We start from the raw sequence: 57,078 nt of genomic DNA on the forward strand, positions 1-57,078 counted from the left end.
GTGCGGTGAACTGGACGAGCAGCATGTCGAGCATGCCCGCAAGCAGCTGGAAGAGGCCAAAGCCCGCGTTCAGGCGCAGCGTGCCGAACAGCAGGCTAAAAAGCGTGAAGCGGCTGCCGCGCAGGGGAAAACCGATGAACAGGGCGCGACTACCCGCCGTCGCGAACGCAAACCGCGCCGCGCAGACGATGCGGTACGTAAACCTCGCGCCCCCGGCCGGTGGAAAAAGCCCAGCGCCCGGTCCGCGAAGAACGTCATACTCCGGTTACCGATATTTCCGCGCTGACGCCCGGTCAGGCGCTGAAAGTGAAAGCGGGTAACAATGCCATGGATGCGACCGTTCAGGAAATTACCAAAGATGGCGTCCGTGTACAGCTGGCTTCTGGTATGTCAATGATTGTACGCGCAGAACATCTCTTGTTCTGAAACGGAGGTCAACCGGGGCATGAACAAATTTTTAAGACTTACCGCTATCGCCAGCCTGTTCGTTATGGCTGGCAGCGCGCTGGCGGCAGAAAATATCAACATCACCAGCGCCAGCCAGCTTCCGGTTCTTAAAGAAGAACCTCAACACGCAACGGTGAGTGAACGGGTTACTTCCCGTTTTACACGTTCTCACTACCGCCAGTTCGATCTCGATCAGGCCTTTTCGGCAAAAATATTCGATCGCTACCTGAATCTGCTGGATTACAGCCACAATGTGCTGCTGGCCAGCGATATCGAGCAGTTCGCCAAAAAGAAAGGCACGCTGGGAGATGAGTTTCGCTCCGGGAAGCTGGATGTCTTTTATGATTTGTTCAATCTGGCCCAGAAGCGGCGTTTTGAGCGCTATCAATATGCGCTGGAGGTGCTGGAAAAGCCGATGGATTTCACCGGCAACGAAACGTTTAACCTGGATCGCGCTAAAGCGCCGTGGCCTGCCAGCGAAGACGAGCTGAATAAGCTGTGGGACGGTAAAGTGAAATATGATGAGCTGAACCTTCGGCTCACCGGTAAAACAGAAAAGGAAATCCGCGAAACCCTCACCAAACGCTACAAGTTTGCCATCCGCCGTCTGGCGCAGACCAACAGCGAAGATGTTTTCTCCCTGGCGATGACCGCCTTTGCCCGGGAAATCGATCCCCATACCAACTACCTTTCGCCGCGCAATACCGAGCAGTTCAATACTGAAATGAGTCTGTCCCTGGAAGGGATTGGCGCGGTGCTGCAGATGGACGACGACTACACGGTGATTAACTCCCTGGTCGCCGGCGGTCCGGCGGCGAAGAGCAAAGCGATTAGCGTTGGCGATCGCATTGTTGGCGTTGGCCAGACCGGGCAGCAGATGCAGGATGTGATCGGCTGGCGGCTGGATGATGTGGTGGCGTTGATCAAAGGGCCGAAGGGTAGCAAAGTGCGCCTGGAGATCCTGCCGGCCGGTAAAGGGGCGAAGACGCGTGTTATCACCCTGACCCGTGAGCGTATTCGCCTTGAAGACCGGGCGGTGAAAATGTCAGTGAAAAACGTCGGCAAAGAGAAAGTCGGGGTGCTGGATATCCCGGGCTTCTATGTCGGTCTGACAGATGATGTCAAAGTTCAGTTGCAGAAACTGGAAAAACAGAATGTCAGCAGCGTTATTATCGATCTGCGTACTAACGGCGGCGGCGCGCTGACCGAAGCGGTATCGCTTTCCGGCCTGTTTATTCCCAGCGGCCCGGTAGTGCAGGTGCGGGATAATAACGGCAAAGTTCGTGAAGACAGCGACACCGACGGCGTAGTGTATTACAAAGGCCCTCTGGTGGTGCTGGTGGACCGCTTCAGCGCCTCGGCGTCGGAAATTTTTGCCGCGGCAATGCAGGATTATGGCCGCGCGCTGGTGGTCGGGGAACCGACATTTGGTAAAGGTACGGTACAGCAGTACCGCTCTCTGAACCGCATTTACGATCAGATGCTGCGCCCGGAATGGCCGGCGCTGGGATCGGTGCAATATACCATTCAGAAATTCTATCGTATCAATGGCGGCAGTACCCAGCGTAAAGGCGTTACGCCGGATATCGTGATGCCGACCGGCACTCAGGATGTGGAAACCGGTGAAAAATATGAAGATAACGCGCTGCCGTGGGACAGCATCAACGCCGCCAGTTATGTGAAGAGCGGCGATCTGAAGCCTTTCGAACCCCAGTTACTGAAACAGCATCAGGATCGTATAGCGAAAGATGCCGAGTTCCAGTACATCGTGAAAGATATCGAGCGCTATAACGCGATGAAAGACAAGCGTAATATCATCTCTCTGAACCTTGCCCAGCGGGAAAAAGAGAACCAGGAGGAGGATGCGACTCGCCTGGGGCGGATTAACGATCGTCTTAAGCGTGAAGGGAAGCCGGCGTTGAAGAAACTGGAAGATCTGCCCAAAGATTACCAGGAGCCGGATCCCTATCTGGATGAAACGGTCCATATCGCCCTCGACCTGGCGCATATGGAAAGCGCCCGTCCGGCGGAGCAGCCGGCCCCCGTCAAATAATCTCTTCCCAGGCACAAGAAATTGTGCCTGTTTTTTTATCTGCGTTACTGATCCGTCAGCCAAATGCTACAAAATGTAAAGTTATGTTTTTTTAGTCACTTGGGTGGCGCGAATGCTTGAAAATAGCCGCCGCGCCCCTACGATGTGAAGGGTTGCATAACGCATTTTGTTAAACCGAGGTAAAAAGAAAATTATGATGCGAATCGGTCTTTTCCTGCTGACCAACCTTGCGGTAATGGTCGTTTTCGGGCTGGTGCTAAGCCTGACGGGAATCCAGTCCAGTAGCGTTCAGGGGCTCCTGATTATGGCCCTGCTGTTTGGTTTTGGTGGGTCAATCGTCTCCTTATTAATGTCGAAGTGGATGGCGCTGCGCTCTGTGGGTGGTGAAGTGATTGAACAGCCGCGCAATGCCACTGAGCGCTGGTTGATGGATACTGTTGCCCACCAGGCGCAGCAGGCCGGTATCGGTATGCCGCAGGTGGCTATCTATCACGCGCCGGATATTAACGCATTTGCTACCGGCGCCCGTCGTGACGCATCGCTGGTGGCGGTGAGTACCGGCCTGTTGCAGAACATGAGCCAGGACGAAGCGGAAGCGGTCATTGCCCATGAGATCAGCCATATCTCTAACGGAGATATGGTCACCATGACCCTGATTCAGGGAGTGGTGAACACCTTTGTGATCTTTATTTCCCGTATTATTGCGCAGATTGCGTCCGGATTTCTGTCCGGCAACCGTGACGGGGAAGAGAGCAGCAATGGTAATCCGCTGATCTACTTCGCGGTCGCCACCGTTCTGGAGCTGGTGTTTGGTATTCTGGCGAGCATTATCACCATGTGGTTCTCGCGCTACCGCGAATTCCACGCCGATGCCGGCTCGGCGAACCTGGTCGGGCGTGAAAAAATGATTGCCGCGCTACAGCGTCTGAAAACCAGTTATGAGCCGCAGGAAGCCAGCAGCATGATGGCGTTCTGCATCAACGGTAAGTCGAAGTCCCTGAGCGAACTGTTCATGACACACCCGCCGTTGGACAAGCGTATTGAAGCGCTGCGTAGCGGTCAGTATCTGAAGTAACTGGCGTTAATGGTAAAAAAGCCTGCCGCGCGCAGGCTTTTTTGTGACTGTGATTTACTGATGACCAGCAGTTTTCTGGGTCATTCGCAGGCTACTGACCACAGCGGCCAGTGTGGCAAAGCTTCCTGCCAGCAGCAGAGAAGCGTGGGTCCCGGCGTCGGGAAACAGGTTAAACATCAATGCCACCAGCGCCGCGCCGCAGCTCTGGCCGGTCAGCCGCGCGGTACCCAGCATACCGCTGGCGCCGCCGCTGCGTTCCCGGGGGGCGCTGGAGACAATGGTATGGTTATTCGGAGACTGAAACAATCCGAACCCCGCGCCGCACAGCGCCATGCGCCAGATGATGTCGGCGTCCTGTGGCGCCTGCGGCAGTAGCGCGAGGGCAAACAGTCCGCAGGCCATCACCCCAAGCCCGATACCTCCCAGCAATCCGGCATGAATACGTTCAATCAGGTAGCCCGCCAGCGGCGCCATGACCATCGTCGCCAGCGGCCACGGTGTTAACAGCAATCCGGTTTCCACCTCACTGCGCCCCAGCGTGTTCTGGAGAAAAAAGGGCAATGCCACCAGCGCCAGCATCTGGGCACAAAAAGAGCAGACCGAGGTGCCGATCGACAGCGAAAAAATCGGGATCCGCAGCAGATCGAGCGGCAGCATTGGAACCGGCTGCGACAGCTGGCGGCGCACGAAAAAGTAGCCGATAACCAGCAACAGAGCCAGTTCCGCAGCCACCAGCGCCACCGGTTGCCCCTGGGCGAACCCGCTCAGTGCAATAATCAACAGGCCGAAGGTTAACGCGTTCATGATAGCGCTGGGGAGATCGAAATGCTGAGCCGTCGCACGCGGCGGATTTTCCGGCAGATAGCGTAACGCCAGGAGCAGCGCCACTGCGCCGATCGGCACGTTAATCAAAAATAGCCACTGCCAGGAGGCGAGCGACAGGATGGCTGCTGCTATCGTCGGGCCGGCGGCGGATGAGACTGCTACCACAAAGGAGTTGATGCCCATGCCGCGGCCAAGGTGTTTATATGGGTAGATCAGGCGGATCAGGGCGGTGTTGACGCTCATCAGCGCGGCGCCGCCAAACCCCTGCAGTACCCGGGCGAGGGTGAGCATTTCCAGTGAACTGCTGAGGGCGCAGAACAACGAGGTAAATATGAATACCACCAGTCCATAGCGGTAGATACGCCGGTAGCCGACCATATCGCCGAGAAAAGAGAGCGGCAGCAGGGAGATAATAATCGCTATCTGATAGGCATTGACCACCCAAATCGATTGTGCCGGACTGGCGCGCAGATCGCTGGCAATGGTTGGTAGCGCGACATTGGCGATAGCGCCGTCAAGCACCGAAATCGCCAGCCCGAGGACGATAGTTAATATCGCCCCGTAACGGCGCGGAACCGGTAAACCATCAGCATAAGTCTGTGCCATAAACAAAAATTGTCTTCAGTTGATTATTATTCAGGCAGTGATTTTAGCACGCCGGGACCCGCTACAGTTCGCAGATCTGTAACGAAATCGCAGAGATGCATTGCGGTAGATCGGCGGTCAAATTATAATAAAAACCAGTTCTGATTTTTATAAAACACATGCGATCGAGGTGATGAATGGCTGTTGCAGATCTGGATAAACAACCCGACTCGGTGTCTTCGGTCCTGAAGGTCTTTGGTATTCTTCAGGCGCTGGGCGAAGAACGTGAAATAGGTATTACCGAGTTGTCGCAGCGCGTCATGATGTCTAAAAGCACCGTGTATCGCTTCCTGCAAACCATGAAATCCTTGGGCTATGTCGCCCAGGAAGGGGAGTCGGAAAAGTATTCTCTGACCCTCAAACTGTTTGAGCTGGGCGCCCGGGCGCTGCAAAACGTCGATCTGATCCGCAGCGCGGATATCCAGATGCGTGAACTCTCCCGCCTGACCAAAGAGACGATTCACCTTGGGGCGCTGGATGAAGACAGCATTGTTTACATCCATAAAATTGATTCTATGTATAACCTGCGTATGTATTCACGCATCGGGCGCCGCAACCCGCTGCACAGTACCGCGATAGGTAAAGTCCTGCTGGCGTGGCGCGATCGCGAAGAGGTGAAAGAGATTCTTTCTCACGTTGAGTTTACCCGTAGTACCGCCCGTACGCTGGCCAGCACAGAAGAACTGCTGCCGGTGCTGGACAAGGTTCGCGAGCAGGGTTTTGGTGAAGATAATGAAGAACAGGAAGAAGGGCTGCGCTGTATCGCCGTGCCGGTGTTCGATCGTTTCGGCGTGGTGATTGCCGGCTTGAGTATCTCTTTCCCGACCCTGCGCTTTTCAGAAGATAAGCTGCACGAGTATGTCAGTATGCTGCATAATGCGGCGCGGACGATCTCTTCCCAAATGGGTTATCACGACTATCCTTTCTGATATCGACAGTATGCCGCAGGCCCGGGCCTGCGGCGCCGCTGTTAACCGTTATCAATCGTCTTACTGGTTTTACGTAAAATCGGGCAATCCGGCGTCCCGACAATGCCGCTGTCGATGTGCAGATATTGCGTAGTAACGACATCCCGCGCGGTCAGGTATTTACACTGCAGACCAAAACCGCCGGCGTTTTGCTGGCTGCCAATCAGAACGCCATAACCGCTCAACAGCAGGCCAATCCAGATTAACGCCACGATCATAATGAGACGGATAATCAAACGCATAGTGCCCTCTTAAACGGGTTGAAGATACCTGCCAGTGTGGCAATCCTCTTGTCGGCTGGCAATATGATGATTCCTGGATGGCCAAATGATCGCTGTAGTGATTTCCGGTTTAGGAAACTGCTGGTAGTCTGCGGTCAATATTCTGGCGAACGGAGTGTGTAGTGAGAAAATACCGATGGGTGTTGCTGATTGTCGTGTTGATCATCTGCCTGCTGCTGTGGACGCAAATGTTGAATGTGATGTGCGATCAGGACGTTCAGTTTTTTAATGGTATTTGTACCATCAATAAATTTATCCCCTGGTAATGACGCCACTGCTATCAGGTCATCGCTGGTGGTAGAATAGGGTTTTTATTGAGGTGGTATGATGAACGAATTGATGCCTGGTACGATAAATCTCGTTTCTCTGGTTATTTCTCTGGCTGTGCTGGTGGTTGGACTGGTGGTCTGGTTTTTTGTAAACCGCGCCAGCGTCCGGGCCAGTGAGCAGATTGAATTGCTGGAAGCCTTGCTGGATCAGCAAAAAAGACAAACCGTATTACTGCGGCGCCTGTGTGAAGCCAATGAGCCAGAGGACGAGCCAGCGGCGGAGCGGGTGAGCGCCGGCGACGCTGATGACGAAGATGGTCTGGTAAGGCTGGTGGCGGAGCGCTGAATCCGCGTTTGTTTAGCGACCCTGGAGTCATCGTGGGCTGGAAAAACCCCTGGTATAATCCACTACTGGCGCATCATCGTCCGCAAGGCTTCGCCAATTTTGAGCCCGGGCAGCACGGGCCGGGTGATGCCCGGCGCTGGCATCGCGAGCGTCGGGAGCAGAAATTGCCCGCTCCTCCGCAGGGCGGCTATGCGCAGTTTATTGAAAACTGGTGGCAACCGGCCGATCTTAGTCACCAGGGTGATGGCGTCTGGTGGCTGGGGCATGCCGCGCTGATGCTGCGGCTTAACGGCATTACACTCCTCACCGATCCGGTATTTTCCCGTCGCGCTTCCCCGTTTTCTTTTTATGGTCCTGAACGTAAAACGCCGGTTGCGCTGGATCTTTCCTGCCCTGAGGCGCTGCCGGACGCTGTCGTTATCTCTCATAATCATTACGATCACCTGGATAGCCGAACGCTGCGTCGCCTGCGCCATCGCTGCGCGGAGATGCAAATTTTTGTACCGCTGGGTTTAAAGCGCTGGTTTGTGCAACGTGGGATGAAAAACGTTTTTGAACTCGACTGGTGGCAGAGTGTTCGCTGGCGAGGGTTAACCCTGACTTGTGTTCCCGCCCGGCACTGGAGCATGCGCACCCCCTGGGATCGTAATCGTAGCCTGTGGTGCGGGTGGGTAATTGAAAGCGATAACCAGCGTTTCTGGTTTTCCGGCGATACCGCCTGGATGCCGGAACTACTGGAGATTCCCCGTCGCGTTGGGCCGCTGGACGCGGCGGCGCTGCCGATTGGCGCTTATGCGCCGCGCTGGTTCATGTCTACTCATCATATCGATCCCCAGAATGCCGTCAGACTGTGGCAGGGAATAGGGCGACCCCTGGCGGTTCCCATTCACTGGGGCGTTTTTGAACTGGCGGATGAGTCGCTTGACGCGCCGGTTTTTGAGTTGAATGCAGCTTTGCGCAATGCCGGGGAAGAGGGCACCAGGTTCTCGCCGATCAAAATCGGCGAATTTATCCGTTTAGACAAAAAATGATAATGCTTAATAAAAATGCCCGCCAGAGTTAATATTCCCGGGAATATAAAAACCATTGCCATATTATTTCAACAACCCTGAGTTATGCATCGTTTTGATGCACTGTCATTAAAGCTTCATTATTTTGGTGCATTTTCCACAGTTTTCTGCGGCTGGGTTTCGTTTTTCAGACATTCTTAGCTTTTGCGCGAAAATGCGCCGTTGCGCAACAGAAAGCGTGCCGCTTCTGGTAGTTAAACATTAGGATATATAATGTTTAAGCTTTTTTTATCTTCCTGGCTGGACGAGGGGGGCGCTTTGGTCTATGTTCAAAAAGGTAAGTATTTTCTTGCTGTTAGCGTGAAAATATGAGCTCTGGTTATGGCCGCAATGCGGCGCGGGCTGTGAATAAATTTGCAGTTCGGACAGATGTGCTAAGGATTCTGTGCGGCAGATCTAATCATACTTAAAAATGGCTTGCCATTGTTTACGTTGTATGTGATAACACTTTTTGGGTTAAACGAGGTACAGTTCTGTCTATGTGTGGCATTTTCAGTATAGAAGTCCCGAGTAAACACGTTGTCGTTGAATACAGCTTCTCTGCCGAACCTTATATTAGTGCCTCAAGCAGTAATGTCTCTGTTTCATCTCAGTTATGCCTGCGGGCAAAGAAAACACTCTAAGGAATTTTGCAAATGGCAAAGATTAAAGGTCAAGTTAAGTGGTTCAACGAGTCTAAAGGTTTTGGTTTTATTACGCCTGCTGACGGTAGCAAAGACGTGTTCGTGCACTTCTCCGCAATTCAGGGTAACGGTTTCAAAACTCTGGCTGAAGGCCAGAACGTTGAGTTCGAAATTCAGGATGGCCAGAAAGGCCCGGCTGCTGTTAACGTAACCGCAATCTGATCCCCTGTTGCCAGACTGCTGCGCTGCGCGCACGTCTGATGCAGTAAAAGCCTCGCATAATGCGGGGCTTTTTGTATTCTATTTCAAAGTGTTGCCGCTTTGGCCCCGATGTCGCCTCTTGTTGCAAAGCCATTACAGTTGAAGCACTGTCACTCCCCTTGATGGTGTCATTTCCGGTTTAATCTGCATCATCATCGTATCTCTCAGGGAGTGGCTGTGAAATATCCCGCCTCCGTTTCTGTAAGTAATTTTGTTAACTGGCGTTTTGGGCTGCTGTGGGCGGCGATATTATTCAGTCTGCTGCTATTACTGGCCAGAGTGGCATGGCTGCAGATTATTGCGCCGGCCCCCCTGGTCAAAGAAGAAGACCGGCGTTCGGTACGCGCAGAACCAATTCCGGTAGCGCGCGGCATGATTGAGGACCGTAATGGCTTGCCGCTGGCCGTCAGCGTACCGGTAGACGCAATCTGGGCCGATCCGCAGGTGGTGATGGAAAAAGGCGGCGTGCGCGTCACCCGGCACTGGCAGGCGCTGGCGGACACATTGCACATTGCGCTTTCCGGGATCGCCGCCAGAATCGGGCATAACCCGCACGAGCGTTTCGTCTACCTGGCCCGGCAACTGGATCCACTACAGGCGGAATACATCGCTAAACTCAATTTGCCCGGGATTTATCTGCGCGTCGAATCCCGGCGTTTTTATCCATCCGGTCATGTGGCGGCGAACCTGATCGGTTTCACTAATATCGATGGTCGGGGAATTGAGGGGATTGAAAAGAGTTTTGATACCCAATTGACCGGCACCCCCGGGGAGCGGTGGGTGCGTAAAGACCGCTATGGGCAGGTGGTGGAAAATATCACCCGACGGTCCTCCTCTCCGGGGCAGAATATTATTCTCAGTATTGATAAACGTCTGCAAACTATCACTGAAGAGGCGTTAGGCAATGCGGTGTGCTGGAATAAGGCCAGGTCCGGCGCGGCGGTATTGATCGACGTTGGCAGTGGAGAAATTCTCGCTATGGCCAGCTATCCGTCATATAACCCCAATAACCGCAGCGGCGCGAGGCCGGAGGATTTCCGTAACCGGGCAATCAGCGACACCTTCGAACCTGGTTCGACGGTTAAACCGCTGGTGATCATGACGGCTCTGCGGCAGGGCATCGTTGAACCGGACAGCGTGGTGGATACCCATCCTTATCGGGTGGATGGACACCGCATACGCGATGTCGGTTACTATCCGCGTCTGACGCTGACCGGTATTTTGCAGAAATCCAGCGATACTGGCGTTTCGCGTTTATCTCTGGCGATGCCGGTGCAGGCCTTGCGACAGACCTACCAATCCTTCGGTTTCGGTACTCCGGCCGCCGCTGGGCTCAACGGTGAAAGCGCCGGACGGCTACCGCAGCGGCGTTACTGGAGCGCGCTCGATCGGGCGACATTTTCCTTCGGCTATGGACTGATGGTCACGCCGCTCCAACTGGCGCACGCCTATGCCACGATAGGCAGTTTTGGCCTGGCGCGCCCGTTGTCGATTACCCGGGTTGATCCGCCGGTGGTTGGCCGCAGGGTCATGCCTGAGCGGATCGCTCATCAGGTCGAGCATATGATGGAAAGCGTCGCGCTGCCGGGAGGCGGAGGTATTAAAGCGGCGGTGCGCGATTATCGGGTGGCGGTGAAGACCGGAACGGCGAAGAAAATAGGCCCGGACGGCCGCTATGTAGATAAATACCTTGCCTGGACGGCGGGGGTGGCGCCGGCCAGCCGACCGCGTTTCGCGCTGGTGGTTATGATCAACGATCCTGATAACGGCGATTATTATGGCGGAGCGGTAGCGGCACCGGTGTTCAGCGAGATCATGGGACAGGTGCTGCGGCTGGAAAATATTGCGCCAGACGGTATCGCCCCCGGGGCCGATAGCCTGGTGCGACTGCGCTCCGCTGCGAAGGGCGTTCCCCTGTCGTGAGCCGGGCTTGTTGCGGCATCTGGTCGACGACGCGTTGGCTCCGGCGCCAATTAGCGCTAAACTTGCCGCCTTTATTCGCCAGCCGGAGTGGTCATGTCTTATCTTTGTCCGTTATGCCATCAGGGCCTTACCCAGCAACATCGTACGTGGAACTGCCCGCAGGGACACCAGTTTGATATTGCCAAAGAGGGGTATGTTAATCTGTTGCCCGTGCAGCATAAACGTTCCCGGGAGCCGGGGGATAACAGCGAAATGATCCTCGCGCGGCGGGCGTTTCTGGAAAAAGGTTACTATCAGCCGCTGCGTGAAGCGGTGACACAGCGACTGCGGCAGCAACTGTCGCAGGTTGCGGGAGATGTGCTGGACATCGGCTGCGGCGAAGGTTATTACACCGCGACTCTGGCTGAGGCGGCGGCTGAGCAGGGGCGGCTTTGCTATGGGCTGGATGTATCGAAAGTGGCTATCCGCCTGGCGGCGAAGCGCTATTCGCAGGCGGTGTTTTGCGTGGCGTCCAGCCAGCGGCTCCCGTATTCCGATAGCGCCTTCGCCGCGGTGACGCGGATCTACGCGCCCTGTCATGCCGCGGAACTGTATCGGGTGGTGCAGGAGCAGGGGGTGGTCATTACCGTTACCCCGGGGCCGCGTCATCTGGCGCAGTTTAAGGCGCTGATTTATCCTCAGGTGAAATTGCACGACAGCGATTCGCAAACCCTTGACGGCTTCACCCCTGAAGAGGCGTCAACGTTAAATTATCCCATGGCGCTGTCCGGGCAGGACGCCGTTGCGCTACTACAGATGACGCCGTTTGCCTGGCGGGCAAAACCCGAAGTGTGGCAGCATCTGGCCGGGCAAACGACGTTTGATTGCGAAGCGGATTTCAATGTTCGGGTGTGGCGCAAGGCGCTTTAACCGCTAAAGCTGCTCCAGAGGATCTGGCAACCAATACCTATCAGTACCAGGCCGCCGAGAATTTCGGCGCGCTTGCCGAGCAGTGGGCCGATAAAACGCCCGATCATCATGCCAAGGGTCGACATGATCATGGTGGCGCAGCCGATAGCCAGCGCTGTCTGGATGATGTTGACGTTAAGAAACGCCAGACCGACCCCAACCGCCATGGCGTCAAGGCTGGTGGCGATCGCGGTGGTCACCAGCAGCCAGAACCCATGTCGGCGCACTGGCTCAGCGTCTTGCTCATTATCGGTACGCAGACCTTCGACAATCATACGGATACCGAGAAACAGCAGCAGACCAAAAGCGATCCAGTGATTCCACTGGAGTACGACTTTGCTGGCGAGCATACCGAGCCCCCAGCCAATCAGCGGGGTAATGGCTTCAATAACACCGAAAATCAGTCCGGTACGTAAGGCTTCGGAAAACCGTGGTTTATGCAGCGTGGCGCCTTTCCCGATAGAAGCGGCGAAAGCATCCATCGACATACCGAAGGCAAGCAGAAGAGTGGCGGATAAGTTCATCTGAAGATCCTGACCGGGGAATTCCATATACACACCCGCTACCCCCAGTATCAGCAGCCGATGTGCCTATGGTCTCGCCTGACAGAACATGCTATCTGCCCGCACGCGCCACGTTTTGCAACGAGTATGTTGACACGTGCATTCTCACCGTAGTGAAAATTAGCTACTCCCCAAATGACGGCGCCACCTTAACATATTTTTTTTGCTAAACACAATAAATGCGATCATATTTTTTAGATCTTAAATGATAACGATTTTCATTGTTTTTTATGGGTGAATTTTAAGCTGAAAATAAGACAAGAGGGCGGGGGAATATAGCAAAGGCTATTTTATTGCTGATATTTCCCCCGCGTGGGATGTGTGAATTTTCTTATTTGTAACTCATTGACGGGAAATGAGAAGTTTATAAATCCTCTCCAGGTCGTCAATATTTCTGACCCGTATCAGCAGGCGCCGTTGTTCAAGCTGGATGACTAATACGCCATCTTCTGACAAGTTGATGGCTTTTATTCTCTGGTAGTCAATCCAGGCATTGGCATAGAAAAAACCCTGAGTTTTGAACCATATTTTGGGTTGCCGCAGCCAGCCAAGATATATAGCGATCAGCGCCAGTGTGCCCAGCAACCAGGTGGTGTGAGTCGGTCCCTGGCGGGTGACATTCTGGTACACCAGGATGGCGATCAATCCGATAAAGATGGCGTAATCCACGCGGTTACGGCGCAGCAGGGGGATTTTGAGCAGCGTTTTGCCTTTGCGCTTATCCTGAATAACCTCATCGTACAGCGCCCAGAGCAGCAGTAGAACGATCAGCAGAACCAGAATGCCATCTGTTAAGGTCATGAATACTCCTGAAATAAAAAAGCCGGGAGCAATGGCCCCCGGCTGTTGGTCACTTACCGACTACGGCCCCAGAAGACCAATAGCGTAACCGACGATACCGATGACAAAGAAGCCAAGGATGATCCACAGCGGGTTTACTTTCTTGCGCAGCAGCCACATACAGGCGAAAGTCAACAGCAGCGGCACCAGACCCGGCATCAACTGATCCAGGATGGTCTGTACCGTGGTGACCTGCTCTTTGCCGGTCTGGTCAGTAATGCGCGACACCACCATCGGGATGTTAACATGGGTCCACTTGTTAACCAGCGCCCCCATAACAAACAGACCGAGGATCGACGCCCCTTCCGTCAGTTTCTGCAGGAAGCCGCCGCCCATATCCTGGACGATGTCCACCCCTTTACGGTAGCCGTAGGCCACGCCGTAGTAACGGGTCAGCAGACGCACAACGTTAAAGAGGATGAAGAACAGCAGCGGACCCAGCAGGCTACCGCTCATGGCGATACCGGCGCCGAGGGCGGCGAATACCGGGCGCACGGTACCCCAGAAAATCGGGTCGCCGACACCGGCCAGCGGCCCCATCAGACCTACTTTGATACCGTTAATCGCACCATCGTCGATCTCTGCGCCGTTGGCGCGCTGTTCTTCCATCGCCAGGGTCACGCCGAGAACCGGCGCCGCCACGTAGGGATGGGTGTTGAAGAACTCCAGGTGACGCTTAATCGCCTGGCGACGCTCTTCGTTGTTTTCCGGATACAGGCGGCGGATTGCCGGCACCATTGAGAAGCAGAAGCCCAGCGCCTGCATACGCTCGAAGTTCCATGATCCCTGGAACAGATTCGAGCGCAGGAACACGCCGCGAATATCGCCCGGAGTCAGTTTTTTTGCAGTAGGAGTCGTTGTATCAACCATTTCGCTCACCTATTAATCCAGTTCGTTGTCGAGATCGTTAGCACCAGCGGCCTGTGGAGCGGCACCTGCGGCGGAACGGTTGTATTTCGGGCTCAACTGAATGTAGAGGATGGCCATTACGGCGCCAATCACACCCAGCGCCACCAGGTTGAAGTTGGTGAAAGCAGCGGTAACGAAGCCCAGGTAGAAGAACGGCATCAGATAGCCAGCACGCATCATGTTAATCACCATCGCGTAACCGACGACCACGATCATGCCGCCTGCGATATTCAGACCGGTGGTGATGACTTCTGGAATGGCGTTCAGCATGTTCTGAACTTCGCTGGTGCCGACAGAAATGGCGACGATAACGGCCGGGATAGCGATACGCATCGCCTGCAGGAACAGGGATGACACGTGGATCCACGACAGGGCGGTGAGGTTGCCGTTTTCGGCCGCCTTATCCGCCGCGTGCTGGAAGCCCACGGTGATGGTACGTACGATAATGGTCAATACCTGACCGGCTGCCGCCAGCGGAATCGCCAGCGCAATACCGGCGCCGATGCTCTGGTTACCGGCAATGACCAGAATGGTGGAAATAATTGATGCCAGCGCGGCGTCAGGCGCAACGGCGGCGCCGATGTTCATCCAGCCCAGGGCGATCATTTCCAGGGTACCACCGATGATGATCCCTTTTTCCATATCGCCAAGAACGATACCAATCAGCGTACAGGCAACCAGCGGACGGTGGCACTGAAATTCATCGAGTATCGATTCCATACCCGCGATACAGGCGACGATAAACACCAGCACAATCTGAAGAAAGGTAATCTCCATTGTACTTCTCCTATGACATAGTCAGACTAAGTGTGAAATCTGAGCAAGGGGGGTTATTTACCCACTTTGCTGATTAAATCCATCATTTTCAGTTTAGGGTCGTTGGAGACTTTACGTACTTCCAGTTCGATACCGCGCGCATTGAGTTTGTTAAACGCTTCGATATCTTTTTCGTCTACCGACACCGCATTGTTAACCTGCGTTTTACCCTGACGGAAAGCCATACCGCCGATGTTAACCGAGGTAATTTTCACGCCGCCTTCGACAAGCCGTTCAACGTCTGTCGGGTTGGTGAACAGCAACATAACGCGTTCGCCGGCATATTTCGGGTTGTTGTAGACGCGGATCATCTTCGCCACATCCACCACATGGGCGGTAACGCCCGGCGGGGCAACCTGAGTCAGCAGCGTTTTACGTACTGTATCGGCAGCCACTTCATCACTGACGACGATAATGCGTTTAACGTTAGTCTCTTTAGTCCAGCGGGTAGCGACCTGGCCGTGAATCAGGCGGTCATCGATACGCGCCAGGCCGATCACCATGTAGTCGTTGGCAGCCATCGGGCGGGCGGAAGCCTGAGCTTTTGGCGCGGCAACCGGTGCGGCGGGAGCGGGTTTTTCAACGGGCTGCGCTTTCAGCGCTTTCACGCCTTCGCGGCCGGTCTCCACTGCCAGACTTACCAGCTCGTCGAATGTCGGGTTATCGTCCCGCGCCATCAACGTTTCAACCAGCATCGGAATATTCACGCCGGCGATAACTTCATAGTGCTCTTTATCGACGACAATACGGCTGGCGGCGTTGAACGGGCTGCCTCCCCAGGTGTCGACGAGAAACAGCACGCCCTTGCTGGTATCAAGCTTTTCTAACTGAGCGTTATATTTTTCGATCAGGGTTTCAGCATTTTCACCCGGAACAAAATCTATCCAGCCCACGTTTTCCTGCTCGCCCAACAGCATCTCGGCCGTTTTCAGCAACTGCTCTGCTGCCCAGCCATGGGTGCCTATGACAATAGCAATGGTCACTTGCTACCTCCTGTTGTGTCATTAACGCACTCAGGCGAGTGCGCATGCGAATCTGTATCTGGTGAATCGATTCAGATTTTTCAGGGTTGCGAAAAATCCCACTCTTCGCGATTTATTTTAGACAGTGAAAAAATAATTTATGTGATGAAGATCCGTAATTTAGCCATCCCCCCGTCAAGATAATTTTGCAGCGCAAAATATGAACAGCTCCGCGCCAGCGACTGTAATGCAAATTCAGGTAAATCTTTGCCAAAACGTAAACCAGTTTGCTATGTTAACGGTCTGTCTAATTACCCGGAGTTTGGGGCAACCGCCCACTATATGGACCGTCACCGATGTCGCTTCTTTAATCAGCCCTTACTGGCGCTGCCTTCTTGTGCTTCATACTTTTATTTCGTTCCTTCTTTCTGTTTCGCGCCCGTGAATCCTGGGGTGTCGCTTAGTTATTCCTGTTGCAGGAGCTTGTCATGGAATTCTTAATGGACCCCTCCATTTGGGCGGGTTTACTTACCCTTGTCGTGCTGGAAATCGTCCTGGGTATCGATAACCTGGTGTTTATCGCCATACTGGCGGATAAGCTACCGCCGAAACAGCGTGATAAAGCTCGCCTGATCGGTCTTTCGCTGGCATTGATCATGCGTCTGGGCCTGTTGTCGCTGATCTCCTGGATGGTGACCCTGACGCGCCCGCTATTCAGCATAGGCGATTTTTCGTTTTCCGGTAGGGATTTAATCATGTTGCTGGGTGGTTTGTTCCTGCTGTTTAAGGCTACAACCGAGCTACATGAACGGCTGGAAAATCGCCAGCATGAAGGCTCCCACGGCAAAGGTTACGCCAGCTTTTGGGTGGTGGTGTTACAGATTGTGGTGCTGGACGCGGTCTTTTCACTGGATGCGGTTATCACTGCGGTCGGGATGGTCAACGATCTGCCGGTAATGATGGCGGCGGTGATTATCGCCATGGGCGTGATGCTGCTGGCTTCAAAACCGCTGACCCGTTTCGTGAACCAGCATCCGACAGTGGTGGTGCTGTGTCTTAGCTTCCTGCTGATGATCGGTCTGAGCCTGGTGGCCGAAGGTTTTGGCTTCCACATTCCGAAAGGGTATCTGTATGCGGCGATTGGTTTCTCGATTGTTATCGAACTGTTTAACCAGATTGCCCGACGCAATTTTATCCGCCATCAGTCGAACCAGCCGCTGCGCGCCAGAACGGCGGCGGCGGTACTGCGCCTGATGGAAGGCAAGCGTAAAAAAGTCCAGGAGCCGGAGTCTACCCATGCCATGATCCCGGTGCCTGACGAGGCGTTTGTTGAAGAAGAACGCTATATGATTAACGGCGTATTGACCCTGGCGGAGCGCTCGCTGCGCAGCATTATGACGCCGCGCGGCGAGATCAGTTGGGTGGATGCCAGCCGCAGCGTTGAGGAGATTCGCAGTCAGCTCCTGTCATCGCCGCACAGTCTGTTCCCGGTGTGCCGCGGCGAACTGGATGAGCTGATTGGCGTGGTGCGCGCGAAAGAGTTGCTGGTGGCGCTGGAAGAGGGCGTTGACGTGGCGGCGATTGCCGCAGCGTCGCCGGCCATTGTGGTGCCGGAAACCCTTGACCCGATTAATCTGCTGGGGGTGCTGCGTCGCGCCAAAGGGAGTTTTGTCATCGTCAACAATGAGTTTGGCGTAGTGCAGGGGCTGGTGACGCCGCTGGATGTGCTGGAAGCGATTGCCGGTGAATTCCCTGATGCCGATGAAACGCCGGAGATTGTCGCGGACGGCGAAGGCTGGCTGGTGAAGGGCAGCACGGATCTGCACGCGCTGCAGCAGCGTTTCGATCTGCATGGTCTGGTGGACGATGATGACGAAATCGCCACGGTGGCTGGGCTGGTGATTGCCGTTAACGGTCAGATCCCGCGCCAGGGGGATGTGTTAACGGTGCCGCCGTTACGCATTGAGGTGCTGGAAGCCAATGACTATCGGGTCGATCTGGTGCGGATCGTTAAGGAACCAGGCCACGACGAGCACGAAGAAGAGCAATAAACGCTCCCCTGTGATGTAAAAAAATCCCCCGACTCAGGGGGATTTTTTATGGCTGCCGGTTAGTGCTGGAAGCCGGAAATGCGCGATAAGTGATTGCAGGCCCATCCCCGGCGGCACGCAGTTGCAGCGCCGCCGTTAGTCGCACTGAACTTTTATCGCCAGACCGCCACGCGAGGTTTCGCGGTATTTGGCGTTCATGTCTTTACCGGTCTCATACATGGTCTCGATGACCTTATCGAGCGATACGCGGGGTTCGCTGGTACGGCGCATCGCCATACGCGCAGCATTAATGGCTTTCACCGAGGCAATGGCATTACGTTCGATGCACGGCACCTGTACCTGTCCGGCGACCGGATCGCAGGTCAGGCCAAGGTTGTGTTCCATACCGATCTCCGCCGCCACGCAAACCTGCTCCGGGCTGGCGCCAAGTAGTTCAGCCAGCCCGGCCGCCGCCATGGAACAGGCGACGCCGACTTCACCCTGGCAGCCCACCTCGGCGCCGGAGATTGACGCGTTCATCTTGTACAGTGTTCCGATAGCCCCGGCCGCCAGGAAGTAGCGGATATAAATGTCAGGACTGACGGACTCAATAAAGTGATCGTAATAGGCCAGTACCGCGGGCACGATTCCACAGGCTCCGTTAGTCGGCGCGGTCACCACCCGGCCGCCGGCGGCGTTTTCTTCGTTAACCGCCAGGGCAAACATATTTACCCAGTCCACCACGTTCATCGGATCGCTGGATAACTTGTCGCTGGAAACCAGCATGCGACGCAGGGCCGAGGCGCGACGCGGTACCCGCAGCGGGCCGGGGAGCACCCCTTCCGTATTCATACCGCGATCGATGCAGGCGCGCATGGTTTGCCAGACATTTTCAAAGTAGCTTTCAATCTCTTTTTTACTGTGCAGCGCAAGTTCATTCTGCATAATCAGCCCGGAAAGCGACAGCCCGGACTCTTTACAATGGGCCAGCAGCTCGGTTGCCGAATGAAACGGCCAGGGGACAGTGACCTGGTCATCACTGTTATTGCCGAAGTGCTCTTCATCGACGATAAAACCGCCGCCGATGGAGTAATAGGTTTTGCTGTAAATTTCCCGCTCGCCGCTGTAAGCGTGAATTTGCATGCCGTTTTCGTGCAGTGGCAGGTTGCTGTTATGAAAACGCATTCCGTTATCTTTCGGGAAATCCACTTCACGCAGCCCTTTTGCCAGCAGCAGACGCTCCCGGTGCTCGACATCGCGGATAAATGCCGGGATAGCGTCGATGTCGACATCATCCGGCTGGTTGCCTGCCAGTCCCATAATAATGGCGATATCGGTATGGTGCCCCTTACCGGTCAGGGAGAGGGAGCCGTAAACATCCACTGCGACGCGGGTGACGATGTCGAGTAACTCTTTTTCAATCAGATCGTCGACAAACTGCTTCCCGGCCTTCATCGGGCCAACGGTATGGGAGCTGGAAGGGCCAATACCGACCTTAAACATGTCGAAAATGCTAATCACTTTTAATACTCCTGCCTGGGGCGCCGCGTCAGGCGGCGACCGGGTATAAATTGTCGCTAGTGTAAGAGGTTCTGTCGGCGGATAGTTAACTATTCACATGAATTAAACTAATGCGTCACCCATGAAAATAGTTATCCGCAGAGCCATTATTCCGGACATTATGCTATCCGGTGGTGAAAATGCAGAATGAAAATACTCCATGACGCAAAATGTGCGTTTTGTCTCCGGCGCTGTTCCTGAGCCACGCGCCTGAGTGGATTATATCAGGTATCGGCAGCGGGTTGCCCCATCAAGCGGACTATTGAAGGTATAGCCAGAACGCACCTCACCCCTGTGGCGACGATTAAAAGTATAGTCACAACTCATCGCCAATCTGGAGCGCCAGCTCACGAATAATGCCAGCCGTCATCCCCCAGACAAAATAGTGCTGGTACCAGGAGAGCCACACCCGATGGGCATTGCCGCGCCGCCAGATATCCAGAGGATGATAGCGACCGAGACGCAGCGCTTCGGCGAGCGGCATTTCAAATACCGCCGAGACTTCATCTTCGCAGGCGTGATAAGCAATATCGGCCGGAATGATGCCGACAACCGGCGTCACGCGGAATCCGGTGACGCTGTCGATTGGCGGCAGGATGCCGACCACCTCAACGCGGGATGGCGGGATAGCGACCTCTTCCTGCGCTTCGCGCAGCGCGGCGTCGATCAGAGAAAGGTCGCTGCTGTCGACGGAACCGCCCGGGAAAGCGACCTGTCCGGCATGTTTGCGCAAATAGGGGGAGCGCTGGGTCAGCAGCAGCCCAGGCCGGGCGCGGCGGACAATCGGTACTAATACCGCCGCCTGGCGCTGGTTAATGGTTACCCGACGCGGCGCCGGTCGCAGTAGCTGGAAACGGGACAGAAAACTCTCCAGCGTTAATGAAGCGTCATCCATTGGTCAGTTCCGGAAAAGGTGCAGAATGCGGTCTACTTTATCAAACGTTTCCTGATATTCCGCGGTTTCATCACTGTCCGCCACAATTCCTCCGCCGGCGGAACAGTAGAGGCGCCCGCGTTCAGCGGTAATTGTGCGAATGGTAATGCTGGTATCCATCGTGCCGCAAAAACTAATATAGCCGATGGAACCACACCAGGCGTTACGGCGCTGCGGTTCCAGCTCCTCAATGATCTCCATCGCCCGTAGTTTCGGAGCGCCGGTGATAGAACCGCCCGGAAAACAGGCGCGTAATAAATCGCTGGCGTGCAGATGCGGCAGTAGCCTGGCGCTAATGGTGCTGACCAGGTGGTGTACCGCCGGGAAAGGTTCCACGACAAATAATTCCGGGACCCGCACACTGCCCGGTACGGCAACCCGCCCGATGTCATTGCGCATCAGGTCGACAATCATCAGGTTCTCAGCCCGGTCTTTTGGCGAGTCAGCCAGTTTTTGCGCCTGGCGGGCATCGGCCTGCGCATCGCCGTGAATACGCGGCAGGGTGCCTTTAATCGGCCGCGTCTCGATTTGCCGTTCATCCAGGCGGATAAAACGCTCCGGCGAAAGGCTGAGAATGGCGCTCTCCGGCAGGCGTAAAAAGGCGCTGAAAGGAGCGCGGTTTGCGGCATTGAGCCGGGTAAACGCCTGCCATTCATCGCCCTGATAGCTGGCGCAAAATCGCTGGGCGAGGTTCACCTGGTAGCAGTCGCCGCTGCGCAGGTAATCCTGAACGGCGCGGAACTTTTCGCCATATTGCGCGCGGCTGATATTCGCCTGCCAGTCGCTGGTCAAACGGAACGCCGGACGCTGCGGCAGTACAAGCTGTTCCAGCCAGCGCCGTCTGGCGGCGATATCCCCCCGGCATACCAGGGTCAGGCGCTGCGACTGATGGTCGGCAATCAGCGCCCAGTCATAAATACCGATGGCCATATCGGGAGTTTGCAGATCCTGGCAGGCGCAGGCCGGTAATTTTTCAAAGCGGCGCCCGAGGTCATAGCCAAACAGCCCCAGCGCGCCGCCCTGGAACGGCAGATCGGCGCAGGGCGGCGGTGGGGCATCGCCGTACCGCTCAAGGATTTGCTGTACCAGCGCCAGTGGATCGTCCCGGCGCCGGGTTGTGCCGTCGCGGGTGGTGATTTCGGTGACTTCGCCGCGGGTCGTCAGAGTAGCGACAGGGTCGGCGACCATAATGTCAAAACGATTGTGCGGATGCTCGGCAAACCCGGAATGCAGCAGCATCGACCACGGCTGATGGCTGATGGCGGTAAAGTAGTGACAAATCGCGTCCTGCTCCCAGGGCAGGGTCGACAGGGAAGGTGACGGATGAGGCATGACGGGGTTTCCTGCATTTACAATAACAACACACGGCTGACTGGTTTCCACGATCCGGGCGTGAAATAATAAGCGCCAGTAATGTAGCAGGAGTTGAGAATGTTTGCAGGTTTACCTTCGCTGAGCCACGAACAGCAGCAAAAAGCCGTGGAGCGTATTCAGGAACTGATGGCGCAGGGGATGAGCAGCGGTCAGGCGATAGCCCAGGTGGCGGAAGAGATTCGCGCAACGCACACTGGCGATCGGATTGTGGCGCGCTTTGACGATGATGAAGAGGACCAGGCATAAGCCTGCGCCTCTTCTGGCGGCTGACAAGGGGAAAATGCGTGGTTTTACCCCTTTGTGGTTATCAGCCGAAAATCAATAAATCGATTTTCCTTGTTTGTTATCGAGTGATATCGGCAAATACGGCAATGAGATGGGGTTGATCAACAGTCTCAGGAGGACCAGGCATAAGCCTGCTCCTCATTGACGCCAGTTACAGCGCGGCGATGATTTTTATTTCCACTTTGAACTGCGCTTTCATTAGCGTCGCCTGCACCGTGCAGCGTACCGGCGCCTGGCCGGCGACCACCCACTCATCCCACGCGCGGTTCATCTCTGCAAAATCGCCGCTGTCCGCCAGGAAGATGGTGGCGTCCAGGATGCGGCTCTTGTCGCTACCCTGTTCACGCAGCATCTGGTCAATCTGCGCCAGCGTGTTGGCGGTCTGCTCGTAGGCTCCGGCGTCGAGATTTTCCGGTACCCCGGTGTAGTACAGGGTCTGGTTGTGAATGACCGCATCGGACCAGCGGGCCTCCGGTTTTACACGCACGATAGTCATCAATTCATCCTTTCAGTGACAAAGAAACAGGGCATAAAGCCTGCCATATTGTGTCGGCGGCGTCACCTCTTTGCTGGCGAAACTGCCTGCGGCCTGACATAATCACTGGCAATTTAACCAGGGTTGTAGCGCGCCGGTGCGGCGTATGGCAATGATATAAGGCATAGCGTGACAGACGATTTTGCAGCAGACGGCCAACTGGCTCAGGCCATTAAGGGATTTCGCCCCCGTGAACCGCAGCGCCAGATGGCTGCCGCCGTGACTGACGCTATTGAACATCAGCGTCAACTGGTGGTGGAAGCGGGAACCGGGACCGGCAAAACCTACGCCTACCTGGCCCCGGCGCTGCGCTCGGGGAAGAAAGTGATTATCTCCACCGGTTCAAAAGCGCTGCAGGATCAACTTTACGCGCGCGATCTGCCCACCGTGGCGCAGGCGCTGGGCTACCGCGGTAAGCTGGCGCTATTGAAAGGGCGCTCCAACTACTTATGTCTTGAACGCCTGGAGCAGCAGGCGCTGGCCGGCGGCGACCTGCCGGTGCAAACCCTGAGCGATGTGATCCTGTTGCGTAGCTGGTCTAATGAAACCGTTGACGGCGATATCAGCGCCTGCGCCAGCGTGGCGGAAGATGCCGCGGTCTGGCCGCTGGTGACCAGCACTAACGATAACTGCCTGGGGGCCGACTGTCCGCTGTATAAAGATTGTTTTGTCGTGAAAGCGCGCAAAAAAGCTCTGGACGCCGATGTGGTGGTGGTCAACCATCATCTGTTTCTGGCCGATATGGTGGTTAAAGAGAGCGGGTTTGCCGAGCTGATCCCCGACGCCGACGTGCTGATCTTTGATGAAGCGCATCAGGTGCCGGATATTGCCAGCCAGTATTTCGGTCAGTCGCTCTCCAGCCGCCAGTTGCTGGACCTGGCGAAAGATATCACCATCGCTTACCGTACCGAGCTGAAAGATACTCAACAGTTGCAAAAATGCGCCGACCGGCTTAGCCAGAGCACCCAGGATTTTCGCCTGCAACTCGGGGAGCCGGGATTTCGCGGCAATCTGCGCGATTTGCTCGCCGACGCGGCGATTCAGCGAGCGTTGCTGCTGCTGGATGATGCGCTGGAGCTGTGTTATGACGTGGCGAAATTGTCGCTGGGGCGTTCGGCGCTGCTCGACGCCGCCTTTGAACGCGCCACGCTGTATCGGGCGCGCCTGAAACGGCTTAAAGAGACCAGCCAGCCGGGCTACAGCTACTGGTATGAATGTACCTCGCGCCATTTTACGCTGGCTCTGACTCCGCTGACGGTGGCCGAGAAGTTTCAGGAAGTGATCGCCCGCAAGCCGGGAAGCTGGATTTTCACCTCGGCGACCCTGTCGGTGAACGACCGTCTCAGCCACTTTACCGATCGTCTGGGGATCGGCGCTGCGCAGACTCTGCTGTTGCCCAGTCCATTCGACTACGCCCGCCAGGCGCTGCTGTGCGTGCCGCGCAATCTGCCGTCGCCCAACCAGCCCGGCGGCGCGCGGCAACTGGCGAGAATGCTGCGTCCGATGATTGAATCCAACAATGGTCGCTGCTTTATGCTGTGTACCTCTCACGCTATGATGCGCGACCTGGCGGCGGAATTCCGCGCCACCATGACGCTGCCGGTACTGTTACAGGGGGAGACCGGTAAAGGCCAGCTTCTGAAACAGTTTGTCAGCGCCGGCAATGCGTTGCTGGTGGCGACCAGTAGCTTCTGGGAAGGGGTCGATGTGCGTGGCGATACGCTGTCGCTGGTGATTATCGACAAACTGCCATTCACCTCGCCGGACGATCCGCTGCTCAAGGCGCGCATGGAAGACTGCCGCCTGCGCGGCGGCGATCCTTTTGATGAGGTGCAACTTCCCGAAGCGGTCATCGCCCTCAAACAGGGGGTGGGGCGGTTAATTCGCGACGTGGACGATCGCGGGGTGCTGGTTATTTGCGATAACCGGCTGGTGATGCGGCCTTATGGCGCGGTGTTTCTTAACAGTCTGCCCGCGGCGCCGCGCACCCGGGATATTAAACGCGCAGTCGCTTTTTTGATGCAGGCGCCGGCGCAGTAATTCGCGCCGGGTTATGGTATGATGCGCGCCGATGTAAATACCCACCGAGGTTGTTAAACCCCATGCAGATCCTTGCTATCGACACCGCCACCGAGGCCTGTTCCGTTGCACTGTGGCTCAACGGCACCACCCTCAGCCATTTTGAACTCTGCCCGCGGGAACATACCCGGCGTATCCTGCCGATGGTGCGGGATATTCTGAACCAGGGCGATATTTCTTTGTCTCAGCTAAGCGCGCTGGCGTTTGGTCGCGGGCCGGGTAGTTTTACCGGCGTACGCATCGGCATCGGTATTGCCCAGGGTCTGGCGCTGGGGGCTGAACTGCCGATGATTGGCGTGTCGACGCTGGCCACAATGGCGCAGGGCGCCTGGCGTAAAACCGGCGCCACGCGGGTGCTGGCGGCTATTGACGCCCGCATGGGCGAAGTGTACTGGGCCGAATACCAGCGTGATGAGCAGGGCGTCTGGTACGGCGAAGAGAGCGAAGCGGTGCTAAAGCCCGAAGCGGTTAGCGCCCGGCTGCGGCAACTCAGCGGCAGTTGGGTTACAGTAGGAACAGGCTGGCAGGCATGGCCGGAGATGGCGGCTGGTTGCGGCCTTGATATTCAGGACGGGCAAATATTACTACCCGCCGCGGAAGATATGCTGCCGCTGGCCTGCGTTAAGCTGGCGCGTCAGGAAACCGTGGCGGTGGAAAAGGCGGAACCGGTCTACCTGCGTAATGAAGTTGCATGGAAGAAGCTCCCCGGTAAAGAATAGTCGATCCGCGGCATTAGCCGGGCGGGTCAGGAGGCGGAAATGGCGAATAGCGTGATGATAAAATCCCGGTGGTTCCTTGCGGCGCTGGCGGCACTGACCCTGAGCGGCTGCGTCAGCGTGCCGGACGCGGTAAAGGGCAACAGTCCCACCCCGCAACAGGATCTGGCGCGGGTGATGAATGCTCCGCAGTTGTATGTCGGCCAGGAGGCGCGTTTTGGCGGGCGGGTGGTGGCTATGCACAATCAGCAGGGTAAGACCCGGCTGGAAATCGCCACCGTTCCTCTTGACGCCGGCGCCCGGCCAATCCTCGGCGAACCGTCCCGGGGGCGGATCTATGCCGAGGTGAATGGCTTCCTTGACCCGGTTGATTTTAATAATCAACTGGTTACCGTGGTGGGGCCGATCACCGGCGCGGTGGACGGTAAAGTCGGCAATACGCCGTATAAATTTATGGTGATGCGCGCCGACGGGTATAAACGCTGGCGCGTGGTGCAGCAGGTGGTGATGCCGCCGCAGCCTATCGATCCCTGGATGTGGCATGGGCCACGCCCCTGGGGCTGGGGATATGGCGGCTGGGGTTGGTATAACCCGGGACCGGCGCAGGTACAGAGCGTGGTCACCGAATAATGCCTTAATGCGGGCCTCGATGTGACTCAATAAATAAACAGCGGCTGGTCCGCTGTTTATTTATTTGCAGGACGAAATAAAAAATAATTAGTGACGTGCATCTCAACCTTCAAACAGGCCAATTAATAAACTGGTACGCTGAGTTAAAATAATGTTAACAACATGTGTATTGTTTGGGGCCGCGATGACGACGATAAATCAGTTCAGAGGTGATTCTTTGAAGAAGGTATGGCTTAACCGCTATCCAGCCGATGTTCCGGCCGAAATTAACCCCAATCGATACCCTTCCCTGGTGGCGCTGTTTGAGCAGGCTGTCAGCCGCTTTGCAGACCGGCCGGCGTTCATGAACATGGGGGAAGTGATGACCTACCGTAAGCTGGAAGAACGCAGCCGTGCGTTTGCCGCTTATCTTCAGGAAGGTCTGGGGCTGAAAAAGGGGGACCGGGTAGCGCTGATGATGCCAAACCTGCTGCAGTACCCCGTAGCGCTGTTTGGTATTGTACGCGCCGGGATGATCGTGGTGAATGTCAACCCGCTGTATACGCCCCGCGAGCTGGAACACCAGCTTAATGACAGCGGCGCCAGCGCCATTGTCATTGTGTCGAACTTCGCCCACACCCTGGAAAAGGTGGTGGATAAAACCCAGGTGCGCCACGTTATTCTTACCCGCATGGGGGATCAGCTTTCAACGGCAAAAGGGACGCTGGTCAATTTTGTGGTCAAATATATTAAGCGCCTGGTGCCGAAATACCATCTGCCGGACGCCATCTCGTTTCGTCGTGCGCTCCATCAGGGCTACCGGCTGCAGTACATTCGCCCGGAACTGATCGGCGACGATATTGCTTTTCTGCAATATACCGGCGGCACTACCGGAGTCGCGAAGGGGGCGATGCTGACCCACCGCAATATGCTGGCGAACCTCGAGCAGGTGAAGGGGACCTACGGCCCGTTGCTCCATGAGGGCAAAGAGCTGATTGTGACCGCGCTGCCGCTGTACCATATTTTTGCCCTGACCATGAACTGCCTGTTGTTTATTGAGCTGGGCGGCCAGAACCTGTTGATCACCAACCCGCGGGACATTCCGGGTCTGGTGAAAGAGCTGGCGAAATACCGCTTTACGGCGATGACCGGGGTTAACACGCTATTCAATGCGCTACTCAACAATAAAGAGTTCCAGCAACTGGATTTCTCCAGTCTGCACCTGTCTGCCGGCGGCGGGATGCCGGTGCAGCAGGTGGTGGCGGAGCGCTGGGAAAAATTGACCGGCCAGTTTCTGCTCGAAGGCTACGGCCTGACGGAGTGCGCGCCGCTGGTGAGCGTCAATCCCCACGATATTGATCATCATACCGGCAGTATCGGGCTGCCGGTGCCATCGACAGAAGTGCGGCTGGTGGATGAGGACAATCGCGAAGTGGCTCCGGGCGAACCCGGGGAGCTGTGCGTCAGAGGACCGCAGGTGATGCTCGGTTACTGGCAGCGCCCGGACGCCACCGATGAAATCATTAAAGACGGCTGGCTATATACCGGTGATATTGCGGTGATGGATGAGCAGGGGTTTATGCGCATTGTCGATCGCAAGAAGGATATGATTCTTGTCTCCGGCTTCAACGTCTACCCTAACGAAATCGAAGATGTGGTGATGAAGCACAGTGGCGTTCAGGAAGTGGCGGCGGTTGGCGTACCGGCAGGCGCCAGCGGCGAGACAGTGAAGATTTTTGTAGTTCGTAAAGATGCGGCGCTCACCGAAGAGGCGCTGATTACCTTCTGCCGCCGCCATCTCACCGGTTACAAAGTGCCGAAACTGGTGGAGTTTCGCGATGAGCTGCCGAAATCGAATGTAGGGAAAATTTTACGGCGAGAACTGCGTGACGAAGCGACCGCGACAGGTAACAATACCCCCTGAGATTTTATGCCGTCGCCTCTGCGCCGGCTTTGTCGTATCCAGGCGAAAATCAACATATTGATTTTGCTGTTTATTTTATGACTGCTCAGGCCGGTTTGTTCGCGGCCGACGTTTGTCATTAGCCTTGTGCCGGCCCTGCCGGCATTTTTTGGCCTGAACCAGAGAGAACCGATATTGAACTATCAGATGATCACTTCCGATGCCGCGCTGGCGGAGGTCTGCCAGGCAGCCCGCCAGTATACTTCCGTGGCGCTGGACACCGAATTCGTGCGTACCCGAACTTATTACCCGCAGTTGGGGTTGATACAGCTGTTTGACGGTGAGCGGCTGTCGCTGATTGATCCCCTGACCATCAGCGACTGGACCCCGTTTCAGGCTCTGCTCAGCGATAGCGCGGTAACCAAATTGCTGCACGCCGGCAGCGAGGATCTGGAAGTGTTCTGGAACAGCTTTGGCATCATGCCGGAGCCGCTGATTGACACTCAGGTGCTGGCGGCATTCTGTGGTAAGGCGCTGTCCTGCGGGTTTGCCGCCCTGGTCGAAGAGATCTGCGGCGTGGCGCTGGATAAAAGCGAATCCCGTACCGACTGGCTGGCCCGTCCTCTGACAGAAAAGCAGTGTCGTTATGCGGCGGCGGACGTCTGGTATTTATTACCCATTGCCAGGAAGTTGCTGGAGGACACTGCCAGCAGCGGATGGATGGCCGCAGCTGAAGATGAGTGCCGGTTAATGATCGCCCGCCGCAAAGACATTCTCGATCCTCAGGAGGCGTGGCGGGAGATTGGCAATGCGTGGCAGTTGCGCTCCCGCCAGCTCGCCTGCCTGCAACTGCTGGCATCCTGGCGTTTACGTAAAGCGCGGGAGCGGGATCTGGCGGTAAATTTTGTGGTGCGTGAAGAGCATCTCTGGCAAGTGGCGCGCTATATGCCGGGGTCGCTCGGCGAACTGGACAGCCTGGGGCTTTCCGGCAGCGAGATTCGTTTCCACGGTAAAACGCTGCTCGCGATGGTGGCGCAGGCGCAGGCATTGCCGGAAGAGGCACTGCCGGCGCCATTAGCCAATCTGGTGGATATGCCGGGGTATCGCCAGGCATTTAAAGCCATCAAGGCGCTGGTGCAGGAGGTTGCTCAGCAGCAAGGGGTAAGCGCTGAATTACTCGCGTCGCGCCGGCAAATTAATCAATTACTCAACTGGCACTGGGAAATTAAACCGCAAAGCTTACCGCCGGAGTTAATAAGTGGCTGGCGTAATGAGTTGTTAGGTGAGTCATTGAAAGCGCTGGTTAAGGAATATTAAAACCTGATAACACTGTAAATAAATACAGGAAAAGTATTTATTAATCTCTTCCTGGCAATAATATATAAGAAAGTTCCCGCTATTGCGGCGCAGTTAATAAACACTCCCCCGGGTATATCCGGGGGAATGATAAGGCCGTTATTTAGATTCTTCGGCTTCCGGCAGGGTGACGTTAAGTTCCAGAACTGAGATATCGTCACCTTTTTGATCCAACTGGACGGTTACCATTTCCGGATCAATCTGTACGTATTTACAGATCACTTCCAGAATGTCGCGCTTTAATTGCGGCAGATAATGGGGTTCCGTATCGCTACGGCGGCGTTCCGCGACAATAATCTGCAGACGTTCTTTGGCGATGTTGGCGGTGGTCTTTTTTCGCGACAGAAAAAAGTCAAGTAATGCCATAACTTATCCTCCGAACAGGCGTTTGAGGAAACCTTTCTTCTCTTCTTCTACGAAGCGGAAAGGACGTTCTTCTCCCAGCAGACGATCCACCATATCGGCATAGGCTTTACCCGCATCGGACGTGTCGTCGAGAATCACCGGTTCACCCTGGTTGGAGGCGCGCAGCACCGACTGATCTTCCGGGATCACGCCAACCAGCGGAATACGCAGGATCTCCAGCACATCTTCCATACTCAGCATGTCGCCGCGGCTGACGCGCCCCGGGTTATAGCGGGTCAGCAGCAGGTGCTCTTTGATCGGCGCTTCGCTGTTTTCCGCCCGGCGCGATTTTGACGACAGGATACCGAGAATGCGATCTGAGTCGCGAACCGAAGAGACTTCCGGGTTGGTGGTGATCACCGCTTCATCGGCGAAATAGAGCGCCATCAGCGCCCCGGTTTCAATTCCCGCCGGCGAGTCGCAGACGATGAATTCAAAATCCATTTCTTTCAGGGTGTCGAGCACTTTCTCAACCCCTTCGCGGGTCAGCGCATCTTTATCGCGGGTCTGGGAAGCGGGCAGAATGTAGAGGTTTTCAGTGCGCTTGTCCTTGATCAGCGCCTGATTCAGGGTGGCGTCGCCCTGAATGACGTTAACAAAATCGTATACGACACGGCGTTCACAACCCATAATCAGGTCAAGGTTACGCAGGCCGATATCAAAATCGATAACGACAGTTTTCTTTCCCTTCTGGGCCAACCCCGTCGCGATGGCCGCGCTGGACGTGGTCTTACCTACGCCCCCTTTACCTGATGTAACAACAATAATGCGTGCCATAAAGGAATTCCTTGTTAAAAGGGCCTGTTAATATAAAGGTTCAATTGCCAAAGCGCCGCCGGCGAGACGCAGGCGGGAGGCTTTGCCAGTAAATTCGGCCGGGATTTGATCGCTCAGCCAGTATTCCCCGGCGATAGAAACCAGTTCCGCCGCCAGGTGAGTACAGAAAATTTGCGCGTCCCGATCGCCGCTGGCGCCAGCCAGCGCGCGACCACGCATCATACCGTAGACATGAATATTGCCGTCGGCAATCAGCTCTGCGCCTGCGCTGACGCTGCTGGTGACGATTAAATCGCAGCCCGGCGCCCAGACCCGCTGGCCGGAACGGACCGGGGTATCGATTAAGCGCGTTTTTACCACCGGCGCCGCGACGGGCTCAATGACTGGCTCCGGCGCTTTAGCGCGCGGCGCGCGGACGCTTTTTTCCTTGCCTTCAGTGAGTAAGGGTATACCTTCTGCGTCAATCTGCTGCTTGAGAGCGGCATCTTTACACCCGCTGACGCCAATCACCCGCAGACCGGTCGCGCTAATCGCCTGATACAGACCGTGCCAGTCCACGGGGCCTGCGAGGGCGGCGATGTTGACGACGACGGGGGCATGTTTCAGGAAAGTCGGAGCCTGGGCGATTTTATCTTCGAGCGCCTGGCGGATAACCTCAGGTTGTGCGTGGTGTAAATGAACCACGGATAAGGTGAAGCTGCTGCCTTTTAGCTCAATGGGCGTGTTTGACATCCTGGCCTTACTCAATACTGTTTTATCCCGAAATAACGGGAACATATTCTGAAGTATAGAAGGCATGTTATAGTCCCTGTTATATTCAGGCAAGTAACCATCCCGTGAATTTAGAGTAAAAACATGCTTTGTGTGATCTATCGGAGTGCTAAACGCGACCAGACCTATCTCTATGTCGAAAAAAAAGACGATTTTTCCCGGGTACCGGAAGAATTGTTGAAAAGTTTCGGCGAGCCGAAACTGGCAATGATATTACGGCTCGACGGCAGTAAAAAACTGGCGAATGCCGACTGGCAAAATGTGAAACAGGCCCTTATTGATCAGGGGTATTATCTGCAACTACCTCCGCCGCCGGAAAGTTTACTCAAAATGCATCTTGATACCGCCATTAAAAAATAAGATTTTCTCTCCGGCGGCGATGCTGTTTTGCTGCCGGAATAACAATTTCCTGCGCAGATATTCTGAATAATCCCCCTGGCATCCAGCCCGTTGTCGCTATAGGTAACGATATCATTGACATTCTCTGCGCCAGGCGCGGATAGTAGCGGCAACTTATTACCGACGACGACACAGGGGAACGTTATGTATCAGCATCGCAACTGGCAGGGCGCTTTACTGGATTACCCGGTAAATAAAGTGGTGTGCGTGGGCAGTAATTATGCCAACCATATCAAAGAGATGGGCAGTGCGACGCCGGATGAGCCGGTACTGTTTATAAAACCGGAAAGCGCGCTGTGCGATATCCATCAGCCGCTGGCGCTGCCCCAGGGGCTGGGCGAAGTGCATCATGAGGTGGAGCTGGCGGTGCTGATTGGCGCGACTCTCAGGCAGGCGACGGAAGAGCATGTCACTAAAGCCATTGCTGGTTACGGCGTGGCTATCGATCTTACGCTGCGCGATGTGCAGGCCCAGTTGAAAAAGGCTGGACGCCCGTGGGAAAAAGCCAAGGGTTTTGATAACGCCTGCCCGATTTCAGGATTTATCCCGGTTGCTGAATTTACCAGCGATCCCCAGCATACCGCGTTGTCGCTGAAGGTTAATGGCGAATCGCGCCAGAACGGTAATACTCAGGATATGCTGCATAAGATTGTGCCGCTAATAGCCTATATGAGCCGCTTTTTTACCCTGCGCGCCGGGGACGTGGTGCTGACCGGTACGCCGGAAGGCGTCGGCCCGCTGGTTAGCGGCGATGAGATTGAAGTGGCGATAAACGGCCAGGCGTTGACTACGCGCGTGCTGTAATCGCCGGGGCGCCCGGGGGAGATTCCGGGCGCTGGTGCTTGCATCCTGGTGCCGGAGCGTATATAAGGTGCGGCTGACTTTTTGACTGATGATGCTTATGACCGAACGCCCGTTCTGGCAGCAAAAAAAAACTGGATGAGATGAGCGACGCCGAATGGGAATCGCTGTGTGATGGCTGCGGCCAGTGCTGCCTGCATAAACTGATGGATGAAGACAGCGATGAAATCTATTTCACCAATGTCGCCTGCCGCCAGTTGAATATCAAAACCTGCCAGTGCCGGAACTATAGCCGGCGTTTCGAATATGAGCCGGACTGCATCAAGCTCACCCGGGAAAATCTGCCCACTTTTGAGTGGCTGCCGCATACCTGCGCCTACCGCCTGCTGGCTGAAGGCAAAGACCTGCCGGCCTGGCATCCGCTGGTCAGCGGTTCCAAAGCGGCGATGCACGCCGAGCGGATTTCCGTGCGCCATATTGCCGTGCGGGAATCTGAGGTGCGCGACTGGCAGGATCATATCCTCAATAAACCCGACTGGGCCGACTGACTGTGCAATGGCACGGATAAGGATACCCGGTCATTCCTGATGCGTGATCAACACACCGGGTCGATCAGGGGTCATATTATTGATTTTTAGTTACAACATACTAATAAAGAATACCACCAATCCTACATGAGGCTCCGTGCCACAACCAGTATCGCAGAAGAAAACAGCCCTCCGGCTGGAGGGCTGAGAGGAATTAGCGGCCGAACAGATCCCGGCGCTTCGGTTTGAATGGCTGGGCGATAAGCACCAGCAGCGCGACAATCATATAGGCGGCAAAAATGCCTACCAGCCATTGCGGCATTTCCAGTGACAGGAACTCCCACTGGCGGGTTGAGCAGTCGCCAGAGGCGACAAATACCTGCGGCAGCCATTTATCAAGGGGCAGCCAGCCCGGGAAGCGCACCGCGAAATCACAGGTCAGAAACGGCGAGGGATGCAACTGCATCATTGTATGCTGCCAGGAAAGCTCGAGACCTCTCCAGGCACTGTAAATCCAGATAGCCAGCGCCACATAGCGTAGCGGCGTTTTCGGCGCAATAGCGCCAACCAGTCCAGCGCCCATAATGCCAAACAGCGCGCAGCGCTCATAGATACACAGCACGCACGGTTGCAGCAACATCACATGCTGGAACCAGAGCGCAACCAGCTCAAGGACAAACGCAGTGAGCGCCATTAATAACCAGGCCCCGCGCCCGCGTGAGCATTGATTGAGATAACGCAACATAATAAATTCCCTGGAACTTGCGATAAGAGGGCAGTGTAAACGAATTGCGTTATTGTGCCACTAGTGCCCGTAAAAATAAGCTTATATTTACATGCTTATCGGACTATACAGGGGCCGTAGCCCCTGTGGGATTAGTGGCCGATGGCCTGCGGAGGCGGGGTGGTGACCCAGCCGTGTAGCAACATCCAGTCGGTAGCGGGAATCAGCAGATACTCCACGCACAGCAGGCCGACCAGCGTCATGACGATAGCATAGGGCAGCGCCATCACCACCATGCGGCCATACGAGAGCCGAATTAATGGCGCCAGCGCGGAGGTGAGCAGGAACAGAAATGCCGCCTGGCCGTTTGGCGTCGCCACCGACGGCAGGTTGGTGCCGGTATTGATGGCTACCGCCAGCAATTCAAACTGTTTCAGATCAACAATTCCCTGTTCAAACGCGCTGCGGGCTTCGTTGATATAGACGGTGCCGACGAACACATTATCTGAGATGGACGAGAGCAGGCCGTTAAACAGATAGAACAGCGACAGTTGGGCATGGGGCGACGCCTGAAGAACGTACTGAATGATCGGCGCAAACAATTTCTGGTCGATAATCACCGCCACCACCGCGAAGAACACCGTCAACAGGGCGGTAAATGGCAGAGCTTCGGTAAAGGCTTTACCGATGGCATGTTCGTCGGTCACGCCGCTCAGCGAAGTGGCGAAAATGATCACCGTCAGGCCAATCAGCCCCACTTCGGCGAGGTGCAGCGCCAGCGCCACCACCAGCCAGACGCCGATAATCGCCTGAGCGACCAGGCGCACTTTATCCTGGCGGGTGCGTTTTTTACTGGCCTGCTTGTCATAGTGACGCAGAATAGCGCGCACCCGCATCGGTAGCTGGGCGCCGTAACCAAACAACGCCGTGCGTTCCAGCAGCCAGCATACTATCAAACCGCAAATGAGCACCGGCAAACTCACCGGCAACATACGCAGGAAAAAGTCGCCAAACTGCCAGCCGGCGGATTTTGCGATAATCAGATTCTGGGGTTCGCCGACCATAGTCATCGCGCCGCCGAGGGCGGTGCCGACCCCGGCATGCATCATCAGGCTGCGCAGAAACGAGCGAAACTGATCGAGCACCAGGCGGCGGTTAGTGCTGATATTGCTGTCATCCTGCATATCGTCATCCGCTTTGTGGTGCGAGGCGACTTTGTGATAGATACCATAGAAGCCCAGCGCCACGCTGATAATGACCGCCACCACGGTCAGCGCATCAAGAAAGGCGGACAGGAAAGCGGAGGCGGCGCAAAACGCCAGCGACAGCGCCGTTTTGGAGCGAATCCCCAGCAGCAGTTTGGTGAAGATAAGCAGCAATAGCTGTTTCATGAAGTAGATCCCGGCCACCATAAAGATAAGCAGCAGCAGGACTTCCAGATTGGCGGCTATCTCCTGGCGCACGTGGTCCGGGGTCGTCATGCCGATGACTACCGCCTCGATAGCCAGCAGCCCGCCAGGCAACAGCGGGTAACACTTCAACGCCATCGCCAGGGTGAAAATAAATTCTGCGACCAGCAGCCAGCCAGCGACAAAAGGGCTGACCAGGAAGAAAACCAGTGGGTTGACCACTAAAAAAATAATAAGGGTAAGTTTATACCAGTCGGGGGACTGGCCCAGAAAATTGCGGTAGATCGCTCGCCCTGTCGATATTTCCATCGTCTATAGGTTTTCCTTGTGTTTTTTTGTTAATTTTTCTGAGAATACCTTCCGCGTACCAACGTGACAAGCCAGGAAAACCGAGGGTTCGACCGTGATTTTATAAAAATGAAACCGCGATCCACATTTGCACTCCGGTTCATGCTATCTGACCGCATCCGCGTCTGGTATGATGAGTGAATTTTTCAGTGTAACGGAAATCACTCTATGGTCATTAAAGCGCAAAGCCCGGCGGGTTTCGCGGAAGAGTATATTATTGAAAGTATCTGGAATAGCCGTTTTCCCCCCGGGTCGATACTGCCCGCGGAGCGAGAACTCTCCGAGTTGATTGGCGTTACGCGCACCACGCTGCGCGAAGTGTTGCAGCGTCTGGCCAGAGACGGATGGCTGACCATACAGCACGGTAAGCCGACCAGGGTGAATAATTTTTGGGAAACCTCCGGGCTCAATATCCTGGAAACCCTGGCGCGACTGGATCATGACAGCGTTCCCCAGCTCATTGATAACCTGCTGTCGGTGCGCACCAATATTGCCACTATCTTTATTCGTACCGCTATTCGCCAGCATCCTGAGCAGGCGCAGCAGGTACTGGCGATGTCCGGCGCGGTGGAAGATCACGCGGATGCGTTTGCCGAGCTGGATTACAACATTTTCCGCGGCCTGGCTTTCGCCTCCGGCAACCCGATCTACGGGTTAATCCTCAATGGCATGAAAGGGTTATATACCCGGATTGGCCGCAACTATTTTTCCAATCCGCAGGCGCGCAGCCTGGCGCTGGGCTTCTACCATAAACTGGCGGATCTGTGCCGGGAAGGTTTGCACGAACAGGTTTACGAAGTGGTGCGTAACTATGGACGTGAAAGCGGCGATATCTGGCACCGGATGCAAAAATCCATGCCGGGAGAGATGGCGCTGCACAGCCGCTGAGGCAAAGGGTTGAGCCTTACTGAAAAGACAAGGGCCAGAAGCGGCGACGCCTCTGGTCCTTGTGGTTAGGATACTTACAGATTGTTGAGACGCTGTGGGCAGCGTTCCAGCAACTCTACGCTCCCGTCTTCATTTTGCTGTTCAAGGATGATGTCAAACCCCCACAGGCGATGAATGTGTTTCAAGACCTCGCGGCGTCCTTTATCCAGAGGCGCCCGGTTATGGGGGATGTAGCGCAGGGTCAGGGAACGATCGCCGCGCAGATCGACATTCCATACCTGAATATTGGGCTCCAGATTACTCAGGTTATATTGCGCGGAAAGCTGATTACGGATTTCCCGATACCCTTCCTCATTGTGGATGGCGGAGATCTCCAGGTAGTTATTGCGATCGTCATCCAGCACGGTAAACAGCCGGAAATCGCGCATCAGCTTCGGCGACAGAAACTGGCTGATAAAGCTTTCATCTTTAAAATCGCGCATCGCAAAGTGCAGCGTTTCCAGCCAGTCTTTACCGGCAATATCCGGGAACCAGAAACGGTCTTCTTCACTCGGGGACTGGCAGATGCGCTTGATGTCCTGGAACATGGCGAACCCCAGCGCATAGGGGTTTATGCCGCTATACCAGGGGCTGTTATACGGCGGCTGGTAGACCACGTTGGTATGGCTGTGGAGAAACTCCAGCATAAACCGCTCGGTCACTTTGCCTTCATCATACAGGTGGTTAAGGATGGTGTAGTGCCAGAAAGTCGCCCAGCCCTCGTTCATGACCTGGGTCTGTTTCTGCGGGTAAAAATACTGGCTGACCTTACGCACGATACGCAGTATTTCGCGCTGCCATGGCTCCAGCAGCGGGGCATTCTTCTCCATAAAGTAGAGTAAATTCTCCTGTGGCTCGGAGGGGAAGCGGTGGCTGGTCTCGACCGATTTCTCCTCCTCGCGGCGCGGCAGCGTACGCCACAGCATATTCACCTGGCTTTGCAGATACTCTTCGCGGCTTTTCTGGCGCGCTTTCTCCTCCTGCAGAGAAATTTTCTGCGGGCGTTTGTAGCGATCGACGCCATAGTTCATCAGGGCATGGCAGGAGTCGAGCAGTTTTTCGACCTCATCCACGCCATAGCGCTCTTCGCATTTGGTGATGTAATTACGGGCAAAGATCAGGTAATCGATAATCGAACCGGCATCTGTCCAACTGCGGAACAGATAATTATTTTTGAAGAACGAGTTATGGCCGTAGCAGGCATGAGCCATCACCAGCGCCTGCATGGTGATGGTATTTTCTTCCATCAGATAGGCGATACAGGGGTTGGAGTTAATGACAATTTCATAAGCCAGTCCCTGCTGACCGTGCTTATACAGACGTTCGGTTTCGATAAATTTTTTACCGAACGACCAGTGAGGGTAATTGATAGGCATCCCGATGCTGGAGTAAGCGTCCATCATCTGCTCTGAGGTAATCACTTCGATCTGGTGCGGGTAGGTATCCAGCCGGTAGAGCTTCGCAACCCTGTCGATTTCCGCCAGGTAGGTTTCCAGCAATTCGAACGTCCAGTCTGGTCCATCGCTCAGACGTTTAGCATCCCTGATAGGTGAATCAGTCACAGTAGCCATTAGCGCGCCCTCATTGTCGGTGGCCTTCTCTGGATGGAAAGCCTCATTTCAAGCATAGAACACGGCGTCAGGATAAGTCTGTCGGCGGCTATCTTTTTCACGCGATTTCGCTGGGCGGAATCGCGATGAACCGCCGTATCACTGAAATTTTATTCTGTCATAAACAGGCGTGCAGCAGGAGATGCTGATTCGCCGCTTTCCTTGCCGGTCGCGCCAACTGTGAGGGTAGTCACCATAAATAAGTCGTATGTTGAATAATATTTTATTTCAGGTTATCAGTATGTAATCAGATGATTATTCTTTTGGATAACTGGAGCGCAAAAATGCGAGTGGTGGTTCTGGGGAGTGGTGTGGTTGGCGTCGCGAGCGCCTGGTATTTACAGCAGGCGGGCCATGAAGTGACGGTTATCGACCGGGAGTCAGGCCCGGCGCAGGAGACCAGCGCCGGGAACGCCGGGCAGATCTCTCCGGGGTATGCCGCGCCCTGGGCGGCGCCGGGGATCCCATTGAAAGCCATAAAGTGGATGTTCCAGCGCCATGCGCCGCTGGCGATCCGCCTCGACGGCAGCGCTTTTCAACTGAAGTGGATGTGGCAAATGCTGCGCAACTGCGACAGCCGTCACTATGCGGAAAATAAAGCGCGCATGGTACGGCTGGCGGAATACAGTCGTGATTGCCTGAAAGTTCTGCGCGATAGCACCGGTATTCATTATGAAGGCCGCCAGGGCGGTACCCTGCAACTGTTTCGCACCGCTCAGCAGTTTGACAACGCCGCCCGGGATATCGCGGTACTGAAAGATGCCGGAGTGCCTTATGAACTGCTGGAAGCGGGGCAGTTATACCGGGCAGAGCCCGCGCTGGCGGAGGTAGCCGATAAGTTGACTGGCGGTCTGCGCTTGCCGGGAGACGAAACCGGCGACTGCCAGTTGTTTACGCGCAACTTGAGTGATATGGCGCAGCGCGCCGGGGTGAGGTTTCGCTTCAATACCCGGGTGGATGAGCTGGTGCGTGAGGGGCAGCATATTCGCGCGGTGCGCTGCGGCGATGAGACGATTAACGCGGAGGCTTTCGTGGTGGCCTTCGGCGCCTGGTCCACGGCGCTGCTCAGAGATATTGTTGATATTCCGGTTTACCCGCTGAAGGGATATTCCCTGACGATCCCGATTGCCGATGAAAGCGCGGCGCCGCTGTCCACGGTGCTGGATGAGACTTATAAAATCGCCATTACCCGCTTTGATCAACGCATCCGGGTCGGCGGGATGGCGGAGATTGTCGGCTTTAATCAGGAACTGGTGCCGCGACGCCGGGAGACGCTGGAGATGGTGGTGCGCGATCTGTATCCGCGCGGCGGGCATATTGAACAGGCGACCTTCTGGAGCGGCCTGCGGCCAATGACCCCGGACGGTACGCCGATCGTCGGGCGCACGCCGCTGAAAAACCTGTGGCTGAACACCGGCCACGGTACGCTGGGCTGGACGATGGCCTGTGGTTCCGGCCAGTTGCTGAGCGATTTAATCTCCGGGAAAGCGCCGGCGATCCCTTTTGAGGATCTGGCGGTTTCCCGCTACCTGAGCGGGCATTCGTCCTCTACCTCGTCGCGCCTGCACGGCGCTCATGGTTAACCGGGAGGAACAGCAATGGGGCGTCCTCTGGTGGCCAGCATAGGCAGTGCAGCGTTAAAAAACAATTTACAGGTAGCCCGCCGCGCGGCGCCGGGGGCGCGCATCTGGTCGGTGATCAAAGCCAATGCCTATGGTCATCGTATTGACCATGTCTGGCCGGCGCTCAGGGAGAGCGACGGTTTCGCGATGCTCAATACTGAGGAGGCGATTGGCCTGCGCGAGCAGGGATGGAAAGGGCCGATTCTGATGCTGGAAGGCTTTTTCCATGCCGACGAACTACCGGTTTTTGACCGTTATCGCCTGACCTGCGTGCTGCATAGCAACTGGCAGGTTAAAGCGCTGGCTGACGCCCGGCTGGGCGCGCCGCTGGATATCTACCTGAAAATCAACAGCGGTATGAACCGGCTGGGGCTGGCGCCGGAGCGGGTGAATAACGTCTGGCAACAACTGCGCGGGCTGCGTAACGTTGGGGAGATTACCCTGATGAGCCACTTTGCCTGCGCTGAAAAGCTGGATGGCGCGAACGAGGCGCTGGCGCGTTTTGAGCTGGCGGTGGAAGGGATCGTCGCGCCGCGGTCGCTGGCCAATTCGGCGGCGGTTCTCTGGCAGCCGCAAACCCACTACGACTGGGTACGCCCGGGGATCCTGTTGTACGGCGCCTCCCCGAGCGGCCAGTGGCGGGATGTCGCCACCAGCGGACTGCGCCCGGTGATGACCCTCAGCAGTGAGATTATCGCCGTTCAGACGCTGCGTGCCGGCGATGCGGTGGGCTATGGCGCTCGCTACCGGGCGCGGGCCGGGCAGCGGATTGGTATTGTCGCCGCCGGCTATGCCGATGGCTATCCGCGGGTGGCGCCGGACGGCACTCCGGTACGGGTAGACGGCGTGATGACCGGGACTGTGGGGATGGTGTCGATGGATATGCTGGCGGTGGATTTAACGCCATGTCCACAGGCGGGTATTGGCAGCCATGTGGAACTGTGGGGGGAACATGTGCGGGTTGACGATGTGGCAGCGGCCTGCGGCACTATCGGCTATGAATTATTGTCCGCAGTGGCGCCGCGCGTGGCGTTTGTGACGGTGTAACATCACCGCTGCGCCAGTATGGCCGGGCTTGCCCGGCCTGCTTTTAACTCTCTTCTTCTTCGGCGACCCGGACGCCAATCTTGCGGATCTGGTTGTCGTCTTTTTCCGCGACGGTCCAGATCATCCCGGCATATTCCACCTGATCGCCGACCACCGGCGCGCCGCCCAGATGACTGGCGACCATTTCGCCAAGCGTTTCAGGCATGGCGGCTTCCGGTTCTAACTCAAGACCGTAAATTACCGCAATATCGCTCAGGCGGGCGCTGGCCTCGAGAATAAAGTCCCCGAAGAAACGCTGGTCGAGTGAGACCTGCGGCGCCTGGCTGAACAGTTTGCCAAGTACCGGCAGATCGCGCTCCCGGCCGATAACGCAGATAATGTCGCCTTCCCGCAGCCGGGTACTGCCGCTGGGGTGTAGCAGGTCATTGCCGCGGAACAGCGCCGCAATGCGGGTGCCGGTGGGCATATGCAGATCGCGCAGGGCGGCGCCGACGCACCATTTATCGGCGCTGAGCTGGTAAACGAACTGCTCCCAGGCGTCGCGGGTGTTGATATCAAGACCCGCCCGGGTGACCGGTTGACTGGTCTGCGGCACCACCACTTTGGCTTTACCCGCCGCCCAGCTCAGGGTTGTGCCCTGTAGCAGCAGCGACACCAGGACCACGAAGAAGGCAACGTTGAAGAACAGCCGCGAGTGGTCCAGACCGGCCATCATCGGGAACACCGCCAGAATAATCGGTACCGCGCCGCGCAGCCCCACCCAACTGATGAATACCCGCTCCTTCAGAGTAAAACCGCGGAACGGAATCAGCCCGGCGAACACCGATACCGGACGGGCGAAGAAGATCATCCACCCCGACAGCAGCAGCGCCGGAATAGCGATGGGCAACAGATCGCGGGGATTTACCAGCAGCCCCAGTACCAGGAACATGCCGATCTGCGCCATCCACGCCAGTCCGTCGAAGGTTTGCAGGATACCGAAGCGGTTGCGGACCGGGCGATTGCCGAGCAGGAAGCCGCACAGGTAGACTGCCAGAATACCGCTGCCGTTAAGGGCGGTTGCGATGCCAAAGAGCATAATCCCGCCGCTGAGCGCCAGCAGGGGATACAGCCCCGGAGAGAGGGTAATGCGATTGATGGTTTGCTGTAGCAGCCAGCCGCCCAGCCCGCCAATAATAATCCCCAGACCAAACTGCTGAATAATACTCACCAGGAACATCCAGCTCAGCCCGGCATCGTGCCGCTGAATCATCTCAATCAGTGTGATGGTCAGAAACACCGCCATCGGGTCATTACTGCCGGATTCAATTTCCAGCGTCGAGCCGACGCGTTCGTTGAGGTTCTTATCCCCGAGCATCGAAAACACCGCCGCGGCGTCGGTTGAGCCGACAATAGCGCCAATCAGCAGACCTTCCAGCCAGCTCAGGTTAAACAACCAGGCGGCGGCCAGCCCCGTCAGACCAGAAGTTACCACCACGCCAAGGGTCGCCAGCGACAGCGCCGGGCCCAGCGCCACCCTGAACGAGCTGGCTTTGGTGCGCATCCCGCCATCCAGCAGAATAACCGCCAGCGCCAGGTTACTGATTAAATAGGCGAAGGGGTAGTTATCGAACGGAATACCGCCGATGCCGTCCACCCCGGCGAGCATGCCGATGCCGAGGAAGATAACCAGAATCGGAATACCGAGGCGCGATGAGAAGGTACTCAACAGAATGCTGCAGGTCACCAGCACAGAGCAGAGAATAAAGAGGTTAATGATCGTCCCGGCGTCCAACGTGTAGTTTCTCCTTAATCCGGCTGGTGGCAGCGTGCGTTATCTATCTTCAGGGTGTTTCTTACCGGCTGCGCTTAGCGCCAGCCCACGCAGCGCCTGACTACCGGCGGCGATAGCCAGCGGCGCTGCGCCCGCCTTTGTGGCCCCGGCGACGTGTGATAGCCGGGGACATGTCGCCTGTGCGCATCCCGGAGGATGTCGTGTAGCGCGACGCGGTGACGGGCGGTTAATCTTCCAGCGTCGGGTGGCCGCTCAGGGTCAGCGTGGCGTGTGTTCCATCATGATTAAGCTCACCCCGGGCGCCGAGAGGCAGGGTAACCGTCTCCTGTTCGTGACCAAAGGGTAGCCCGGTTATCACCGGTATGGACAAACGTTCTCTCAGCACGTAACACATTGTCGCAAAATCATAACCGGCATCATAGTCGTTCGACACACTATTACTAAAACTTCCTAAAATAATTGCCCGCTGCCTGGCGAGAACGCCGGCATATTCAAGTTGTAACAACAGGCGCTCCACCCGATAGGGATGCTCGTTAATGTCCTCCACGACCAGAATTCCGTCGCTGATCTCCGGGAACCAGGGGGTACCCAGCAGCGAAACCAGCATCGCCAGATTTCCTCCCCACACTTTACCGGTTGCCCGGGCTGCCGGCGCCTCGCTCTGCCAGCGCAGCGCGAAGGTTTGCTCGCGCAGTGCGGTCCAGAAGTGCCGCCAGGTATAGTCGTTGATTTGCGGCGCGCCGAAATTACCGGCCAGCATTGGGCCGCTAAAGGTTATTTGCGCGGTTTGTTGTAACAGCCCGAGCTGGAACGCTGTGAAATCGCTGTGGCCGCAAATCAGCAGCGGACGGCGCGCCGCCCGACGGGCGATCCCTTGCCAGTCGACGCTGTTCAACAGGCGGCTGACGCCGTAACCGCCGCGCACCGCCAGCACAATCTGTCGCTCCTCCGGCAACTGCGCCAGTTGGTTGAGGTCCCCCAGGCGTTGGCTATCGTCGCCGGCAAAGCGCTGGTAGCGGCGGGAAATAACCTGCTGATTGTGGACCTGGTGTCCCGCGTCCTCAAGGCGCTGAACGCCGCGCAGCGCCGCCTCCTGTTGCAGGCAATAGCCCGAGGGGGCAACCAGATGGATCGATGACATAATAATTCCTTGCTGACCTGGCGTGTGAAATGGTTATCATGCCGTTTAGCGTTATGGTTGTCACTGGCCGGCGTCGGCGCGTCGGCCCTGAAAAGGAAATTACTGTGAAATTGAGATGGTTCATCCTTGCTGTTCTGTTCCTTGCCGGCTGTTCCAGCCATGATTACCGTCAACCGCCGTGGGAGCCGGAGGTACCGGTCCAGCGCGCCATGCAATGGATGCCGATCGCCCGGCAGGCCGGTCAGGCGTGGGGTGTCAGCCCGCGGCTGATTGTCGCCATTATTGCCGTGGAATCTGGCGGCAACCCGAGCGTGGTCAGTAAATCCAATGCCGTTGGCCTGATGCAGCTCAAGGCGTCGACCTCCGGCAAAGAGGTGTGGCGCTACATGGGCTGGGGCGGGCAACCGACCAATAGCGAACTGAAAAATCCTGAGCGCAATATTTCCGCCGGCACCGCCTATCTGAGCATTATGGAGAACGGCGTGCTGGCGGGGATTAACGATCCGCAAACCATGGAATACGCGCTGATCGTGGCTTATGTCAATGGCGCTGGCGCGCTGTTGCGCACCTTCTCGTCCGATCGCCGTAAAGCTATCGACAAGATCAACGATATGTCGCCGGACGAGTTCTGGCAGTATGTCGCGGACAATCATCCGGCGCCTCAGGCGCCGCGCTACCTGTGGAAGATAACTCAGGCAATGAACAGTATTGGTTAACCGTACCGCCCGTGAGCCAGTGCCGTTAATCGGTTCGGCGCCTTCCGGGGCGTCAGACTGTAACCAAAGGAGGAAAAATAGTTTTTTCCTCCTTTGGCGCTTTCAGCCGAAAATCATTCCATTGATTTTCCTTGCTTGCTATCAGCTGACAGCGGCCAGTTCGGTAGCGAAATGACAATGGTCGACCCCTCCCGGGGCCGTTGCGTTACAGGCTTTGCGCCGGTTGTGGCTGCGGCTGCGGCTGCTGCGTCGTTGTCGGCGCGTTCCCCGTCGCTTCGGTGACGGTTTTTTGCGCCGGCAGGTTATCACAGGGTTTCTGCCGCTCGCATAGCAGGTCCAGCATCTTCAACGTTACGCCGTTGGTCCAGCCGAACCCGTCCTGTAACGGATATTCACCGCCGCCGCCCCCGGTACCGGTGGTGGAGACATCGTATTTTTCCACCAGTTTCTGTTGCCGGTCGTAAGTGTGCTGCACATTGGTCAGGAACCGCCAGCTCACTTCCCGGGCCAGCGTCTGGTGATGATAATTTTCCAGTCCGACTACCGCGACCCACTGTAGCGGCGCCCAGCCATTCGGCGCGTCCCACTGTTGGCCGGTTTTCACCGTGGTGGTCGCCAGCCCGCCCGGCTTGAGAAGCTGTTTCCTGGTGGCTGCCGCCACTTTATCTGCCCGATCCCGGGCGGCGGCGTTCACGTACAGCGGGAACAGCGCCGCGGCGGTCAGCCGGTCGCTGACAGCGTGGCGTTTGAGATCGTAATCGGCATACCAGCCGCTTTTATCGTTCCACAGATAACGTTCAATAGCGTGCTGCCGCGCCTGGGCCAACTGGTCGTAGCGGCTGGCGGCATCGCTATCGCCGGCGGCTTTACTGGCGGCGCTGAGGGTTTTTTCCATCTGGTACATCAGGGCGTTGAGATCCACCGGTACAAAGCTGGTGGTGCGGATAGAGCTCAACTGCTGCGGGTTATCCATCCAGCGCGAGCTGAAATCCCAGCCGGAAGCTGCGGCGGCGCGCAGATCCCGGTAGATATCGGTGGCCGGGCGATTCGGGTTGTTTTTCGCGGTGGTGATATCATCGAGCCAGGATTCCGGGCGCGGCGTGTCTTTGTCGTCCCAGTAGCGGTTGAGGATTTCGCCATCCTTCATTTTCACCACCCGCCCGGCGCTGTCCCCGGCTTTCAGGGCGTCGGCGCCGTTCATCCAGTACTGGTACTCTTTAGTCAACTGCGGCAGATACTGTTTATAGACCTCATCGCCGTCGTGGCTGGCCAGTAGCTCGACCATCAGGGCAAAGAACGGCGGCTGGGAGCGGCTCAGGTAATAGCTGCGGTTGCCGTTGGGAATGTGTCCCCAGTCATCAATTTCACTGGCGAAATTGGCCACCATATCCTGCACTTTATCCCAGTGTTCGCTCTCCGCCAGCCCGAGCATGGTGAAATAACTGTCCCAGTAGTAGACCTCCCGGAAACGTCCGCCGGGCACGACATACGGTTTCGGCAGCGGCAGCAGGGAGTCCCATTTAGCGGTTTCGCCGGTGGAGCGCGTCAATACCGGCCACAGATCGTCGATGTGGGCGCGCAGCGTTTGTCCGGCCGGGGGAACATATTTCTCTCCCTCTTTCGGCAGGGTGAAATTGACGTTAACAAAGTGGCGCAGATCGAACCCTGACTGATGTTGTTGCATTCGGTAGTCGGCGAGAATCATCAGCGGGTCCCCTTTGGGAACCGCATCGGCAAAGGTTTTCTGATCCTCGAACAGTTTGGCTTCCTGTACAGCGGTAAACAGCGGGCCCAGCAGTGCATCCGGCGGCTGGGGCCAGGTTTTCTGCGCATCATCAGCCAGCGCGCTATGTGGGAGCGCGGCGCCCAGCGCCAGCGCAACGGCCAGTAACAAAGGACGGGAACGGGGTACAGAAGGGATGGTCATCGTTTATTCTCCATTGGGGCGCAGAAATGTGCTGCGAAACCATAGGAAAACCTTAGACGAAGATTAGCCTGACGGAGAACTCCGCCAGTGGAAAATCCCTGTTTTTACAGGAAAGGAAGCAACTGCGCGCCGCCGCGCGCAATAGCGATGAGCATGGCCGCCCAGACAGCGGCGGAGCCCAGGCTGACGCTGTAGACCAGGTTTCTTTTCAGGGATAACATTCCCGCAGCCAGCGGTGTGACGTAGCGCAACACCGCCAGAAAACGTGAAACAAACAGTACCCACACCCCGCCGTGGGCCAGGCGCCACGCCGCTTTGTCCAGTGTGACAGCGTAACGTTCCCTGAGCTTACTGAAGCGATTGTAGTGCACGATCGCCGCGCCGACGTGGTAGCTACAGACCGATCCAAGCGTGGCGCCGAGGGTGATAGCCAGCCAGAGCGCCAGGGGATGGGTTTGTGGCGCGGCGAGCGCAATCACCGCTACCAGCATCACCGAAGCCGGCGGCAGAAAGGAGGAGACAGCGATAGTCGATTTGCCGAACGCGATGATAAACAGTAGCCCCAGCAGATGGAGAGGCTGCAGAGGGTGGCTGACTAACAGGGTTTCCAGATAGTGCATGGGGGTGATTCCTCCTTACGGGATATTCTCCATAAGGCGCCTGAATCGCAGCTCAACGCCGGGCGCATCCGTGCTCCCGGGCGATGGTTATTTCGCCGGCTGCTCCGCGCGCGTCAAAAGCCGCCGCAGCCCCACCGCGCCGATAAAAGCGAGGATCAGCGCGCTGATCAGCACGACAGAGAAGGCATGGTCAAATGCGCCGCTGGCGCGCTGTATCAACAGCGCGGCCTGATCGCTGTTTAGCGCGCCGGCCACGCGCAGCGCTTCGTCGATGCTGTCCTGGACCAGGATGCTTTCGCGGTTATTCAGGAACGTCGGAATCGACAGGCTGCGGCTGTAAATTGCCGACATCATCCCACCCAGCAGGGTGATGCCGAAGACGCTGCCCAGCTCATAGGCGACATCCTCAATCGACGCCGCCATGCCGGATTTGTGATCCGGCGCGTTAAGCATGATCGCCGTTGACGCGGCAGTGAACACGGCGCCGATCCCGAATCCCATCACAAACAGACTGGATACGGTCAGTAACGCAGAGCATTGCCAGCTTGCCGCCAGCCCGGCGATACCGAGGCCGGTGAGTATAAATCCTCCCGGCAGGATATGCCGCTCCGGCAGTGTGCCGAGCAAGCGCCCGGTAATCGGTCCCGCCAGCGCCGAGGCGACAGGGATCGGCAGCAGATACAGGGCCGCCTGCAGCGGCGTGAAGCCGGCAACCAGCTGCAGGCGCTGGCTGAGCACCAGTTCCACCCCGACCATCGCCACCATGGCGAGCAGCGCGGCGGCGACTCCGCTGCGAAACAGCGCATTGCCGAACAGGCTAAAATCGATCATGGGTTGCGACAGTCGCTGCTGGCGGCGGTAGAACGCCAGCAGCAAACCGCTGCCGCCGATCAGCGTGGCGGCAAACAGCGGCAGCGACGTTGTCGGGCTGCTGAAGGATTTCAGGGCCCAGACCACGCCCACCAGCCCGGGCATAACCAGCAGCGCGCCGGCCCAGTCACAGTGGCGTTGACGCTGCGGCGCCAGCGTCGGAATCAGCGTCGCCGCCAGCGGCCATACCAACAGTACGATGGGGACGTTGATCAGAAACACCGCTCCCCACCAGAAGTGTTCCAGCAGTACGCCGCCGACCACCGGTCCGATAGCCGCGCCGCCGGAGGCGACGGCAGCCCAGACGCCGATAGCCATCGCCCGCTCCCGGGGCTGCCGGAAGACGTGGCGGATCACCGACAGGGTGGCCGGCATCATCAGGGCGGCGCTGACCGCCAGCGCTACCCGGGCGGCGATAAGCCATGGCGCGTCAGGAGCGCAAGCGGCGCCCAGCGATGCCGCGCCAAACAGCGCCAGCCCGCTGAGCAGCATTTTTTTATGTCCGGTGCGGTCGCTGAGCATCCCGCAAACCGGCAACAGTCCCGCCACCACCAGCGGATAGGCATTGATGATCCACAGCTTCTGGCTGGCGCTGGCGTTCAGGGCCAGGGTGAGTTGCGGCAGAGCGGTGTACAGTACCGTCATATCCACGACAATCAGAAACAGTGCGCTGGACACGAGGGTCAGGATCAACCAGCGAAAATTTGTGTGCATAATAACGTCCATTAGCAGTGCGTTTCCCGGAATGGGGAAACCGTTATAATATAAATCCATACGTTCGTATTTAAAAGGGGTGCTATGGGGCGTCAACGAACTATCGATCGGGAAAAAGTGCTGGACGCGGCGGAAACCATTGTCGCCACCCAGGGGGCGGCGGCGCTGACTATTGACGCGGTTGCCAGGGCGATGGATATCTCCAAGGGAGGCGTGCAGTACTGCTTTGGCAGCAAAGACGCGTTAATCGACGCGATGTTTGAGCGCTGGGGTAAAGCCTATGACGAGGTATTTGAGCAGGCGCTGCGCGCCGATGATTCGCCGCCGAATGTGGTTCGCGCCCACATGCTGGCCACGCGCCGTTATGATCAGGCCTCCAGCGCCAAAGCGGCAGGGCTGATGGCGGCGCTGATCCAGACGCCGCAACACCTTGACAGTACCCGCCAGTGGTACCGGGAGCGTATTGCGCAACTGGATTTAAACAGCGCGGCGGGGCGCCGGGCGCGGTTGGTGTTTCTGGCTACCGAAGGGGCCTTCATGCTGCGCTACTTTGGCCTGATGACGATAGATCAGGCGGAGTGGGAGGCGATTTTTGATGATATCGCCCGGCTGGCGGAGAGCGATGGCGGACCTGCTTAGCGATCGGCTGTCGGCTTTTTCGGGCGATATTTCTCCGGCAGCTCAGGTACCGGGCGGCGATCGTCAATCAAATGCCACAGCGTCAGGACAGGATGGCACCACAGCATACGCGGGCCGGCCCAGCGCATGATCTGTTTCATCTCTTCGCGTCTGGCGGCCTGGTAGCAGTGTACCGGACACTGTTTGCAGGCCGGTTTTTCGCTACCGAACACGCAGCGGTCAAGACGTTTGAAGGCATAAGCGCGTAGCTGGTCGTAGTGCTCCCGATCGGCAAGGGCTGCCGGACAGCGCTGTTGGTAGAGGGCGATCATCCGGGCAATGGTGCGCTTTTCCCGGTTAATGCGTGGCGCGTCGGACATCGTCTTTGCTCCTCCCGGTTATATAATGTGTATTTAGTATATATGTTTTGAGTGGCGTAATGCTAACTGCCAATACCGTCAGATGCGGTTATGTTCAATCTCTTTTAATCCCGGGATCCGGGTTGTGGTGAATTATGCGATTGCGATCGCAACCAGGGGACAGATTACCGCTATTTGCTTGCCGGCCATGGACATTTGCCGGAAACTGATACGCTATCTCTGTCAATTCCATCTCTTCATCCTGAGGATTGGTCCAATGCGCCATTAATGCCGCCGTCGCCATGACGGCCTGTTTTGCCCCTTCTGCCCGCGGGCGGCAGGGAATGACCGGCATTTCTGGAGCAACAATCTATGATCAATCCTTCAATCACGCTGGAAGGCGTATCGTTTATTTTGCCGGATGGCAGAACGCTTTTTTCCGATCTCAATGCGCAGTTTGACGCCCGGCACACCGGTCTGGTAGGGCGCAATGGTGTGGGCAAAACGCTGCTGGCGCGGATCATGGCCGGAAGTGTGTCGCCCACCCGCGGGCGCTGTATCTGCAACGGCAAGCCTGGCTGGCTGGCGCAGCAGACGACGCCGGCGGCGGATGCCAGCGTCGCCAGCCTGGCGGGGGTACAACCGCTGCTTGATGCGCTGGCGCGTATTGAGGCGGGCAGTTGCGCCTCTGAGGATTTTGACGCGCTCGGCGAACACTGGGATGTACGCCAGCGGCTGGAGGCGCAACTGAAAAATCACGGTCTCGGCTACCTGAAAGCGGAGACCCCGGCCAGAACCCTGAGCGGCGGCGAGGCCATGCGCGTCGCCCTGGCAGGGATAATGCTGGCGGAAGTGGATTATCTGATCCTCGACGAGCCGACTAACCATCTCGATAGCCCGAGCCGCGCAACGCTGATTGACTGGCTGCGGGGCTGGCCGGGCGGCCTGCTGGTGATTAGCCACGATCGGCAACTGCTTGATAGCATGGATCGTATCGTGGAGCTGTCTGCAACGGGCCTGCGCAGCTATGGCGGCAATTATTCCTTCTATTTCCACACTCAGGCGCAGGAACAGCAGGCGGCATGGCAGCGGCTGGAAGCGCGCAAACTGGAACGCCAGCGTCAGGAGCAGGCGCTGCGCCAGCAGAGCGAACGCCAGGCGCGACGTAAAGCGCGCGGCGAGCGCCACGGCAGACAGGCTAATCAGGCGAAAATATTGCTGGACCGCCAGAAAGAGCGCAGTGACGACTCCGCCGCCAGGCTATGCCTGCGCCATGACGCTATACGCGAGCGCCTCTCCCGCGAGGTGGACGCCGCCGCGCAGCAGGTTGCTGAGTATGCCGCGGTTAATGTCCATGGGCCGCAGGTCTGCGGGGGCGCTAAACGCCTGGTGGCCGCGCTGGAGGCAGTGACCCTGCCGTTTATCCGCGGGCCGGGTCGCCAGATCACCATGTCGATCGGCGGCCGCCAGCGGATCGGGATTGTCGGGCCGAATGGTTGCGGCAAGAGCACGCTGCTCAGACTGCTGGCCGGGCAGCTTGAGCCGCTGGCCGGGGTGTGCCATACCACGCCGCACAAGGTGTATCTTGACCAGTGGCTGAGGCGTCTTGATACGACCCGGCCACTGTTGGAGCAACTGCGGGCGCTGAATCATACCCTGACGGAGAGCGAACTGCGTATGCGCCTGGCGCAACTGGGGCTGGAGGCGCAGAAAATCGCGCTACCCGTCGGCGTACTGAGCGGCGGGGAGCAACTGAAGGCTACGCTTGCCAGCGTACTGTATGCTGAGCCGCCGCCGCAGCTGTTGCTGCTGGATGAGCCGAACAATCATCTCGATCTCCCTTCATTACAGGCGCTGGAAACCATGCTGTGCCGCTATCAGGGCGCCATAGTGGTGGTGTCCCACGACGCCTGTTTCCTCGACCATCTGCAACTCACCGACAGATTACTGGCCACGGCGCAGGGCTGGCGGCTGGAACCCTGGTAAAGCGCTTATGCCGTCGCGCGGTGGCGGCATTGATTGCCGTTTTGTCGCTTGTCTGGTCCCCGGCTGACGTTTCCGTCCCGCCAATCTGGTCGCCTTTTTCTGACAATCTGGTGCTTAAGCCACCATTTCCCCCTTGCTAAGGTCTGTGTCAGACGACGCCCGATACGGCCTCAGGCCCGGGCGCAAACCTGGCAACGGAGAAATTAGCATGAGCGGAAAACTGCAAGGAAAAGTGGCGCTGATCACCGGCGGCGCATCGGGTATTGGCGAAGCGATTGCCAAAACGTACGTCAAAGAAGGCTGCAAAGTGGCGCTGCTCGACATTGACGCGCCGCGCCTGGAAAAGGTCGCTAAAGAAATTGCCGATCTGGGCGGCGATGTCATTTCAATGGTGGTCGATGTGGTGGACGAGCAGCCGGTGATGGCGGCGTTCAGCCAGACCGTGGCGCGCTGGGGACATATCGATCTGGTCGTCAATAGCGCCGGGCGCGACTCCCTGTCGCCGCACATTTCAGAAACCACCCTCGAAGAGTGGCACAAGACCATTGGTCCGAACCTGACCGGCGTCTTCCTGTGCTGCCGTGAAGCTTTCCGGGTCATGGAAAAGCAACCGAGCGGCGGGCGCATTATGAACATCGGTTCTTCCTCCGCCCGCATGGCGTCCTGCCCGGGGCACAGCCCGTACCGCGCTTCCAAGCACGGCATGATGGGGCTGAGCAAAAACATCCTGCTGGAAGGGATGAATAAAAACATTGGCGTGACAGTGATTAACCCGTCTCACGTTAAAACCCCGATGACCGAAGTGCTCGACAGCGGCGTTTATGACGGCGGTAAGGTGCATACCGACGGCTGGCTGGATGAAAAAGAGCTGCGCGAAGGTATCTACAACAGCTGTATCGATGTGGAAAACGTCGCCGAAATCGCCCTGTACATCGCCACCCGCACCCCGGACGTTACCGTCCCGACCGTGGCGTTCTACCCCACCCACAAAGCTCACCGCTACGGCATGGAAGTGTAGGAGAAAAGTCATGAATAACCTGACGGCGGACCAACTGGCCAAATACTTCGACCATACCCAACTCAAGGCTTACGCCACTGAGGATGATTTCCGCGCGCTGTGCGCGGAGGCAAAACAGCACAACTTCATGATGGTGGCGATTAACTCGGTGCCGGTGGCGACCTGCAAAGCGCTGCTGGCGGGCAGCGATGTCCATGTCGGCGCCGCCATTAGCTTCCCGCTGGGGCAGACCACCATTGCGGTGAAATGCTTCGAAACCGAGCGCGCTATCGCCGAAGGGGCGGATGAGATCGACTACGTCATCAACGTCGGCAAGCTCAAAGAGGGCAACTACGCGTGGATAGAAGAAGAGATGCGGGCGATTGTCACTCTCTGCCGCGCCGCCGGCGTCTGCTCTAAGGTCATCTTTGAAACCTGTTACCTGACCAAAGATGAGATTGTCCGGGTGGCGGAGATTGCCCGGGAAGTCAAACCGGACTTTGTGAAGACCTCCACCGGTTTCGGCACCGCCGGGGCGACGGTGGAAGACGTGGCGCTGATGAAGAAAACCGTGGGCGACGCGGTGAAGGTGAAGGCCTCCGGCGGAGTGCGCGATCTGGATACCTGCCTGGCAATGATCGCCGCCGGCGCCGAGCGTATCGGTAGCTCCAACAGCGTGAAAATCCTTGAGGAGTTCAGGCAGCGTTACCCGCAATAAGGAGCCGGGCATGTCGTTAAAAATGGTGGTCACGGATCTGGACGGCACCCTGCTGACGTCGCAGGACACTTTAACCAGGGCATCGGTTGACGCTTTTAACGTGCTGCAACAGCAGGGCATCCTGGCCGTCGTGGCGACGGGCAGGATGTACCGGGAGGCGCGCTTCGCCGCCGAAGCGATTGGCGCGACCCGTTACTTTGTCGGGATGAACGGCGCCCAGACTCTCGATCTGCACAGCGGAGAGCAGCTCTACGACCAGGCGCTGGACGCTGCGACGGTGCGGTTTATCAGCCAACTGCTGGATGAACTGGGGGTGTTTTACCAGATCTACACCCGCGACCGGGTCCATGTACGCCGGCACTGGCTGGACAATATTGGCGCATCGGGCATGAAAGAGGAGTACCTGCGCCGCTTCGCCGACCAGCTCCAGCCGTTCAGCGATCCCGGCGAGTTACCGGCGGTGAAGATGTTTATTCTGTGCCGGGACCAAAGCCAGCGCCAGCGTATTCGCGACGCGCTGGCGCCGTTGCCGGCGGTTTCGCTGGTGGCGTCCCATCATCACTACTTTGAAGTGCTGCCCCGGGGCCTGAATAAAGGGGTGGCGCTGCAACACCTTTGCGCCCATCTCGGCATCGCGCCGGGCGAGGTCGCCGCCATCGGCGACAGCGACAACGACATTGAACTGCTGTCCACCGCCGGAGTTGGTATCGCCATGGGCAATGCCTTTACCCGCCTGCGGCAGATAGCCGATCACATTGTTCCTTCTAATGATGAAGACGGCGTGGCGTATGCCCTGACCGAAATCATTCCACAGTATTTATGAGGTATCACATGAAAGCAGCCTATTTTTATGACCCCAGCGATATCCGGGTGGAAGAAGTATCGGTACCGCAGGCGGCGGCGGATGAACTGGTCATCAGGATGAAAGCCAGCGCCATCTGCGGTACCGATCTGCGGATCTATAAGTTCGGCCATTTCAAAATACCCGCCGGCACCCGGCGCGTACTGGGCCATGAAATTGCCGGTGAAGTGGTACAGGTCGGCGCGCAGGTGAAGCATTTCCGCCCCGGGATGCGCGTGGCGCTGCCGCCTAACGTCGGCTGCGGCTCCTGCGCCATGTGCCGTAAAGGCTATACCCAGCTGTGCCCGACCTATGAAGCGTTCGGCATCAGCTACGACGGCGGTTTCCAGGAGTACATTCGGGTGCCCGGCAACGCCATCCAGCGCGGCAACGTGGTGCCGATTCCCGATGGGATCTCCTGGGAAGAGGCGGCAATGGTGGAACCGTTCTCCTGCGCTTATCACTCTTACAAAGCGCTCAATATCCGCCCGGGCGACAGCGTGGTGGTGATTGGCGCTGGCCCGATTGGCGCCTGCCATGTGCTGATGAGCCGTCTGGCCGGGGCGTCGCGGGTGATGGTGGCGGACGTACAGGATAACCGTCTGGCGGAGATGAAAGCGCTGGGCGCCGATGTGGTCATCAACACGGCGACTACCGATCTGCGCGAAGCGGTGCTGGCGGAAACCGACGGCGAGGGCGCTTCGGTGGTGATTACCGCCTGTTCGGTACCGGAGGTACAGGCGCTGGCTATGGAGATCGCCGCCACCCACGGGCGTATCAACCTGTTTGGCGGTATGCCAAAAGGCAAGGAGATCGTGCCGCTCAACACCAACCTGATTCACTACAAGGAGCTGACGGTGCTTGGTACGACCGGCTCCAGCATTAACGACTATTGCGAGTCGATGGCGCTGGTGGCGGCAGGGCGACTTTCTCTGCTGCCGCTGGCTACGGCGCGTTTCACTATCGACGACATCAACAACGCTTTCCGCTACGCCCTGTCCGGTGAAGGGATGAAGGCGCTGGTCGTGGAGGGCTAGCCGATGAACAGGACGACGATGAAAGCCGCGGTGCTACATGCCCCGGCGGATCTGCGCATTGAGCAGGTTGCACTGCCCGGCTACGGGGAGGATGAAGTACTGGTGGAGGTGAAAGCCGCAGGGATCTGCGGCTCGGATATCGACCGTATTATGACCACCGGCACCTATCGTTTCCCGACCATTCCGGGACACGAATTCAGCGGCGTGGTGGCGAAAGTGGGTAACGGCGTAACGCGCTTCGCGCCGGGCGATCGGGTCGCGGTGGCGCCGATCCTGCCCTGTTACCACTGTGACTACTGTCAGCAGGGAGACTATGGTCTGTGCGATCACTACAACTACCTCGGCTCGCGTACTGACGGCGGATTCGCCGGTTATGTCGCCGCGCCGCAGCAGAATCTGGTGCGGCTGCCGGATGATGTCGACTTCGCCAGCGGCGCGATGGTGGAACCGGCGGCGGTAACGCTGCACGGTATGATGCGCGCCGGGATCCGCGCCGGAGACTGCGTGGCGGTGCTGGGCTGCGGCGCGCTGGGGCTGTTCGCCATTCAGTTTGCGCGCATCCTCGGCGCCACGCGCATCATTGCCAGCGATATCGCATCGGACAAACTGGTGCTGGCCCGCCAGATGGGGGCGACGGAAACCATTGATGCCCGCTCTGTCGATCCGCTAGCAACCATTAGCGCGCTGGGGATGGCGGATGTGACGGTGGAAACCGCCGGCGCCTGCGCTACCCAGGTGCAGGCGCTGGCGGTTACCCGCAAGCATGGCCGCGTGTTGTATCTCGGGTCGGCTCATGCCGATGTGGTTATTCCCGCGGCGCAGTTCGAACTGTTGCTGCGCCGCGAACTGACGCTCACCGGCTCGTGGAATTCATTTTCCGCGCCGTTCCCCGGCCGTGAATGGCCGGCGGCGATCGATTACATGCAAAATGGTGCCTTACTAACAAAACCTCTGATTACTCACACCATTTCGCTTGACGCGCTGCCGCAATTCATGAGGGATATGAAGCACCGCACGGTGACTTATACCAAAGTCATTGTAGAACTATAACAACGATATGCGAGGAACATCTTATGGCTCTATTTGCCCTGAAAAATTACCGGGATCCGTCGATTAGTCTGGCGACGCAGCGTCGCCAGTGGGGAGTGCAGTTTCTCAAAGCCTTCCTGGCGGTCTTCCTCGGTTACATGGCGATGTACCTGATCCGCAATAACTTCAAGGCCGCCGGGCCGATGTTGAAAGAACAACTGGATATGACCACCACCGAGCTCGGGCTGATTGGCCTGGGCTTTTCCATCACTTACGGAGGATGCAAGGTTTTAGTCGGTTTCTACATCGACGGTAAAAACACCAAGAAGTTCCTGGCGGCGCTGCTGGCCCTGTCGGCGTTTTCGGTGCTGGCGATGGGGCTGGTCATGAGTTACCACGGCTCGCCGATCGGCATTTTGATCACCCTGTGGGGGCTGAACGGTCTGTTCCAGTGCGCCGGCGGGCCGGCGTCTTATTCGGCGTTAACCCGCTGGACGCCCAGAGTAAAGCGCGGGCGCTATCTCGGGCTGTGGAATATGTCCCATAACGTCGGCGGCGGTCTGGCAGGGGCGCTGGCGCTGTGGGGGGCGAACGTCTTTTTCGATGGCAATGTGGTGGGGATGTTTATTTTCCCGTCGCTTGTCGCCTTGTTGATTGCCGTGGTGACCTACTATCTGGGCAAAGGCGATCCGCGGGAGCTGGGCTGGAACCGGGCGGAAGAAATTTTTGACGAGCCGGTAGCGGAGATGGATCGCCATGAGAACGAGAGTAAGTGGCAGATCGTTAAAAAACATGTGCTGTTCAACCCGTTTGTCTGGATCCTCTGCATCTCAAATATCTTTGTCTATGTGATTCGCATCGGCGTGGATAACTGGGCGCCGCTGTATGTCTCTGAACAGTTCAACTGGTCGCGCAGCGACATGGTCAATACCATTTTCTACTTTGAGATGGGGGCGCTGGTGGCCAGCCTGTTCTGGGGCTACATCTCGGATCTGCTCAAAGGGCGGCGGGCGATTGTGGCGGTGGGCTGTTTTGTGCTGATTATCTTCGCGCTGCTCAGTTACCGCTATTCCACCTCGGTATTCATGATTAACGCCTCGCTGGCGGCGCTGGGGTTGCTGATTTTCGGGCCGCAACTGATGATCACCATCGCGCTGGT

At 57.0% G+C, this 57,078-nt stretch carries 54 protein-coding genes and 2 pseudogenes (2 of these 56 only partly in view); 33 read left to right on the forward strand and 23 right to left on the reverse strand.

The genetic code is table 11. The features are described 5' to 3' along the window. The 3 genes and pseudogenes from proQ to htpX all read left to right on the forward strand — a co-directional run. Positions 1-426: pseudogene (proQ, locus tag AQ981_RS16795) on the forward strand (RNA chaperone ProQ) (it extends 260 nt beyond the left edge of the window). A gap of 19 nt (positions 427-445) precedes the next feature. Then, complete coding sequence (gene prc / locus AQ981_RS16800) at positions 446-2,500, forward strand: carboxy terminal-processing peptidase (RefSeq protein ID WP_058912899.1); 2,055 nt, start codon at positions 446-448, stop codon at positions 2,498-2,500. A 193-nt stretch (positions 2,501-2,693) separates the two neighbouring features. Continuing rightward, a complete protein-coding gene (gene htpX, locus AQ981_RS16805; RefSeq protein WP_058912900.1) occupies positions 2,694-3,575 on the forward strand; it encodes a protease HtpX in 882 nt (293 codons plus the stop codon). A gap of 54 nt (positions 3,576-3,629) precedes the next feature. Here htpX and AQ981_RS16810 read toward each other — a convergent pair whose 3' ends face one another. Further along, a complete protein-coding gene (locus tag AQ981_RS16810; RefSeq protein WP_058912901.1) occupies positions 3,630-5,006 on the reverse strand; it encodes an MFS transporter in 1,377 nt (458 codons plus the stop codon). Between the two features lie 176 nt (positions 5,007-5,182). Here AQ981_RS16810 and kdgR point away from each other — a divergent pair, with 176 nt between their 5' ends. Next, on the forward strand, positions 5,183-5,974 hold the full coding sequence (kdgR, locus tag AQ981_RS16815; protein ID WP_058912902.1) for a DNA-binding transcriptional regulator KdgR: 792 nt from the start codon (positions 5,183-5,185) through the stop codon (positions 5,972-5,974). A 41-nt stretch (positions 5,975-6,015) separates the two neighbouring features. Here kdgR and AQ981_RS16820 read toward each other — a convergent pair whose 3' ends face one another. After that, positions 6,016-6,255 carry a YobH family protein gene (locus AQ981_RS16820; protein ID WP_058912903.1) on the reverse strand — a complete coding sequence of 80 codons (240 nt, stop codon included), beginning with the start codon at positions 6,253-6,255 and terminating at the stop codon, positions 6,016-6,018. 161 nt (positions 6,256-6,416) lie between these two features. Here AQ981_RS16820 and mgrB point away from each other — a divergent pair, with 161 nt between their 5' ends. The 7 genes from mgrB (at position 6,417) to rlmA (ending at position 11,695) form a co-directional block, all read left to right on the forward strand. Further along, positions 6,417-6,560: a PhoP/PhoQ regulatory lipoprotein MgrB gene (mgrB, locus tag AQ981_RS16825; protein ID WP_058912904.1), complete on the forward strand. Its 144-nt coding sequence runs from the start codon at positions 6,417-6,419 to the stop codon at positions 6,558-6,560. Between the two features lie 61 nt (positions 6,561-6,621). After that, complete coding sequence (locus AQ981_RS16830; RefSeq protein ID WP_058912905.1) at positions 6,622-6,909, forward strand: YebO family protein; 288 nt, start codon at positions 6,622-6,624, stop codon at positions 6,907-6,909. A 32-nt stretch (positions 6,910-6,941) separates the two neighbouring features. After that, positions 6,942-7,940 (forward strand): MBL fold metallo-hydrolase, encoded by a 999-nt coding sequence (locus tag AQ981_RS16835; RefSeq protein WP_058912906.1) that lies wholly within the window; start codon positions 6,942-6,944, stop codon positions 7,938-7,940. Between the two features lie 518 nt (positions 7,941-8,458). After that, a complete protein-coding gene (locus AQ981_RS26225) occupies positions 8,459-8,602 on the forward strand; it encodes a DUF2627 domain-containing protein (RefSeq protein ID WP_071608927.1) in 144 nt (47 codons plus the stop codon). Between the two features lie 12 nt (positions 8,603-8,614). Continuing rightward, entirely contained in the window at positions 8,615-8,824 is a 210-nt protein-coding gene (gene cspE / locus AQ981_RS16840; RefSeq protein WP_001062678.1) for a transcription antiterminator/RNA stability regulator CspE, read from the forward strand. A 216-nt stretch (positions 8,825-9,040) separates the two neighbouring features. Next, positions 9,041-10,786 (forward strand): peptidoglycan glycosyltransferase FtsI, encoded by a 1,746-nt coding sequence (ftsI, locus tag AQ981_RS16845; protein ID WP_058912907.1) that lies wholly within the window; start codon positions 9,041-9,043, stop codon positions 10,784-10,786. A gap of 93 nt (positions 10,787-10,879) precedes the next feature. Further along, positions 10,880-11,695, forward strand: a complete 816-nt coding sequence (gene rlmA / locus AQ981_RS16850; RefSeq protein ID WP_058912908.1) for a 23S rRNA (guanine(745)-N(1))-methyltransferase — start codon at positions 10,880-10,882, stop codon at positions 11,693-11,695. On the opposite strand, the gene mntP is transcribed toward rlmA, so the two are convergent. The 5 genes from mntP to manX form a co-directional block, all read right to left on the reverse strand. Beyond that, positions 11,692-12,258 carry a manganese efflux pump MntP gene (mntP, locus tag AQ981_RS16855; protein WP_058912909.1) on the reverse strand — a complete coding sequence of 189 codons (567 nt, stop codon included), beginning with the start codon at positions 12,256-12,258 and terminating at the stop codon, positions 11,692-11,694. The genes rlmA and mntP overlap by 4 nt on opposite strands. A 381-nt stretch (positions 12,259-12,639) precedes the next feature. Next, on the reverse strand, positions 12,640-13,098 hold the full coding sequence (locus tag AQ981_RS16860; protein WP_058912910.1) for a DUF986 family protein: 459 nt from the start codon (positions 13,096-13,098) through the stop codon (positions 12,640-12,642). A gap of 60 nt (positions 13,099-13,158) precedes the next feature. Continuing rightward, positions 13,159-14,007, reverse strand: a complete 849-nt coding sequence (locus AQ981_RS16865) for a PTS mannose transporter subunit IID (protein ID WP_058913027.1) — start codon at positions 14,005-14,007, stop codon at positions 13,159-13,161. 12 nt (positions 14,008-14,019) lie between these two features. Beyond that, positions 14,020-14,823: a PTS mannose/fructose/sorbose transporter subunit IIC gene (locus AQ981_RS16870; RefSeq protein ID WP_058912911.1), complete on the reverse strand. Its 804-nt coding sequence runs from the start codon at positions 14,821-14,823 to the stop codon at positions 14,020-14,022. Between the two features lie 53 nt (positions 14,824-14,876). Further along, positions 14,877-15,845 (reverse strand): PTS mannose transporter subunit IIAB, encoded by a 969-nt coding sequence (manX, locus tag AQ981_RS16875; RefSeq protein ID WP_058912912.1) that lies wholly within the window; start codon positions 15,843-15,845, stop codon positions 14,877-14,879. A gap of 467 nt (positions 15,846-16,312) precedes the next feature. Here manX and yoaE point away from each other — a divergent pair, with 467 nt between their 5' ends. Beyond that, positions 16,313-17,875, forward strand: a complete 1,563-nt coding sequence (gene yoaE / locus AQ981_RS16880; protein WP_058912913.1) for a CNNM family cation transport protein YoaE — start codon at positions 16,313-16,315, stop codon at positions 17,873-17,875. 135 nt (positions 17,876-18,010) lie between these two features. Here yoaE and sdaA read toward each other — a convergent pair whose 3' ends face one another. From sdaA to pabB, 3 genes are all read right to left on the reverse strand, one after another. Next, positions 18,011-19,375 (reverse strand): L-serine ammonia-lyase, encoded by a 1,365-nt coding sequence (gene sdaA / locus AQ981_RS16885; RefSeq protein WP_058912914.1) that lies wholly within the window; start codon positions 19,373-19,375, stop codon positions 18,011-18,013. A gap of 355 nt (positions 19,376-19,730) precedes the next feature. Next, a complete protein-coding gene (locus tag AQ981_RS16890) occupies positions 19,731-20,309 on the reverse strand; it encodes a CoA pyrophosphatase (protein WP_058912915.1) in 579 nt (192 codons plus the stop codon). Positions 20,310-20,312: 3 nt separating this feature from the next. Further along, positions 20,313-21,680 (reverse strand): aminodeoxychorismate synthase component 1, encoded by a 1,368-nt coding sequence (gene pabB / locus AQ981_RS16895; RefSeq protein ID WP_058912916.1) that lies wholly within the window; start codon positions 21,678-21,680, stop codon positions 20,313-20,315. A gap of 99 nt (positions 21,681-21,779) precedes the next feature. Between pabB and AQ981_RS16900 the strand changes: the two genes are divergently transcribed. Then, complete coding sequence (locus tag AQ981_RS16900; RefSeq protein WP_058912917.1) at positions 21,780-21,968, forward strand: YoaH family protein; 189 nt, start codon at positions 21,780-21,782, stop codon at positions 21,966-21,968. A gap of 190 nt (positions 21,969-22,158) precedes the next feature. On the opposite strand, the gene AQ981_RS16905 is transcribed toward AQ981_RS16900, so the two are convergent. Next, positions 22,159-22,503: a RidA family protein gene (locus tag AQ981_RS16905; RefSeq protein WP_058912918.1), complete on the reverse strand. Its 345-nt coding sequence runs from the start codon at positions 22,501-22,503 to the stop codon at positions 22,159-22,161. Positions 22,504-22,671: 168 nt separating this feature from the next. On the opposite strand from AQ981_RS16905, the gene AQ981_RS16910 reads away from it, so the two are divergent. From AQ981_RS16910 to rnd, 5 genes are all read left to right on the forward strand, one after another. Next, a complete protein-coding gene (locus tag AQ981_RS16910; RefSeq protein ID WP_058912919.1) occupies positions 22,672-24,582 on the forward strand; it encodes a DNA repair helicase YoaA in 1,911 nt (636 codons plus the stop codon). A gap of 62 nt (positions 24,583-24,644) precedes the next feature. After that, the gene (tsaB, locus tag AQ981_RS16915) at positions 24,645-25,340 is read left to right on the forward strand and encodes a tRNA (adenosine(37)-N6)-threonylcarbamoyltransferase complex dimerization subunit type 1 TsaB (RefSeq protein WP_058912920.1); all 696 of its coding nucleotides are present in this window, start codon (positions 24,645-24,647) and stop codon (positions 25,338-25,340) included. Positions 25,341-25,394: 54 nt separating this feature from the next. After that, positions 25,395-25,967 (forward strand): Slp family lipoprotein, encoded by a 573-nt coding sequence (locus AQ981_RS16920; protein WP_121500685.1) that lies wholly within the window; start codon positions 25,395-25,397, stop codon positions 25,965-25,967. 217 nt (positions 25,968-26,184) lie between these two features. Further along, on the forward strand, positions 26,185-27,870 hold the full coding sequence (gene fadD / locus AQ981_RS16925; protein WP_058912922.1) for a long-chain-fatty-acid--CoA ligase FadD: 1,686 nt from the start codon (positions 26,185-26,187) through the stop codon (positions 27,868-27,870). A gap of 174 nt (positions 27,871-28,044) precedes the next feature. Further along, on the forward strand, positions 28,045-29,166 hold the full coding sequence (gene rnd, locus AQ981_RS16930; RefSeq protein WP_249226332.1) for a ribonuclease D: 1,122 nt from the start codon (positions 28,045-28,047) through the stop codon (positions 29,164-29,166). Positions 29,167-29,304: 138 nt separating this feature from the next. Here rnd and minE read toward each other — a convergent pair whose 3' ends face one another. From minE to minC, 3 genes are read right to left on the reverse strand one after another with little or no spacing between them, the layout of a single operon-like run. Further along, the gene (gene minE / locus AQ981_RS16935) at positions 29,305-29,571 is read right to left on the reverse strand and encodes a cell division topological specificity factor MinE (RefSeq protein WP_058912923.1); all 267 of its coding nucleotides are present in this window, start codon (positions 29,569-29,571) and stop codon (positions 29,305-29,307) included. A 3-nt stretch (positions 29,572-29,574) separates the two neighbouring features. Then, entirely contained in the window at positions 29,575-30,387 is an 813-nt protein-coding gene (gene minD / locus AQ981_RS16940) for a septum site-determining protein MinD (RefSeq protein ID WP_058912924.1), read from the reverse strand. A gap of 27 nt (positions 30,388-30,414) precedes the next feature. Further along, complete coding sequence (gene minC, locus AQ981_RS16945; protein WP_058913029.1) at positions 30,415-31,119, reverse strand: septum site-determining protein MinC; 705 nt, start codon at positions 31,117-31,119, stop codon at positions 30,415-30,417. Between the two features lie 123 nt (positions 31,120-31,242). Between minC and AQ981_RS16950 the strand changes: the two genes are divergently transcribed. From AQ981_RS16950 to AQ981_RS16960, 3 genes and pseudogenes are all read left to right on the forward strand, one after another. Next, positions 31,243-31,518, forward strand: a complete 276-nt coding sequence (locus AQ981_RS16950) for a YcgL domain-containing protein (RefSeq protein WP_058912925.1) — start codon at positions 31,243-31,245, stop codon at positions 31,516-31,518. Between the two features lie 183 nt (positions 31,519-31,701). Then, positions 31,702-32,361: a fumarylacetoacetate hydrolase family protein gene (locus tag AQ981_RS16955; RefSeq protein ID WP_058912926.1), complete on the forward strand. Its 660-nt coding sequence runs from the start codon at positions 31,702-31,704 to the stop codon at positions 32,359-32,361. Positions 32,362-32,458: 97 nt separating this feature from the next. Next, positions 32,459-32,906, forward strand: a pseudogene (locus tag AQ981_RS16960) (YcgN family cysteine cluster protein). Between the two features lie 193 nt (positions 32,907-33,099). On the opposite strand, the gene dsbB reads toward AQ981_RS16960, so the two are convergent. Together dsbB and nhaB are read right to left on the reverse strand one after the other, a co-directional pair. Beyond that, the gene (gene dsbB / locus AQ981_RS16965) at positions 33,100-33,630 is read right to left on the reverse strand and encodes a disulfide bond formation protein DsbB (protein WP_058912928.1); all 531 of its coding nucleotides are present in this window, start codon (positions 33,628-33,630) and stop codon (positions 33,100-33,102) included. A 131-nt stretch (positions 33,631-33,761) separates the two neighbouring features. Next, entirely contained in the window at positions 33,762-35,327 is a 1,566-nt protein-coding gene (gene nhaB / locus AQ981_RS16970; protein WP_058912929.1) for a sodium/proton antiporter NhaB, read from the reverse strand. A 207-nt stretch (positions 35,328-35,534) separates the two neighbouring features. Between nhaB and fadR the strand changes: the two genes are divergently transcribed. Beyond that, positions 35,535-36,254: a fatty acid metabolism transcriptional regulator FadR gene (gene fadR / locus AQ981_RS16975; protein WP_058912930.1), complete on the forward strand. Its 720-nt coding sequence runs from the start codon at positions 35,535-35,537 to the stop codon at positions 36,252-36,254. Positions 36,255-36,328: 74 nt separating this feature from the next. Here fadR and AQ981_RS16980 read toward each other — a convergent pair whose 3' ends face one another. Continuing rightward, positions 36,329-37,864: a SpoVR family protein gene (locus AQ981_RS16980; protein WP_058912931.1), complete on the reverse strand. Its 1,536-nt coding sequence runs from the start codon at positions 37,862-37,864 to the stop codon at positions 36,329-36,331. Positions 37,865-38,187: 323 nt separating this feature from the next. Here AQ981_RS16980 and AQ981_RS16985 point away from each other — a divergent pair, with 323 nt between their 5' ends. After that, entirely contained in the window at positions 38,188-39,486 is a 1,299-nt protein-coding gene (locus tag AQ981_RS16985; RefSeq protein WP_058913030.1) for a D-amino acid dehydrogenase, read from the forward strand. Between the two features lie 15 nt (positions 39,487-39,501). Further along, on the forward strand, positions 39,502-40,572 hold the full coding sequence (gene dadX, locus AQ981_RS16990) for a catabolic alanine racemase DadX (RefSeq protein WP_058912932.1): 1,071 nt from the start codon (positions 39,502-39,504) through the stop codon (positions 40,570-40,572). Positions 40,573-40,615: 43 nt separating this feature from the next. Here dadX and AQ981_RS16995 read toward each other — a convergent pair whose 3' ends face one another. Further along, the gene (locus AQ981_RS16995) at positions 40,616-42,346 is read right to left on the reverse strand and encodes a potassium/proton antiporter (RefSeq protein ID WP_058912933.1); all 1,731 of its coding nucleotides are present in this window, start codon (positions 42,344-42,346) and stop codon (positions 40,616-40,618) included. Positions 42,347-42,572: 226 nt separating this feature from the next. Then, entirely contained in the window at positions 42,573-43,487 is a 915-nt protein-coding gene (gene ldcA / locus AQ981_RS17000) for a muramoyltetrapeptide carboxypeptidase (protein ID WP_058912934.1), read from the reverse strand. Between the two features lie 104 nt (positions 43,488-43,591). On the opposite strand from ldcA, the gene emtA reads away from it, so the two are divergent. Next, complete coding sequence (gene emtA, locus AQ981_RS17005; protein ID WP_058913031.1) at positions 43,592-44,203, forward strand: membrane-bound lytic murein transglycosylase EmtA; 612 nt, start codon at positions 43,592-43,594, stop codon at positions 44,201-44,203. A gap of 205 nt (positions 44,204-44,408) precedes the next feature. On the opposite strand, the gene treA is transcribed toward emtA, so the two are convergent. From treA to AQ981_RS17020, 3 genes are all read right to left on the reverse strand, one after another. Further along, positions 44,409-46,130 carry an alpha,alpha-trehalase TreA gene (gene treA / locus AQ981_RS17010; RefSeq protein WP_058912935.1) on the reverse strand — a complete coding sequence of 574 codons (1,722 nt, stop codon included), beginning with the start codon at positions 46,128-46,130 and terminating at the stop codon, positions 44,409-44,411. Positions 46,131-46,234: 104 nt separating this feature from the next. Then, positions 46,235-46,750, reverse strand: a complete 516-nt coding sequence (locus AQ981_RS17015; protein ID WP_058912936.1) for a DedA family protein — start codon at positions 46,748-46,750, stop codon at positions 46,235-46,237. Positions 46,751-46,837: 87 nt separating this feature from the next. Continuing rightward, positions 46,838-48,334: an MFS transporter gene (locus tag AQ981_RS17020; RefSeq protein WP_058913032.1), complete on the reverse strand. Its 1,497-nt coding sequence runs from the start codon at positions 48,332-48,334 to the stop codon at positions 46,838-46,840. Positions 48,335-48,418: 84 nt separating this feature from the next. Between AQ981_RS17020 and AQ981_RS17025 the strand changes: the two genes are divergently transcribed. Continuing rightward, positions 48,419-48,973 carry a TetR/AcrR family transcriptional regulator gene (locus tag AQ981_RS17025; protein ID WP_058912937.1) on the forward strand — a complete coding sequence of 185 codons (555 nt, stop codon included), beginning with the start codon at positions 48,419-48,421 and terminating at the stop codon, positions 48,971-48,973. On the opposite strand, the gene AQ981_RS17030 is transcribed toward AQ981_RS17025, so the two are convergent. Further along, positions 48,970-49,332 carry a nitrous oxide-stimulated promoter family protein gene (locus AQ981_RS17030; protein ID WP_058912938.1) on the reverse strand — a complete coding sequence of 121 codons (363 nt, stop codon included), beginning with the start codon at positions 49,330-49,332 and terminating at the stop codon, positions 48,970-48,972. The two genes, AQ981_RS17025 and AQ981_RS17030, sit on opposite strands and share 4 nt — an antisense overlap. A gap of 351 nt (positions 49,333-49,683) precedes the next feature. Between AQ981_RS17030 and AQ981_RS17040 the strand changes: the two genes are divergently transcribed. From AQ981_RS17040 to uhpT, 7 genes are all read left to right on the forward strand, one after another. Then, complete coding sequence (locus AQ981_RS17040; RefSeq protein WP_058912940.1) at positions 49,684-51,297, forward strand: ABC-F family ATP-binding cassette domain-containing protein; 1,614 nt, start codon at positions 49,684-49,686, stop codon at positions 51,295-51,297. A 208-nt stretch (positions 51,298-51,505) separates the two neighbouring features. Further along, positions 51,506-52,315, forward strand: coding sequence for an SDR family oxidoreductase (locus tag AQ981_RS17045; protein WP_058912941.1), 810 nt, complete (start codon positions 51,506-51,508; stop codon positions 52,313-52,315). A gap of 10 nt (positions 52,316-52,325) precedes the next feature. Further along, on the forward strand, positions 52,326-53,012 hold the full coding sequence (deoC, locus tag AQ981_RS17050) for a deoxyribose-phosphate aldolase (RefSeq protein WP_058912942.1): 687 nt from the start codon (positions 52,326-52,328) through the stop codon (positions 53,010-53,012). A gap of 10 nt (positions 53,013-53,022) precedes the next feature. Beyond that, a complete protein-coding gene (locus AQ981_RS17055) occupies positions 53,023-53,835 on the forward strand; it encodes a Cof-type HAD-IIB family hydrolase (protein WP_058912943.1) in 813 nt (270 codons plus the stop codon). An 8-nt stretch (positions 53,836-53,843) separates the two neighbouring features. Continuing rightward, positions 53,844-54,890: a zinc-dependent dehydrogenase gene (locus tag AQ981_RS17060; protein WP_058912944.1), complete on the forward strand. Its 1,047-nt coding sequence runs from the start codon at positions 53,844-53,846 to the stop codon at positions 54,888-54,890. A 3-nt stretch (positions 54,891-54,893) separates the two neighbouring features. Continuing rightward, a complete protein-coding gene (locus AQ981_RS17065; RefSeq protein ID WP_121500682.1) occupies positions 54,894-55,940 on the forward strand; it encodes a galactitol-1-phosphate 5-dehydrogenase in 1,047 nt (348 codons plus the stop codon). A 23-nt stretch (positions 55,941-55,963) separates the two neighbouring features. Continuing rightward, a protein-coding gene (gene uhpT, locus AQ981_RS17070; RefSeq protein WP_058912946.1) for a hexose-6-phosphate:phosphate antiporter crosses the window boundary here: on the forward strand, positions 55,964-57,078 show its 5' portion. Its footprint extends 292 nt past the window's final position; 1,115 of the gene's 1,407 nt are visible here — the first part of the coding sequence; its start codon is at positions 55,964-55,966; the stop codon falls past the right edge of the window.

Origin of the sequence: Entomohabitans teleogrylli (assembly GCF_001484765.1) — a bacterium.
GTDB lineage: Bacteria > Pseudomonadota > Gammaproteobacteria > Enterobacterales > Enterobacteriaceae > Entomohabitans > Entomohabitans teleogrylli.

What these genes read in the sequence shown, in the direction of transcription:
- AQ981_RS16860 (WP_058912910.1), bottom strand. Translation starts at nt 13,098, where the DNA reads ATGACCTTAACAGATGGCATTCTGGTTCTGCTGATCGTTCTACTGCTG.
- AQ981_RS16985 (WP_058913030.1), top strand. Translation starts at nt 38,188, where the DNA reads ATGCGAGTGGTGGTTCTGGGGAGTGGTGTGGTTGGCGTCGCGAGCGCC.
- AQ981_RS17040 (WP_058912940.1), top strand. Translation starts at nt 49,684, where the DNA reads ATGATCAATCCTTCAATCACGCTGGAAGGCGTATCGTTTATTTTGCCG.
- minD (WP_058912924.1), bottom strand. Translation starts at nt 30,387, where the DNA reads ATGGCACGCATTATTGTTGTTACATCAGGTAAAGGGGGCGTAGGTAAG.
- AQ981_RS17045 (WP_058912941.1), top strand. Translation starts at nt 51,506, where the DNA reads ATGAGCGGAAAACTGCAAGGAAAAGTGGCGCTGATCACCGGCGGCGCA.
- AQ981_RS16810 (WP_058912901.1), bottom strand. Translation starts at nt 5,006, where the DNA reads ATGGCACAGACTTATGCTGATGGTTTACCGGTTCCGCGCCGTTACGGG.
- AQ981_RS16820 (WP_058912903.1), bottom strand. Translation starts at nt 6,255, where the DNA reads ATGCGTTTGATTATCCGTCTCATTATGATCGTGGCGTTAATCTGGATT.
- AQ981_RS16920 (WP_121500685.1), top strand. Translation starts at nt 25,395, where the DNA reads ATGATAAAATCCCGGTGGTTCCTTGCGGCGCTGGCGGCACTGACCCTG.
- kdgR (WP_058912902.1), top strand. Translation starts at nt 5,183, where the DNA reads ATGGCTGTTGCAGATCTGGATAAACAACCCGACTCGGTGTCTTCGGTC.
- AQ981_RS17060 (WP_058912944.1), top strand. Translation starts at nt 53,844, where the DNA reads ATGAAAGCAGCCTATTTTTATGACCCCAGCGATATCCGGGTGGAAGAA.
- AQ981_RS16870 (WP_058912911.1), bottom strand. Translation starts at nt 14,823, where the DNA reads ATGGAGATTACCTTTCTTCAGATTGTGCTGGTGTTTATCGTCGCCTGT.
- AQ981_RS17030 (WP_058912938.1), bottom strand. Translation starts at nt 49,332, where the DNA reads ATGTCCGACGCGCCACGCATTAACCGGGAAAAGCGCACCATTGCCCGG.
- AQ981_RS17065 (WP_121500682.1), top strand. Translation starts at nt 54,894, where the DNA reads ATGAACAGGACGACGATGAAAGCCGCGGTGCTACATGCCCCGGCGGAT.
- treA (WP_058912935.1), bottom strand. Translation starts at nt 46,130, where the DNA reads ATGACCATCCCTTCTGTACCCCGTTCCCGTCCTTTGTTACTGGCCGTT.
- fadR (WP_058912930.1), top strand. Translation starts at nt 35,535, where the DNA reads ATGGTCATTAAAGCGCAAAGCCCGGCGGGTTTCGCGGAAGAGTATATT.
- rlmA (WP_058912908.1), top strand. Translation starts at nt 10,880, where the DNA reads ATGTCTTATCTTTGTCCGTTATGCCATCAGGGCCTTACCCAGCAACAT.
- AQ981_RS17055 (WP_058912943.1), top strand. Translation starts at nt 53,023, where the DNA reads ATGTCGTTAAAAATGGTGGTCACGGATCTGGACGGCACCCTGCTGACG.
- AQ981_RS16865 (WP_058913027.1), bottom strand. Translation starts at nt 14,007, where the DNA reads ATGGTTGATACAACGACTCCTACTGCAAAAAAACTGACTCCGGGCGAT.
- AQ981_RS16955 (WP_058912926.1), top strand. Translation starts at nt 31,702, where the DNA reads ATGTATCAGCATCGCAACTGGCAGGGCGCTTTACTGGATTACCCGGTA.
- AQ981_RS26225 (WP_071608927.1), top strand. Translation starts at nt 8,459, where the DNA reads ATGTGTGGCATTTTCAGTATAGAAGTCCCGAGTAAACACGTTGTCGTT.
- yoaE (WP_058912913.1), top strand. Translation starts at nt 16,313, where the DNA reads ATGGAATTCTTAATGGACCCCTCCATTTGGGCGGGTTTACTTACCCTT.
- AQ981_RS16905 (WP_058912918.1), bottom strand. Translation starts at nt 22,503, where the DNA reads ATGACTATCGTGCGTGTAAAACCGGAGGCCCGCTGGTCCGATGCGGTC.
- pabB (WP_058912916.1), bottom strand. Translation starts at nt 21,680, where the DNA reads ATGCCTCATCCGTCACCTTCCCTGTCGACCCTGCCCTGGGAGCAGGAC.
- AQ981_RS16890 (WP_058912915.1), bottom strand. Translation starts at nt 20,309, where the DNA reads ATGGATGACGCTTCATTAACGCTGGAGAGTTTTCTGTCCCGTTTCCAG.
- AQ981_RS17025 (WP_058912937.1), top strand. Translation starts at nt 48,419, where the DNA reads ATGGGGCGTCAACGAACTATCGATCGGGAAAAAGTGCTGGACGCGGCG.
- htpX (WP_058912900.1), top strand. Translation starts at nt 2,694, where the DNA reads ATGATGCGAATCGGTCTTTTCCTGCTGACCAACCTTGCGGTAATGGTC.
- ldcA (WP_058912934.1), bottom strand. Translation starts at nt 43,487, where the DNA reads ATGTCATCGATCCATCTGGTTGCCCCCTCGGGCTATTGCCTGCAACAG.
- nhaB (WP_058912929.1), bottom strand. Translation starts at nt 35,327, where the DNA reads ATGGAAATATCGACAGGGCGAGCGATCTACCGCAATTTTCTGGGCCAG.
- mntP (WP_058912909.1), bottom strand. Translation starts at nt 12,258, where the DNA reads ATGAACTTATCCGCCACTCTTCTGCTTGCCTTCGGTATGTCGATGGAT.
- minE (WP_058912923.1), bottom strand. Translation starts at nt 29,571, where the DNA reads ATGGCATTACTTGACTTTTTTCTGTCGCGAAAAAAGACCACCGCCAAC.
- AQ981_RS16830 (WP_058912905.1), top strand. Translation starts at nt 6,622, where the DNA reads ATGAACGAATTGATGCCTGGTACGATAAATCTCGTTTCTCTGGTTATT.
- tsaB (WP_058912920.1), top strand. Translation starts at nt 24,645, where the DNA reads ATGCAGATCCTTGCTATCGACACCGCCACCGAGGCCTGTTCCGTTGCA.
- deoC (WP_058912942.1), top strand. Translation starts at nt 52,326, where the DNA reads ATGAATAACCTGACGGCGGACCAACTGGCCAAATACTTCGACCATACC.
- AQ981_RS17015 (WP_058912936.1), bottom strand. Translation starts at nt 46,750, where the DNA reads ATGCACTATCTGGAAACCCTGTTAGTCAGCCACCCTCTGCAGCCTCTC.
- minC (WP_058913029.1), bottom strand. Translation starts at nt 31,119, where the DNA reads ATGTCAAACACGCCCATTGAGCTAAAAGGCAGCAGCTTCACCTTATCC.
- AQ981_RS16900 (WP_058912917.1), top strand. Translation starts at nt 21,780, where the DNA reads ATGTTTGCAGGTTTACCTTCGCTGAGCCACGAACAGCAGCAAAAAGCC.
- prc (WP_058912899.1), top strand. Translation starts at nt 446, where the DNA reads ATGAACAAATTTTTAAGACTTACCGCTATCGCCAGCCTGTTCGTTATG.
- AQ981_RS16950 (WP_058912925.1), top strand. Translation starts at nt 31,243, where the DNA reads ATGCTTTGTGTGATCTATCGGAGTGCTAAACGCGACCAGACCTATCTC.
- dsbB (WP_058912928.1), bottom strand. Translation starts at nt 33,630, where the DNA reads ATGTTGCGTTATCTCAATCAATGCTCACGCGGGCGCGGGGCCTGGTTA.
- AQ981_RS16980 (WP_058912931.1), bottom strand. Translation starts at nt 37,864, where the DNA reads ATGGCTACTGTGACTGATTCACCTATCAGGGATGCTAAACGTCTGAGC.
- cspE (WP_001062678.1), top strand. Translation starts at nt 8,615, where the DNA reads ATGGCAAAGATTAAAGGTCAAGTTAAGTGGTTCAACGAGTCTAAAGGT.
- dadX (WP_058912932.1), top strand. Translation starts at nt 39,502, where the DNA reads ATGGGGCGTCCTCTGGTGGCCAGCATAGGCAGTGCAGCGTTAAAAAAC.
- AQ981_RS17020 (WP_058913032.1), bottom strand. Translation starts at nt 48,334, where the DNA reads ATGCACACAAATTTTCGCTGGTTGATCCTGACCCTCGTGTCCAGCGCA.